At 59.3% G+C, this 56,745-nt stretch carries 51 protein-coding genes and 3 tRNA genes (1 of these 54 only partly in view); 38 read left to right on the forward strand and 16 right to left on the reverse strand.

Annotation, left to right across the window (positions count from 1 at the left end):
• Positions 1–137 precede the first annotated feature (137 nt).
• Both ACQZ5K_RS05735 and ACQZ5K_RS05740 read left to right on the forward strand, forming a co-directional pair.
• Entirely contained in the window at positions 138–638 is a 501-nt protein-coding gene (locus ACQZ5K_RS05735; protein ID WP_448739855.1) for a hypothetical protein, read from the forward strand.
• Between the two features lie 114 nt (positions 639–752).
• Entirely contained in the window at positions 753–1,094 is a 342-nt protein-coding gene (locus ACQZ5K_RS05740; protein ID WP_448739856.1) for a cupin domain-containing protein, read from the forward strand.
• 7 nt (positions 1,095–1,101) lie between these two features.
• Here the strand turns inward: ACQZ5K_RS05740 and ACQZ5K_RS05745 are convergent, their stop codons facing one another.
• The 4 genes from ACQZ5K_RS05745 to ACQZ5K_RS05760 form a co-directional block, all read right to left on the reverse strand.
• Complete coding sequence (locus ACQZ5K_RS05745; protein ID WP_059752628.1) at positions 1,102–1,488, reverse strand: type II toxin-antitoxin system VapC family toxin; 387 nt, start codon at positions 1,486–1,488, stop codon at positions 1,102–1,104.
• Complete coding sequence (locus ACQZ5K_RS05750) at positions 1,485–1,736, reverse strand: hypothetical protein (RefSeq protein ID WP_448739857.1); 252 nt, start codon at positions 1,734–1,736, stop codon at positions 1,485–1,487. Before ACQZ5K_RS05750 ends, ACQZ5K_RS05745 begins: the two co-directional genes overlap by 4 nt.
• A gap of 65 nt (positions 1,737–1,801) precedes the next feature.
• Positions 1,802–3,055: a cytochrome P450 gene (locus ACQZ5K_RS05755; protein WP_448739858.1), complete on the reverse strand. Its 1,254-nt coding sequence runs from the start codon at positions 3,053–3,055 to the stop codon at positions 1,802–1,804.
• Positions 3,056–3,138: 83 nt separating this feature from the next.
• Positions 3,139–4,386 (reverse strand): diguanylate cyclase, encoded by a 1,248-nt coding sequence (locus ACQZ5K_RS05760; protein ID WP_448739859.1) that lies wholly within the window; start codon positions 4,384–4,386, stop codon positions 3,139–3,141.
• A gap of 452 nt (positions 4,387–4,838) precedes the next feature.
• Between ACQZ5K_RS05760 and clpP the strand changes: the two genes are divergently transcribed.
• From clpP to ACQZ5K_RS05785, 5 genes are all read left to right on the forward strand, one after another.
• Positions 4,839–5,471, forward strand: coding sequence for an ATP-dependent Clp endopeptidase proteolytic subunit ClpP (gene clpP, locus ACQZ5K_RS05765; protein WP_003521529.1), 633 nt, complete (start codon positions 4,839–4,841; stop codon positions 5,469–5,471).
• A 293-nt stretch (positions 5,472–5,764) separates the two neighbouring features.
• The gene (gene clpX, locus ACQZ5K_RS05770; RefSeq protein ID WP_059752638.1) at positions 5,765–7,042 is read left to right on the forward strand and encodes an ATP-dependent Clp protease ATP-binding subunit ClpX; all 1,278 of its coding nucleotides are present in this window, start codon (positions 5,765–5,767) and stop codon (positions 7,040–7,042) included.
• Between the two features lie 415 nt (positions 7,043–7,457).
• A complete protein-coding gene (gene lon / locus ACQZ5K_RS05775; RefSeq protein ID WP_448737003.1) occupies positions 7,458–9,875 on the forward strand; it encodes an endopeptidase La in 2,418 nt (805 codons plus the stop codon).
• 288 nt (positions 9,876–10,163) lie between these two features.
• Entirely contained in the window at positions 10,164–10,439 is a 276-nt protein-coding gene (hupB, locus tag ACQZ5K_RS05780; protein WP_006312721.1) for a DNA-binding protein HupB, read from the forward strand.
• A 353-nt stretch (positions 10,440–10,792) separates the two neighbouring features.
• A complete protein-coding gene (locus tag ACQZ5K_RS05785) occupies positions 10,793–12,991 on the forward strand; it encodes an esterase-like activity of phytase family protein (protein ID WP_448739860.1) in 2,199 nt (732 codons plus the stop codon).
• Between the two features lie 206 nt (positions 12,992–13,197).
• Here ACQZ5K_RS05785 and ACQZ5K_RS05790 read toward each other — a convergent pair whose 3' ends face one another.
• Positions 13,198–13,335: a hypothetical protein gene (locus ACQZ5K_RS05790; RefSeq protein ID WP_003521525.1), complete on the reverse strand. Its 138-nt coding sequence runs from the start codon at positions 13,333–13,335 to the stop codon at positions 13,198–13,200.
• Between the two features lie 318 nt (positions 13,336–13,653).
• A tRNA-Val gene (locus ACQZ5K_RS05795) sits at positions 13,654–13,729 on the reverse strand.
• A 17-nt stretch (positions 13,730–13,746) separates the two neighbouring features.
• Between ACQZ5K_RS05795 and ACQZ5K_RS05800 the strand changes: the two genes are divergently transcribed.
• From ACQZ5K_RS05800 to dnaE, 26 genes are all read left to right on the forward strand, one after another.
• Positions 13,747–14,076 (forward strand): hypothetical protein, encoded by a 330-nt coding sequence (locus ACQZ5K_RS05800; protein WP_448739861.1) that lies wholly within the window; start codon positions 13,747–13,749, stop codon positions 14,074–14,076.
• Between the two features lie 98 nt (positions 14,077–14,174).
• Positions 14,175–14,251: transfer RNA gene (locus ACQZ5K_RS05805), tRNA-Asp, on the forward strand.
• 39 nt (positions 14,252–14,290) lie between these two features.
• A tRNA-Asp gene (locus tag ACQZ5K_RS05810) sits at positions 14,291–14,367 on the forward strand.
• Between the two features lie 437 nt (positions 14,368–14,804).
• Entirely contained in the window at positions 14,805–15,170 is a 366-nt protein-coding gene (locus ACQZ5K_RS05815; RefSeq protein ID WP_035259670.1) for an NADH-quinone oxidoreductase subunit A, read from the forward strand.
• Positions 15,161–15,745: a NuoB/complex I 20 kDa subunit family protein gene (locus ACQZ5K_RS05820; RefSeq protein WP_003521524.1), complete on the forward strand. Its 585-nt coding sequence runs from the start codon at positions 15,161–15,163 to the stop codon at positions 15,743–15,745. Before ACQZ5K_RS05815 ends, ACQZ5K_RS05820 begins: the two co-directional genes overlap by 10 nt.
• Positions 15,746–15,765: 20 nt before the next feature.
• The gene (locus ACQZ5K_RS05825; RefSeq protein ID WP_035217676.1) at positions 15,766–16,368 is read left to right on the forward strand and encodes an NADH-quinone oxidoreductase subunit C; all 603 of its coding nucleotides are present in this window, start codon (positions 15,766–15,768) and stop codon (positions 16,366–16,368) included.
• Positions 16,365–16,793 carry a GFA family protein gene (locus ACQZ5K_RS05830; RefSeq protein WP_448739862.1) on the forward strand — a complete coding sequence of 143 codons (429 nt, stop codon included), beginning with the start codon at positions 16,365–16,367 and terminating at the stop codon, positions 16,791–16,793. The genes ACQZ5K_RS05825 and ACQZ5K_RS05830 overlap by 4 nt, the downstream gene beginning before the upstream one ends.
• 1 nt (position 16,794) lies before the next feature.
• Positions 16,795–17,985: an NADH-quinone oxidoreductase subunit D gene (locus tag ACQZ5K_RS05835; RefSeq protein WP_020012326.1), complete on the forward strand. Its 1,191-nt coding sequence runs from the start codon at positions 16,795–16,797 to the stop codon at positions 17,983–17,985.
• Positions 17,985–18,245 carry a hypothetical protein gene (locus ACQZ5K_RS05840; RefSeq protein WP_448739863.1) on the forward strand — a complete coding sequence of 87 codons (261 nt, stop codon included), beginning with the start codon at positions 17,985–17,987 and terminating at the stop codon, positions 18,243–18,245. The genes ACQZ5K_RS05835 and ACQZ5K_RS05840 overlap by 1 nt, the downstream gene beginning before the upstream one ends.
• Positions 18,246–18,261: 16 nt before the next feature.
• Complete coding sequence (locus ACQZ5K_RS05845; RefSeq protein WP_448739864.1) at positions 18,262–19,359, forward strand: NADH-quinone oxidoreductase subunit E; 1,098 nt, start codon at positions 18,262–18,264, stop codon at positions 19,357–19,359.
• Between the two features lie 10 nt (positions 19,360–19,369).
• Complete coding sequence (gene nuoF, locus ACQZ5K_RS05850; RefSeq protein ID WP_020012329.1) at positions 19,370–20,674, forward strand: NADH-quinone oxidoreductase subunit NuoF; 1,305 nt, start codon at positions 19,370–19,372, stop codon at positions 20,672–20,674.
• 149 nt (positions 20,675–20,823) lie between these two features.
• Positions 20,824–22,905 carry an NADH-quinone oxidoreductase subunit NuoG gene (gene nuoG / locus ACQZ5K_RS05855; RefSeq protein WP_448739865.1) on the forward strand — a complete coding sequence of 694 codons (2,082 nt, stop codon included), beginning with the start codon at positions 20,824–20,826 and terminating at the stop codon, positions 22,903–22,905.
• A 13-nt stretch (positions 22,906–22,918) separates the two neighbouring features.
• Positions 22,919–23,965: an NADH-quinone oxidoreductase subunit NuoH gene (nuoH, locus tag ACQZ5K_RS05860; protein ID WP_003496451.1), complete on the forward strand. Its 1,047-nt coding sequence runs from the start codon at positions 22,919–22,921 to the stop codon at positions 23,963–23,965.
• A 36-nt stretch (positions 23,966–24,001) separates the two neighbouring features.
• Complete coding sequence (gene nuoI / locus ACQZ5K_RS05865) at positions 24,002–24,493, forward strand: NADH-quinone oxidoreductase subunit NuoI (protein WP_003496449.1); 492 nt, start codon at positions 24,002–24,004, stop codon at positions 24,491–24,493.
• A gap of 136 nt (positions 24,494–24,629) precedes the next feature.
• Positions 24,630–25,244 carry an NADH-quinone oxidoreductase subunit J gene (locus ACQZ5K_RS05870; protein ID WP_003521517.1) on the forward strand — a complete coding sequence of 205 codons (615 nt, stop codon included), beginning with the start codon at positions 24,630–24,632 and terminating at the stop codon, positions 25,242–25,244.
• Between the two features lie 28 nt (positions 25,245–25,272).
• Positions 25,273–25,581 carry an NADH-quinone oxidoreductase subunit NuoK gene (gene nuoK / locus ACQZ5K_RS05875; RefSeq protein ID WP_003521516.1) on the forward strand — a complete coding sequence of 103 codons (309 nt, stop codon included), beginning with the start codon at positions 25,273–25,275 and terminating at the stop codon, positions 25,579–25,581.
• Between the two features lie 7 nt (positions 25,582–25,588).
• A complete protein-coding gene (gene nuoL, locus ACQZ5K_RS05880) occupies positions 25,589–27,586 on the forward strand; it encodes an NADH-quinone oxidoreductase subunit L (protein ID WP_448739866.1) in 1,998 nt (665 codons plus the stop codon).
• Entirely contained in the window at positions 27,586–29,097 is a 1,512-nt protein-coding gene (locus tag ACQZ5K_RS05885; RefSeq protein WP_448739867.1) for an NADH-quinone oxidoreductase subunit M, read from the forward strand. Before nuoL ends, ACQZ5K_RS05885 begins: the two co-directional genes overlap by 1 nt.
• An 18-nt stretch (positions 29,098–29,115) precedes the next feature.
• Positions 29,116–30,558, forward strand: coding sequence for an NADH-quinone oxidoreductase subunit NuoN (gene nuoN, locus ACQZ5K_RS05890; protein WP_448739868.1), 1,443 nt, complete (start codon positions 29,116–29,118; stop codon positions 30,556–30,558).
• Between the two features lie 26 nt (positions 30,559–30,584).
• Entirely contained in the window at positions 30,585–31,325 is a 741-nt protein-coding gene (locus ACQZ5K_RS05895; protein WP_035262833.1) for a biotin--[acetyl-CoA-carboxylase] ligase, read from the forward strand.
• Positions 31,326–31,528: 203 nt separating this feature from the next.
• Positions 31,529–33,196, forward strand: coding sequence for a ribonuclease J (locus ACQZ5K_RS05900; protein WP_003521510.1), 1,668 nt, complete (start codon positions 31,529–31,531; stop codon positions 33,194–33,196).
• Positions 33,197–33,319: 123 nt separating this feature from the next.
• A complete protein-coding gene (locus ACQZ5K_RS05905) occupies positions 33,320–33,625 on the forward strand; it encodes a DUF1467 family protein (RefSeq protein ID WP_003521509.1) in 306 nt (101 codons plus the stop codon).
• A 653-nt stretch (positions 33,626–34,278) separates the two neighbouring features.
• Complete coding sequence (gene proS, locus ACQZ5K_RS05910; protein ID WP_448739869.1) at positions 34,279–35,601, forward strand: proline--tRNA ligase; 1,323 nt, start codon at positions 34,279–34,281, stop codon at positions 35,599–35,601.
• Between the two features lie 124 nt (positions 35,602–35,725).
• The gene (locus ACQZ5K_RS05915) at positions 35,726–37,033 is read left to right on the forward strand and encodes a lipoprotein-releasing ABC transporter permease subunit (RefSeq protein ID WP_003521507.1); all 1,308 of its coding nucleotides are present in this window, start codon (positions 35,726–35,728) and stop codon (positions 37,031–37,033) included.
• A gap of 15 nt (positions 37,034–37,048) precedes the next feature.
• A complete protein-coding gene (locus ACQZ5K_RS05920) occupies positions 37,049–37,732 on the forward strand; it encodes an ABC transporter ATP-binding protein (RefSeq protein ID WP_003521506.1) in 684 nt (227 codons plus the stop codon).
• A gap of 434 nt (positions 37,733–38,166) precedes the next feature.
• Positions 38,167–41,667 (forward strand): DNA polymerase III subunit alpha, encoded by a 3,501-nt coding sequence (gene dnaE / locus ACQZ5K_RS05925; RefSeq protein ID WP_448739870.1) that lies wholly within the window; start codon positions 38,167–38,169, stop codon positions 41,665–41,667.
• A 34-nt stretch (positions 41,668–41,701) separates the two neighbouring features.
• Here the strand turns inward: dnaE and ACQZ5K_RS05930 are convergent, their stop codons facing one another.
• Complete coding sequence (locus tag ACQZ5K_RS05930; protein ID WP_448739871.1) at positions 41,702–42,928, reverse strand: L,D-transpeptidase family protein; 1,227 nt, start codon at positions 42,926–42,928, stop codon at positions 41,702–41,704.
• A gap of 169 nt (positions 42,929–43,097) precedes the next feature.
• Positions 43,098–44,381, reverse strand: coding sequence for a DNA polymerase IV (locus ACQZ5K_RS05935; RefSeq protein ID WP_269830832.1), 1,284 nt, complete (start codon positions 44,379–44,381; stop codon positions 43,098–43,100).
• Positions 44,382–44,558: 177 nt separating this feature from the next.
• Between ACQZ5K_RS05935 and ACQZ5K_RS05940 the strand changes: the two genes are divergently transcribed.
• Together ACQZ5K_RS05940 and ACQZ5K_RS05945 are read left to right on the forward strand one after the other, a co-directional pair.
• Positions 44,559–44,846: a BrnT family toxin gene (locus tag ACQZ5K_RS05940; RefSeq protein WP_125145954.1), complete on the forward strand. Its 288-nt coding sequence runs from the start codon at positions 44,559–44,561 to the stop codon at positions 44,844–44,846.
• The gene (locus ACQZ5K_RS05945) at positions 44,812–45,072 is read left to right on the forward strand and encodes a BrnA antitoxin family protein (RefSeq protein WP_003502419.1); all 261 of its coding nucleotides are present in this window, start codon (positions 44,812–44,814) and stop codon (positions 45,070–45,072) included. Before ACQZ5K_RS05940 ends, ACQZ5K_RS05945 begins: the two co-directional genes overlap by 35 nt.
• Positions 45,073–45,093: 21 nt before the next feature.
• Here the strand turns inward: ACQZ5K_RS05945 and ACQZ5K_RS05950 are convergent, their stop codons facing one another.
• Entirely contained in the window at positions 45,094–45,402 is a 309-nt protein-coding gene (locus ACQZ5K_RS05950; protein ID WP_003521499.1) for a DUF3572 domain-containing protein, read from the reverse strand.
• Positions 45,403–45,533: 131 nt separating this feature from the next.
• On the opposite strand from ACQZ5K_RS05950, the gene ACQZ5K_RS05955 reads away from it, so the two are divergent.
• Entirely contained in the window at positions 45,534–45,905 is a 372-nt protein-coding gene (locus ACQZ5K_RS05955) for a response regulator (RefSeq protein ID WP_003521498.1), read from the forward strand.
• Between the two features lie 18 nt (positions 45,906–45,923).
• Positions 45,924–47,294: a PleD family two-component system response regulator gene (locus tag ACQZ5K_RS05960; protein ID WP_448739872.1), complete on the forward strand. Its 1,371-nt coding sequence runs from the start codon at positions 45,924–45,926 to the stop codon at positions 47,292–47,294.
• 893 nt (positions 47,295–48,187) lie between these two features.
• On the opposite strand, the gene rpmG is transcribed toward ACQZ5K_RS05960, so the two are convergent.
• From rpmG to topA, 6 genes are all read right to left on the reverse strand, one after another.
• Positions 48,188–48,355: a 50S ribosomal protein L33 gene (gene rpmG / locus ACQZ5K_RS05965; protein ID WP_003496403.1), complete on the reverse strand. Its 168-nt coding sequence runs from the start codon at positions 48,353–48,355 to the stop codon at positions 48,188–48,190.
• Positions 48,356–48,444: 89 nt separating this feature from the next.
• Positions 48,445–49,611, reverse strand: coding sequence for an MFS transporter (locus ACQZ5K_RS05970; protein WP_448740077.1), 1,167 nt, complete (start codon positions 49,609–49,611; stop codon positions 48,445–48,447).
• 17 nt (positions 49,612–49,628) lie between these two features.
• Entirely contained in the window at positions 49,629–50,255 is a 627-nt protein-coding gene (locus tag ACQZ5K_RS05975) for an NUDIX hydrolase (RefSeq protein WP_448740078.1), read from the reverse strand.
• 62 nt (positions 50,256–50,317) lie between these two features.
• A complete protein-coding gene (locus tag ACQZ5K_RS05980) occupies positions 50,318–50,761 on the reverse strand; it encodes a DUF983 domain-containing protein (RefSeq protein WP_059752697.1) in 444 nt (147 codons plus the stop codon).
• A gap of 44 nt (positions 50,762–50,805) precedes the next feature.
• The gene (gene rnr / locus ACQZ5K_RS05985; protein ID WP_448739873.1) at positions 50,806–53,160 is read right to left on the reverse strand and encodes a ribonuclease R; all 2,355 of its coding nucleotides are present in this window, start codon (positions 53,158–53,160) and stop codon (positions 50,806–50,808) included.
• Positions 53,157–55,841, reverse strand: coding sequence for a type I DNA topoisomerase (topA, locus tag ACQZ5K_RS05990; RefSeq protein ID WP_448739874.1), 2,685 nt, complete (start codon positions 55,839–55,841; stop codon positions 53,157–53,159). Before topA ends, rnr begins: the two co-directional genes overlap by 4 nt.
• Before the next feature lie 258 nt (positions 55,842–56,099).
• Here topA and ACQZ5K_RS05995 point away from each other — a divergent pair, with 258 nt between their 5' ends.
• Entirely contained in the window at positions 56,100–56,333 is a 234-nt protein-coding gene (locus ACQZ5K_RS05995) for a hypothetical protein (protein ID WP_003521491.1), read from the forward strand.
• Here the strand turns inward: ACQZ5K_RS05995 and dprA are convergent.
• Positions 56,286–56,745, reverse strand: the final stretch of a protein-coding gene (gene dprA / locus ACQZ5K_RS06000) for a DNA-processing protein DprA (protein WP_448739875.1). 683 nt of this gene lie beyond the right edge of the window; 460 of the gene's 1,143 nt are visible here — the last part of the coding sequence; the start codon falls outside the window, past its right edge; it ends in the stop codon at positions 56,286–56,288. The two genes, ACQZ5K_RS05995 and dprA, sit on opposite strands and share 48 nt — an antisense overlap.

A 56,745-nucleotide genomic window follows, 5' to 3' on the forward strand; every position in this document is an offset into this window, starting at 1 on the left:
CGTCGCTCAGTTCGTGACGGCGCATGACGATCTCCCTTCAAGGGGAGTGAATCATAATCCGCTCGCCACATGAACCCCGTTTATGGGGACGCGTCCTAGAACAGGCTCCTTCAGTCTCATCGCGAAAGATACGCCATATGAAAATGCTCCGTATTGTCACCCTTCTCCTTGCAATCGGGGTCGCGGGTGTGGCTGACATACCGGTCGTAGTTTCGGTTTCGCCGGCAAAGGCCGAGGCGGAATATTTCCCGACGCAGCAGGACTTTGTCGGAAAATGGAAGCTCACCGGTGCGACCAGCCGCCCGCCGCGCGATATGAAGACTGCGCTCACCTCCCGGCAGGAAGCGGATGCGACATTGTTCCAGGAGACGGTGACGACATTTTATTCCGCGTTTGATTATCTGGAGATCACGGCGGACGGTCGCTACAATTTCCATCAACCCGGCGATCCCTCAGGTTCATGCGTCTGGTGCGGCACATGGTCTTTTGACAAGAGTTCGCTGTGGCTGAAGCTGGATACCGCGCCCCGGCTCGATATTTACGCGAAGGACGGCGATATACAGATGACGTACACCGCCGAACCCGACAAGAAGTCGAAATACACCTGGCTGGTTTTCGGCTGGACGAAGATGGAGTAGGCGCCTCGTTTCCTCGGCGGCAACGCCCAACCGGTACACCCGAGACTATTTGACGAAGCGCCCACAATTGAGCAAAGCTGTATGGCCAACCATATTTGACGGACAGGGGACGTCATGACGAATTTTCTGTCCTTCGATGATATCGCCGAGCTGGAATACGGTGCGCCCGCGCCGGAAAGACTGATTTCCGGCGATCCCAAATTCACCACATGGAATCTCGAGGAAGCGCCCGGCGGCATCTATGCCGGCATCTGGCAGTCCACGCCCGGCAAATGGCGGGTGGTCTATGACGAATGGGAATATTTCAACATTCTCGAAGGCCATTCCATCCTGACCGAAGACGGTGGTGCGCCCCGCGATCTGAGACCGGGCGACCGCGTTATCCTGCGTCCGGGCTTTACGGGCATGTGGGAAGTCGTGGAGACAACGCGGAAGGATTATGTCATCCGGCTCTGATGGCGCGCTACCAGCGTGTCATGACGCCGAGCGATGGAATTTTCTCGTCGATAGATATCAATGCCATGTTTTCCAAAATAGATTGAGCCGCAAGAATTCGATCGAACGGATCGCGGTGTTCGCCCGGCAGCATGGCGCTTCGAACCATATGAGCGCTGTTGATGGGAAGTTCGAGAAAGCCTTCCTGTTCAATCACACCCGCAAAATCGGGAAGTATGAGCGACGCACCGGGCAAACGGCCTCGTGCGAATTTCGTGGCAATTTCCCATGCTGAAGCCGCGCTCACATAGAGGTCATTATTGGGGTCGCTGATGATTTCGCGCGCATCCGGCGAAAGCCGGTCATGGTCATTCAGCCACCAAAGCAGTGCATGAGTATCCAGTAGATATTTCATTCGGTCGCGAACTCTTTAAGTTCGTCTTCCGTCAGCGGTTCGAAGAACTCAGGTCCGACCACGAGCACGCCCTTAAAACGGCCCGGAACGCGTCGGCGTTTTTCGTGTTGAGCAGAGCCCGACTTACTCTCCGAAAGACCCACCGCATCCAATTGACGCGATAGTCTCTCAAGATGCGCCTCCAGTTCGGTAAAAACGACCGGAGGGGGCAGCGTCATATCCGTTTTTTTCTTCGACTTGGTTGCCAAGGCATTTGCCTCATCACTATTGGACGAAAATACCATAGCGCATCGGGGATGATAAAAAAACTACTTCACCACGCCAGATCGAGCCGCTCCAGACCATGGAAATGATAGACATCCTTGACCCTGGGCGGCTCGGCGATCTTCAGGCCCGGCAGGCGTTTGAAAAGCAGGGGCAGGGCAAGATTGAGCTCCAGCCTCGCCAGCGGCGCGCCGATGCAGAAGTGGATGCCGGCGCCGAAGGAGACGTTGGCGCCCTCGTTGCGGTCCGGCCGGAAGGTCAGCGGATCGGAAAACTTTGCCGGATCGAGATTGGCGGCGGCGAGGATGAGGCTGACCTTGTCGCCGCGCTTGAACGCGACGCCGTCGATTTCGACGGGTTCCAGAACCCAGCGCTGGAAAATATGTACCGGCGCGCAGATGCGCAGGGTTTCTTCCACCGTGCGTTCCGTGGCGGCATCGTCGTTAAACAGCGTCTCGGGGGAGATGCCGCTTTCCAGAATGATGCGCACGGAATTGCCGATCTGGTGAACGGTCGCCTCGTGCCCGGCATTCAGCAGCACGATGGTGGTGGAGACGAGCTCGTCGTCGGTCAGATACTGGCCCTTGTGCTCCGTATGGATCATGTGGCTCAGCAGATCGTCCTTCGGCTCCGCCCGCCGCTCGGCGATCACGCTGCGCACATAGTCTGAAAATTCATGCGCGGCCCTGTCGGCCAGCAGCTCGTCTTCCGGCGTGCGCTTGAACATATACATGCCGACATAGGCATGCGACCATTTCAGAAGCTGCGGCCCCATCTCCTCGGGAATGCCGATCATGCGGGCGATCATCGTCACCGGAATGATATCGGCATAGGAGGAGAGCAGTTCCGTTTCGCCCTTGCTTTCGAAGGCGTCGATCAGACGGTTGGCGAGTTCCTCGATTTCCGGCTTCATCTTTTCGACATGCCGCGACACGAAGGCGCGGTTGATGAGCGTGCGCAGCCGTGTGTGCTCCGGCGGCTCGAGCTCCAGAAGCGAATGCTGCTCGGCGGCGTCGAAATGCTTCACATGGTCGAGCGGCTCCGCCAGGCCGATCTCCTCGCGGCTTGCCACATGCAGGATCTGCCGCCCGAACCGGCGGTCGCGCAAAAGCGCGCTCACGTGGTCGTATCCGGTGAAAAACCATTGCCGCTGTTCTTCCCAGTAGAAGGTGGGACATTCAGCGTGCAGGGCCGCATAGACCGGGTTCGGATCGCTGTAGAAAGCCGGGTCGCGGGCATCTAGGGAAATGCGGCGGGTGGCGGGATCGATTTTGAGAAACGGAAATGTCGCTGTCATGCCCATGGTCTATTCCGCGCGCGGCGCTTTGGGAAGGGAGGGAAATCCCTTCCGGATACCTCGATGTCTGTCACTGGGTGGTTACATCGTCATCGGCTGGCGATGGCGGATATCCGGTTCAGCGCTGCGACCTGACGGTCGGCATTGTTATCCATCGGATTTTCGTCGCGGTCCGAGGCGGGCACGACGACATTGGCCGCATTGACGTGGATGACCGTCCGGTTGCGCCCGGCCTTTTTTGCGGCATAGAGCGCGCGGTCGGCTTCCGTCATCATCGTATTGAGGTCGGCATCCTTGATCATGGCTTCCGATATGCCGACGCTGGTGGTCACCTCGATGGCTTCACCGCGCGAACTGATCTTCGAAAGGCGCAGATTGCTGCGGATGGCTTCCGCAAGCGTCGCCGTGCTGGAAGGGCTTTCCACTTCGGCAACCAGTGCGAATTCTTCGCCTCCCATCCTGACGAAAAGGCCGCGATTGCCGATTACGCGCTGTGCGATATTGCAAAAATGCACGAGGACCGCATCGCCGGACTGGTGGCCGTATCTGTCGTTGATCTTCTTGAAATGGTCGATGTCGAACAGCACCAGCGCCACGTAACGGCTGGAGGCCGGCGACCTTTTCTTGATACGCTCGAACTCCTCCAGCAGACCGCGACGGTTGAGAACGCCGGTCAGATGATCGGTCATGGCGAGGCGATGGAGGCGGCTTTCCGCATCCTCCATGATGATCTTGGCGCTGATCATGATGATGGCCGTGAAGCCGAGCATGCCGGAAATGGCAAGCGCCGATGTCATGGGAATGGCGTTGGGGATGGCGGCATTGGCCGGGATGACGATGGATGCGACGATCGCTCCCGCAAAAGCCTGCAGGACCAGGATCGCGGCCAGAACCCGGCGGCTGCGTGAGGCGCGCGCCTTGCTGGCCAGAAGGACGCCGGCGAGCATGAAATAACCGGTGGCAGCACTGGCATGATAGAGCAGGATGCGGGCCACCATGTCTTCGCGCACGGATGGCACGAACATTCCGGCGATCCACAGCAGGGCTGGAATTGCGATCCAGCCGCCGAGTTTTCGCTGCTCCAGACATAACAGGCCCGCAAGCCAGAAGCCGAAGGCGGAAAGTGCCAGCGTATTGCCGACCTGAATGGACAGAAAACTGGAAATATCCCCGCGAAACGCCACCATGACAGTGCCGAATCCCGTGGCGAGGAAACCGGCTGCGAAATAGAGATTATGCCGGCGGGAAGGGCGGTGCAGCCACAGCGTTCCCAAAAGCACGGCAAGGGTGAACGTTTCCGCCGCCCATAGTAGCGTGCTCGTCTTTGCATCCAGCATTGCAAAATCCTATCTGCGCCATAATGCGGTAAAAGCGGGCTCTTTCGCACGAGGTGCGTTATGCCCGCTGGAATTGTTGAGCTGCCATTTCGCCCGGATGGGCCCATTCCCCAACGGGAACCGGAAATTCGCTGGCCAGTATCGGCAGCAAATACTAACGAGTTCTTGCCGGTGAGAAGTTATATCTGTGCATGGCGGGCGATTTTTGCCTTCGTCGCCTGCCATAGTAAAAAAATGGTGGCAGCGGGGGAAAGAGGCCCGGCTGACGCCGCCCGGTCCGAAAGCCCTGTCAACCTCGGCCCGAAAGGCCTGCAAACGCTGTTGAGCCGTTAAGGATATGCGGCTTCGTGTCTTGAAGTACGGGGCAGGGACACTCTATGTAGGGAGTATGAAGGTTAGAAGTGATTCCGGAGCGGCTTTCCGCGAAGGGCAGAGTTTGACAAAGGACGGACATGAAAAATCCAGTTGATACCGCCATGGCTCTGGTGCCGATGGTCGTTGAGCAGACCAATCGCGGCGAACGCTCCTACGACATATTTTCCCGTCTTCTCAAGGAACGCATCATTTTCCTCACCGGTCCGGTGGAAGACCAGATGGCATCGCTCGTCTGCGCGCAGCTGCTTTTCCTCGAGGCTGAAAACCCCAAGAAGGAAATTGCGCTCTACATCAATTCGCCAGGTGGCGTCGTGACCGCCGGCATGGCGATCTACGATACGATGCAGTTCATTCGCCCTGCGGTCTCGACGCTCTGCGTTGGCCAAGCCGCGTCCATGGGCTCGCTGCTTCTGGCCGCCGGTGAAAAGGGAATGCGTTTTGCGACCCCGAACGCTCGCATCATGGTGCACCAGCCTTCCGGCGGTTTCCAGGGACAGGCTTCGGATATCGAGCGCCATGCCCGCGACATCATCAAGATGAAGCGCCGCCTCAATGAAGTCTACGTGAAGCACACCGGCCGCACGCTCGAAGAGGTTGAAAAAACCCTTGATCGCGACCACTTCATGGATGCAGACGAGGCGAAGGACTGGGGCGTGATCGACAAGATCCTGACCTCGCGCCAGGAAATAGAAGGCGCCGCCGCGAATTGAGGCGCGCCGCTTTTTGACGTTTGTTTGAACCCGCAAAAGTAATTTCGGGGCTTTCAACCGCAACAGAAAGCGATATTAGTATATATAAAGGCTATGTTGAATTTTTATGACGTGGCCTTTGGTTTGATGGGGAATTCGTTGCAGCCGGGTATCAGCTCATGTATCTGATACCGGTTAGTACCCCGGGAAACGAGGCGGATACGGCGATGCAACCCAAGGGCTGCCGTATCGGCGGGCGGTAAGTTGACCGCGATCCGTTTGGCGGACCTGCGGCGTGCTGGAAGGAAAGAGATATGAGCAAAGTCAGCGGCAGCAACGGCGGCGACTCTAAGAATACACTCTATTGTTCATTCTGCGGCAAGAGCCAGCACGAAGTCCGGAAACTCATTGCCGGACCGACGGTGTTCATCTGCGATGAATGCGTCGAATTGTGCATGGACATCATCCGCGAGGAGAACAAGACGTCGATGGTGAAGTCGCGCGAGGGTGTGCCCACCCCGCAGGACATCATCAAAATCCTCGACGAATATGTCATCGGCCAGAAGCAGGCGAAGAAGATCCTGTCTGTTGCCGTTCACAACCATTACAAGCGCCTCGCGCACGCCTCCAAGAATGGCGATGTCGAGCTTGCGAAGTCGAACATCATGCTCGTCGGTCCGACGGGTTGCGGCAAGACCTATCTTGCCCAGACGCTCGCCCGCATCATCGACGTTCCCTTCACCATGGCGGATGCAACGACGCTGACCGAAGCCGGTTATGTCGGCGAGGACGTGGAAAACATCATCCTGAAGCTGTTGCAGGCTGCGGATTACAATGTCGAGCGCGCCCAGCGCGGCATCGTCTATATCGACGAAGTCGACAAGATTTCCCGCAAGTCGGACAACCCGTCCATCACGCGTGACGTGTCGGGCGAGGGCGTTCAGCAGGCGCTTCTGAAGATCATGGAAGGCACGGTCGCTTCCGTTCCGCCGCAGGGCGGCCGCAAGCATCCGCAGCAGGAATTCCTGCAGGTGGATACGACCAACATCCTGTTCATCTGCGGCGGCGCCTTTGCCGGCCTCGACAAGATCATCTCGGCCCGTGGTGAAAAGACCTCGATCGGCTTCGGTGCGACCGTCAAGGCGGAAGATGATCGCCGCGTGGGCGAGGTGCTGCGCGAGCTGGAGCCGGAAGATCTGGTGAAGTTCGGTCTCATCCCGGAATTCATCGGCCGTCTGCCGGTTCTTGCCACGCTGGAAGACCTCGACGAGGATGCGCTGATCCAGATTCTGTCCGAGCCGAAGAACGCTCTGGTCAAGCAGTACCAGCGCCTGTTCGAGATGGAAGATGTGGAACTGACCTTCCACGAGGACGCCCTTCGTGAGATCGCCCGCAAGGCGATCACCCGCAAGACCGGCGCCCGCGGCCTGCGGTCGATCATGGAAAAGATCCTTCTGGACACCATGTTCGAACTGCCGACGCTGGAAGGCGTGCGCGAAGTGGTCATTTCCGACGAGGTCGTCAGCGGCCTTGCACGTCCGCTCTACATCTATGCGGACCGTCAGGAAGAAAAGACCAACGTTTCGGCCTGATTGGCCGGCCCGGTGCTTTGATGAAGTCAGAAGGCCCGCCTCCGTGCGGGCCTTTTCTGTTGTCCCCGGGTGTGAAACTTGCGCCTAACTTGGCGAAGCCCGATTTTGCGTTTGGAGCGGATTGCGCTTTGCTGATAAAGTCTTACAACTGATTTGCAGCGCGATATGACGGAAATGTGAATTCCCGTCGGCGACCCGGTTCCCATGTCCTTCGGGATAACCGGAAATGTCGGGAGTACTAGCCGGCGCTGGGTTTTGTTGAATTTCACGGTCTTGCCGCTTAGCGGGACCGTCTGTTCCGGCGACTTGAAATCGGTGTTTCGAAACTCCACTTTCAGTCTCGAGAAATGAATGTGCCGGATGCCCCAAGCTGTCCGGCAAAGTGTCCCGAAAGGGACCATGGAAAGGAAATGATATGACGAACATCACGTCTGCGGCATCTGGCGGTACCTATCCGGTACTTCCCCTGCGCGACATTGTCGTTTTCCCGCATATGATCGTTCCCCTGTTCGTCGGGCGGGAAAAATCCATCCGTGCGCTCGAGGAAGTCATGGGTTCGGACAAGCAGATCATGCTTGTCACCCAGATCAACGCCAGCGATGACGATCCGGCCCCGGAGGCCATCCACAAGGTCGGCACGGTCGCCAATGTCCTGCAGCTTCTGAAGCTTCCCGACGGCACCGTGAAGGTGCTGGTGGAAGGCAAGGGCCGCGCCCAGATCGACAGCTATACCGGCCGTGAAGACTTCTATGAAGCCACTGCGACGCCGTTGCAGGAGCCTGCCGAAGATCCGGTCGAGATCGAGGCGCTGTCGCGTTCGGTCGTGTCTGAATTCGAGAGCTATGTGAAGCTCAACAAGAAGATTTCGCCCGAGGTTGTCGGCGCTGCCGGCCAGATCGACGATTATTCGAAGCTTGCCGATACGGTCGCTTCGCACCTGTCGATCAAGATCACCGAAAAGCAGGAAATGCTGGAAACCGTCAGCGTGAAGCAGCGGCTTGAAAAGGCGCTCGGCTTCATGGAAGGCGAAATTTCCGTGCTCCAGGTCGAAAAGCGTATCCGTTCGCGCGTCAAGCGCCAGATGGAGAAGACGCAGCGCGAATATTACCTGAACGAACAGATGAAGGCGATCCAGAAGGAACTCGGCGACGGCGAGGACGGCCGTGACGAGATGGCCGAACTGGAAGAGCGCATCGCCAAGACCAAGCTTTCCAAGGAGGCCAAGGAAAAGGCCGAAGCGGAAATGAAGAAGCTTCGCCAGATGAGCCCGATGTCGGCGGAAGCCACTGTCGTGCGCAACTATCTGGACTGGCTGCTGGGTCTGCCCTGGGGCAAGAAGTCGAAGATCAAGACCGACCTCAATGCGGCCGAGACGATCCTCGATCAGGATCACTTTGGTTTGGACAAGGTCAAGGAACGTATTGTCGAATATCTGGCCGTACAGGCCCGCGCTTCGAAAATCCGCGGTCCTATCCTGTGCCTCGTCGGTCCTCCCGGCGTCGGCAAGACCTCGCTTGCCAAGTCGATCGCCAAGGCGACCGGACGTGAATATGTGCGCATGGCGCTGGGTGGCGTTCGTGACGAAGCGGAAATCCGCGGTCACCGCCGCACCTATATTGGTTCCATGCCCGGCAAGATCGTTCAGTCGATGAAGAAGGCCAAGAAGGCGAACCCGCTCTTCCTGCTCGACGAAATCGACAAGATGGGCATGGACTTCCGTGGCGACCCGTCGTCTGCACTGCTGGAGGTTCTCGATCCGGAACAGAACTCCACCTTCATGGACCACTACCTTGAAGTGGAATACGACCTGTCCGACGTGATGTTCGTGACCACGGCCAACACGCTGAACATTCCGGGTCCCCTGATGGACCGTATGGAAGTGATCCGCATCGCCGGTTACACGGAAGACGAAAAGCGCGAAATCGCAAAGCGTCACCTGTTGCCGAAGGCGATCAAGGAGCATGCCCTGCGTCCGGAAGAGTTCTCGGTTACCGATGATGCCCTGATGGTCGTCATCCAGCAGTACACCCGCGAGGCGGGCGTGCGCAGCTTCGAACGCGAGCTGATGAAGCTGGCGCGCAAGGCTGTCACCGAGATCATCAAGGGCAAGGTCAAGTCCGTGGAAGTCACCGGTGCCAATGTTCCGGATTATCTGGGCGTTCCGCGGTTCCGCCATGGCGAGGCCGAGCGCGAGGATCAGGTCGGTGTCGTCACCGGTCTGGCCTGGACGGAAGTCGGCGGTGAGCTGCTCACCATCGAAGGCGTGATGATGCCGGGCAAGGGCCGCATGACGGTCACCGGCAACCTCAAGGAAGTGATGAAGGAATCCATTTCGGCGGCGGCATCCTATGTCCGTTCGCGCGCCGTGGACTTCGGCATCGAACCGCCGCGCTTCGACAAGAGCGACATCCACGTTCACGTTCCGGAAGGTGCGACCCCGAAGGACGGTCCGTCCGCCGGTGTTGCCATGGCCACCGCCATCGTCTCCATCATGACCGGCATCCCGGTCTCGAAAGATGTGGCGATGACGGGTGAGATCACACTCCGCGGTCGCGTGTTGCCGATCGGCGGCCTGAAGGAAAAGCTGCTTGCGGCCCTTCGCGGCGGCATCAAGAAGGTGCTGATCCCGGAAGAAAACGCCAAGGACCTGGCGGAGATTCCGGACAATGTGAAGAACGAGATGGAAATCATTCCGGTGTCGCGCATGGGCGAGGTTATCAAGCACGCCCTCATCCGCCAGCCGGAACCCATCGAGTGGGACGGCAGCATCGAGACGCCGGTGATCGCAACCGTCGAAGGTGTCGACGACGGCAGCCAGACCATCGCGCATTGATAATGCATCGCCGCGAGGGGCGGGAATCGCCTTTCGCGACGGGTGCTGCATAGATTCAATGTGTTAGGTGTCTGAAGGCGCATGTGGCGTAAAGCTGCGCACAAGTGATGCGAATTTGGCACGAATATGTGGAAGGCCGGCAGAAATGTCGGCCTTTTTTGTGAAAAAAAACGCAGACCCCTTGTTTTTCAGGCGATTCCAGCGCTTTTGGATTGCTGCGCGCGGATGCGAACGTATTCTGCGCCGGCTTAATTTGAGTCGTTTCAAACCATTGAAAGGGGTGGAAACATGAACAAGAACGAGCTCGTCTCTGCTGTTGCCGAAAAGGCTGGTCTCACGAAGGCAGATGCTGCTTCCGCTGTTGATGCTGTATTCGAAACTGTACAGGGCGAACTGAAGAACGGTGGCGACATTCGCCTGGCCGGCTTCGGCAGCTTCTCCGTCAGCCGTCGTGAAGCCTCCAAGGGCCGTAACCCTTCCACGGGTGCTGAAGTCGATATCCCGGCTCGCAACGTACCGAAGTTTTCCGCAGGCAAGGGCCTGAAGGACGCCGTCAACTCGTAAGGTTTCCGGAAAGCCGCAACGCCCGGCGGCGGGCGGGCGGCTTTTCAGGTTCACGAGGAAACATGTTTTGACGCCCTGACGCCGTCACATCGCCGCCAAAAGCGGGCGGTGTTTCGAAAAGCTCTTTTCGGACAGGCCGGGTTTTCCCGGTCAAGATGTGAATGAAAGCAGGGAAGCGCCTGTGTAGCTTCCATCCGGACAAACGGCGTTTTTCTACGCGGAATGTGGGCATAAACACGAAAGCCCGGCCTTCTAGGCCGGGCTTTTTGATTCAGCGGTCAGGAAGTGTCATGCCACTGTCATGTCTGTAACGCAGAAGCCTTGGGGTATTTCTGGACCCAAGGGGGATTAAAATGGCGTTCCGATTTTCTCAAATGGCTTTGACCGCTGCGCTGCTCACGTCCGCAGCCATCCCGGCCGCTGCCGAGCCGGTTTTCAACCGCATCGCATCTTTCCCGGTGGCGAAAAACCTTCCCGCGGACAAGGACGCCAAATCCGTCACCTCGGCTGAAATCATTACCGCCAGCGAAGACGGCAAGACGCTGATCTATTCGGACAGCCCGCTTGGCGGCATCGGTTTCATCGACATCACCGACGCCAAGGCTCCCAAGGCCGGCGGCGCGCTGCTGCTCGAAGGCGAACCGACCTCCGTTGCCGTTGCCGGTCCCAAGGTGCTGGCCGGCGTCAATACGTCGGAAAACCGCGCCAAGCCCTCCGGCAAGCTAGTAACGGTCGATATCGCCACCAAGAAGATCGAAGCAAGCTGTGATCTCGGCGGCCAGCCCGATTCCGTCGCCGTTTCCCCGGACAAGACCTTCGCTGCCATCGCCATTGAAAACGAGCGCGATGAAGAGGTGAACGAAGGCGCCCTGCCGCAGATGCCAGCCGGTTATCTGGTGACTGTCGGTCTGAAGGACGGCGTTGCTGATTGCGCAACGCTGAAGAAGATCGAGCTCACCGGCCTTGCCGAAATTTCCCCTGAGGATCCGGAGCCGGAATTCGTGTCGATCAACGCCAATGGCGAGATTGCGCTGACGCTTCAGGAAAACAATCATGTCGTCATTCTCGACGGCAAGACCGGCACGGTGAAGGCGCATTTCTCCGCCGGCAAAGTCGATCTTGAAGGCATCGATACGAAGACCGACGGCCAGCTGAAGTTCACCGACAAGCAGGAAGGCCGCAAGCGCGAGCCGGACGCCGTGAAGTGGCTGGACAATGACCGCATCGTCATCGCCAATGAGGGCGACTGGCAGGGCGGCTCGCGTGGCTTTACCATCTTCGACAAGACCGGCAAGCTCGTCTATGAATCCGGCTCCTCGCTCGAACACGCAGTTGCGGCCATCGGCCACTATCCGGAAAAGCGCTCCAAGGCCAAGGGCATCGAGCCCGAAGGTCTGGAAGCGGCGACCTTCGGCGACCAGAAATATTTCTTCGTACTGTCCGAGCGCGCCTCTGTCGTCGCTGTCTACAAGGACACCGGCAAGGAGCCGGAACTGACGCAGCTCCTGCCTTCGGGCGTTTCGCCGGAAGGTGCTGTCGCCATCCCGGCGCGCAACCTCCTCGCCACGGCCAATGAGGTCGATCTGATCGAAGACGGCGGCGTCCGCTCGCATGTCATGCTCTATGAGCGCGGTGAAGGTGAAGCAGCCTATCCGCAGCTGGTTTCCGCCACCGTCGATGGTGCACCGATCGGCTGGGGCGCTCTTTCGGGTCTGGTCGGCGATGCCGAAAAGCCCGGCATTCTTTATGCCGTCTCCGACTCGGTCTATGGCAACCAGCCGTCGATCTTCACCATCGATGCGACGAAAAAGCCCGCCACCATCACCAGCGTGCTGCGCGTCAAGCGTGACGGTATTGCCGCTCAGAAGCTCGACATCGAAGGTATCACGCTGGACGGCAAGGGCGGTTTCTGGCTGGCTTCTGAAGGCGACAGCGCCAAGCTCGTCCCCCACGCGCTCTATAACGTCAACGCCAAGGGCGAGATCAAGGCGGAGATCGCATTGCCGAAGGAACTTCTCGCCGGCGACACCCGCTTCGGTTTCGAAGGCGTGACGATGATCGGCAAGGGCGACGAGGCGACGCTGTGGATGGCCGTGCAGCGTGAATGGGGCACGGACGAGAAGGGCTTCGTCAAGCTCGTCTCCTACAATCCGAAGTCCAAGGAATGGGGCGCCGTCCGTTACCCGCTCGACAAGACCGAGGCAGGCTGGATCGGCCTCTCCGAAATCACCGCGCAGGGCGACTATGTCTATATCGTCGAGCGCGACAACCAGATCGGCGACAAGGCCAAGATCAAGAAGCTCTACCGCGTTGCAATCGCGGACCTGAAGCCGGGCAAGATCGGCGGCGAACTGCCGCTGGTGGCCAAGCAGGAAGCCCATGACTTCCTGCCCGACCTCAAGGCCCAGACCAACGGTTATGTCGTCGACAAGCTGGAAGGCTTCGCCTTCGACAAGGCGGGAACGGCCTATGCCGTGACCGACAATGACGGCGTGGACGATTCTTCCGGCGAAACGCTGTTCTTCACCGTCAATATGAAGGCGATCAACTGATCGAGCCGATTGGCGCCGCAAATGAGAAAAGCCGGGCTATGCCCGGCTTTTTTGTACGGCGAGGGGCTCCTTGGCCGGGTTTCCCGATCTTGCACGATGCCTGACGATGCAAGCCGTTAAAATCGGCATTGCCGCTTCGATATGGGATTGTGGAGGATTTCGTCCGGAAGCCATCCGGGAAAATGCTGCGGATCGATCGTAAGGGATCACCGCCCCAGGGAATTCTTGCTTTTGGGAGTATCTTGTTTTTCCGAGTCCTGCTGGACCCAGCGGAAAAAAATATAAACAGGCAGCGCAATAAGCGCGAGTGTTACAAACGCGTCGATCGACATGGTTTCATCCATCAGTTCAACCGTTCATCATGAAACGGTGCGCAAACAATGCCTGAAATCTCTTTAGAAAGTCTGAATCTTCCTTATTTTCCGGTATGTTGCGGGGTGATACAGGGGGCGGTCAAGCTGTCGGAATATGGAGCAGCAGTGCCGATTTGGCATGGTGTAACTGGAGAAAAGCGATTCCAGCGGTTGGGAATCATGACAACGCTCAACCGACCGCAGTTAGGGCCGGGGCGATAATTCCGAATACTCGAGGGCTTATCGCATAGCGAAAGCAAACACGACGAATCGCGGTTTCAGGGGTGATATTTAAATCTTCTGGGAAAATGGTGGGCGATGAGAGACTCGAACTCCCGACATCCTCGGTGTAAACGAGGCGCTCTACCAACTGAGCTAATCGCCCTTCGCGTGTCTCGGATCATGTCCGCCGCGTCGGTGGCCGTGATGTATTCGGATCGGAAAAAAACCGCAAGGGCTTTTGTGAAGTTTTTTTGTTTTTTTTGCCGAGAGAATTTTCCGTCGCCGGGGGGCGGGGGCAAAAAGCCGGGAACTGCGGGCTTTTTGCCTGAAACAGGACCCGAGGCCGCCTTGATGGCCATGTGGAAATCCCGCTACGGAAGCCTGCGGCTGTGGACAAGTTTTTTGTTTTCGTTGGGAAAAGCCCGGAAATCTGGGCGTTTGCCGCAATCGCGTTCCAAGGCCTTCCGGTTTTTCCCGATCAAAATGAAGAAGCTTATTCTTTTGTCGTGAAACCTGCTTGACACCCCCGCACGAACGCCGTAGTTAGCCGCTCATCGAACAGCCGAGGCTGGTTCGAGCGGCGGGACTGGTTCCTGTCGTCAGGAGATGCGGGTGTAGCTCAGTCGGTTAGAGTGCCGGCCTGTCACGCCGGAGGTCGCGGGTTCGAGCCCCGTCACTCGCGCCATCCTGTCCCTCGGAAAACGCAGATGAATGTCTGTGGTGCGCGGGTGTAGCTCAGTCGGTTAGAGTGCCGGCCTGTCACGCCGGAGGTCGCGGGTTCGAGCCCCGTCACTCGCGCCATTTCTTTCTCCTGAAATGTCTCCTTAAAAAACAGATCGACGCGCGATTTGCGCGCTCGTCTATTGACGATTCCAGCGCCTGATTCCGGGCTTTTTAAACGCGATTTTTCCTGCATTTTTTAGTCAAGTTTCGATTCCCGAATATCGTCACTTCACCGCCATCCGGACGTAAAATTCGTGTGACTTTTTTGCGGTTGCGTCGTTCAATCGATTATTATTGTATTTGAGGGGCTTAGACCGGAATTGTGGCCCAAATTTGCGTCAATTCCGGCAATATTGTTGCCAATCAATGCGGCAGGTGTCTTGAAATGGTGCCTAAACTCTTGCAGAGAGGGCGCGGCTGCGCTAACCACTTTGGCGTTGCAACATATTTGTCCGCTCTTTGAGACTTAAGGTCACAAAGGCAGGTCCGGCACCCGGCCGGACAGGGAAGAGACCATGACTGAACTCCTCAGTTCCTACATTCCGATCGCAATCTTCATCGGTATCGCTCTCGTCATCGGCCTGGCGCTTCTCATTGCGCCTTTCGCTGTCGCCTACAAGGCGCCGGACCCGGAAAAGCTCTCCGCTTTCGAGTGCGGTTTCAACGCCTTCGACGATGCCCGCATGAAGTTCGATATCCGCTTTTATCTCGTGTCGATCTTGTTCATCATCTTCGACCTGGAAGTCGCCTTCCTGTTCCCATGGGCGGTGTCTTTCGGCGAGATGGGCTGGTTCGGTTTCTGGTCGATGATGGTGTTCCTCATCGTTCTCACCATCGGCTTTATCTATGAGTGGAAGAAGGGAGCGCTGGAATGGGCATGAGCCAGAACAACACCACGCTCGTTGCGCCGCAGCCGAAGGGGATCATCGACCCCTCGACCGGCAAGCCGGTTGGCAGCAACGACGCCTACTTCACGGAAATCAATGACGAGCTGGCCGACAAGGGCTTTCTCGTCACCTCGACCGACGAGCTGATCACCTGGGCGCGCACCGGCTCCCTGATGTGGATGCAGTTCGGTCTTGCCTGCTGCGCCGTCGAAGGCCTGATGCAGGCGTCCGGTCCGCGTTATGACATGGAGCGCTTCGGTGTCGCCCCGCGCGCCTCGCCGCGCCAGTCCGACGTGATGATCGTTGCCGGCACGCTCACCAACAAGATGGCGCCCGCTCTGCGCAAGGTCTATGACCAGATGCCCGAGCCGCGTTACGTGATCTCCATGGGCTCCTGCGCCAATGGCGGCGGCTATTACCATTATTCCTACGCTGTCGTGCGCGGTTGCGACCGCGTCGTGCCGGTGGATATCTACGTTCCGGGCTGTCCCCCCACGGCGGAGGCGCTGCTTTACGGCGTGCTTCTGCTGCAAAAGAAGATTCGTCGTACCGGTACGATCGAGCGCTAAGGGCAAAGGACGGATTAAGAATGAGCGAAGCTCTCAACGATCTTGCTGCTTACGTTAAGGAAGCGCGCGGTTCCCTCGTGGTGTCGGCTGATATCGCCTATGGCGAGCTGACGCTGAACACGACGCCTGAAAGCGTGATCGCGCTTTTGACCTTCCTGCGTGATGATGTGCAGTGCGGTTTTGTCAACATCATCGACATTTGCGGCGTTGACTGGCCGCAGCGCGAAAAGCGTTTCGATGTCGTCTATCACCTGCTGTCGCCGCGCCAGAACCTGCGCGTCCGCATCAAGCTACAGGTAGCGGAAGACGAGGGCGTGCCGTCTTCGACCTCCGTTTACATGGGTGCCGAATGGTTCGAGCGCGAAGCTTGGGACATGTATGGCATTCCGTTCGAAGGCCATAAGGACCTTCGCCGTATCCTCACGGATTACGGTTTCGAAGGCCATCCGCTGCGCAAGGATTTTCCGGTGACCGGCTTTGTGGAAGTGCGTTACGATGACGTGCTGAAACGGGTTCTTTATGAACCGGTCGAACTGAAGCAGGAATTCCGCAACTTCGATTTCCTCTCCCCATGGGAAGGAACCGAATATGTTCTCCCGGGTGACGAAAAGGCCAAGCAATGAGCCAGGTCTCCACGACAGAGCATGGCCAATGTCTTTGCGGCGCCGTCGGCCTCGAGGCCGTCATCGGCGCCCGCGAATTCGGCGTTTGCCATTGCTCCATGTGCCGCCGCTGGTCCGGCGGCGCGTTTCTGGCTGTCGAATGCGCTGATATCTCCGTCGAAAATGAGGAGAGCCTCGGCATCTATTCCTCCTCGGAGTGGGGCGAGCGCTGCTTCTGCAAGAACTGCGGCAGCACGCTGATGTGGCGCTCCAAGGATGGCAAGCATTTTGCCGTTTCGCTGCAGGCTTTCGACAACCCTTCCAGTTTCAAGTTCGCGTCGCAGATTTTCACGGATGAGAAGCCTTCGAGCTATTCCTTCGCTGAGACCACGCAGAACATGACCGGCCCCGAATTCATCGCCATGATCACCTCGGCGGAGCACTAGTATGACTGAGCATAACGTCCGCAATTTCACGATCAACTTCGGTCCGGAACATCCGTCCGCGCACGGCGTGCTGCGTCTGGTTCTGGAACTGGACGGCGAAATCGTCGAGCGCGTTGATCCGCATATCGGTCTTCTGCATCGCGGCACCGAAAAGCTGATCGAGACGAAGACCTATCTGCAGGCCGTACCCTATTTCGACCGCCTCGATTACGTCGCGCCGATGAACCAGGAACATGCTTTCGCGCTCGCCGTCGAAAAGCTGCTGGGCCTCGAAATCCCGATGCGTGGACAGCTGATCCGCGTGCTTTATTCGGAAATCGGCCGCATCCTGTCGCACATCATGAACGTCACGACGCAGGCCATGGACGTCGGCGCGATGACGCCGCCGGTCTGGGGCTTCGAAGAACGCGAAAAGCTGATGGTGTTTTATGAGCGCGCCTGTGGCGCCCGCATGCACTCGGCCTATGTTCGCCCGGGCGGTGTACATCAGGACCTGCCGCCGGAACTGGTGGACGATATCGGCAAATGGTGCGATCCGTTCCTGACCGTCCTCGACAATATCGAAGGCCTGCTGACCGACAACCGCATCTACAAGCAGCGTAACGTCGATATCGGCGTCGTCTCGCTTGAAGATGCCTTTGCCTGGGGCTTTACGGGTGTGATGGTTCGCGGTTCCGGCGCTGCCTGGGATCTGCGTCGTTCGCAGCCTTATGAGTGCTATTCCGATCTGGAATTCGACATCCCCGTTGGCAAGAACGGCGACTGCTACGACCGTTACCTGATCCGCATGCAGGAAATGCGCGAATCGGTGAAGATCATGAAGCAGTGCGTCGATCTTCTGTCCGGCAAGCACCGCATCGGCCCGGTCTCCTCGCTGGATGGCAAGGTGGTTCCGCCCAAGCGCGGTGAGATGAAGCGTTCGATGGAAGCGTTGATCCACCACTTCAAGCTATACACCGAAGGTTACCACGTGCCAGCCGGCGAAGTTTACGCCGCCGTTGAAGCGCCGAAGGGCGAGTTCGGCGTCTATGTGGTTGCCGATGGTTCCAACAAACCCTACCGCTGCAAGATCCGCGCGCCGGGTTATGCCCATCTGCAGGCGATGGATTTCCTGTGCAAGGGCCATCAGCTTGCCGACGTTACAGCCGTGCTCGGCTCTCTCGACATCGTGTTCGGGGAGGTTGACCGCTGATGCGTCTGCCGCTGGCCCTTCCGGCTTTTCTTGCAGCGATGACGGCTCCGGTTCTTGCCCAGACGGCAACGGACGAGGGTGCTGTTGCGCTGTCGAGCGGCGGCTCTTCGACCATCAAGCAGCTTCTGTCGTCGGGATACGAGATCAAGGCCTCGGTTCCGAACGGCAGCAAGTTCATCGTGTTCATGCAAAAAGACAAGGCGGCTTATGCCTGCGAATTCGTCACGGTGGCGAGATCGCGGTGTGAGACGTTAAACTGAAAAGGCGTGAGGAAGTATGTCCGTTCGTCGACTAGCCGAAGATCAGTTCCAGCCCGTGGCATTTGCCTTCAATGCGGAAAACACCGCATGGGCGGAAAAGACGATTCTGAAATATCCCGAGGGACGCCAGCAATCGGCGGTCATCCCGCTGCTCATGCGTGCGCAGGAGCAGGACGGCTGGGTTACCCGCGCCGCCATCGAGAAAATCGCCGACATGCTGGATATGGCCTATATCCGCGTCATGGAAGTGGCGACCTTCTATACCCAGTTCCAGCTGAAGCCGGTCGGCACGCGCGCCCACGTTCAGGTTTGCGGCACCACGCCCTGCATGCTGCGTGGCTCGGAAGCGCTGATGGATGTCTGCCGCAAGAAGATCCACCACGATCCGCTGCACACCAATGAGAGCGGCACGCTCTCCTGGGAAGAAGTGGAATGTCAGGGCGCCTGCGTCAACGCGCCGATGGTCATCATCTTCAAGGACGCCTATGAGGACCTGACGCCCGAGCGTCTGGAAGAGATCATCGATACGTTCGAAGCAGGCAAGGGCGACACCGTCAAGACCGGCCCGCAGATCGACCGTCACCAGTCGGTCCCGGTCGGCGGCCTGACGACGCTGACGGAAGAGATCAAGCCGGATCGTTCCAATCTCGACAAGCCGGCTGAAGTGGCTGCGGACGCCGCACCGGTTCCGCCTTCCAACGCCGCCAAGCCGAAGACGGACGCCCCGGAAACCGATCCGAAGCTGAAGACGCCGGCGACCGCGCCGAAGGCTGCCGAAGCCAATGTGAAGACCGCCGAAAAGGAAGCTTCGGGCTCCGCGAAGCCGTCGCTCGATTCCAAGGATCGTCCGGCCGGTATCGAAAAGCCCGCAACGCCCGACGACCTGAAGCTCATTTCCGGCGTAGGTCCGAAGATCGAAGGCACGCTGCACGAGCTCGGCATCTTTACCTATGCGCAGATCGCCGGCTGGAAAAAGGCCGAATGCGACTGGGTCGACGGTTATCTGAATTTCAAGGGCCGCATCGAACGTGACGAGTGGATCAAGCAGGCCGAGGCGCTCGCCAAGGGTGGCGAAGCCGAGTATATCAGGGTCTTCGGCAAGAAGCCGCGGTAAGAGGTGAAGCATGTTAAAAGATCAGGATCGCATCTTTACCAATCTCTACGGCCTCAAGGACAAGTCCCTGAAGGGCGTGAGAGCGCGCGGCCATTGGGACGGCACCAAACAGATCATCGAAAAGGGCCGTGACTGGATCATCAACGAGATGAAGGCTTCCGGCCTTCGCGGTCGCGGCGGCGCTGGCTTCCCGACGGGTCTCAAATGGTCCTTCATGCCGAAGGAAAATGACGGCCGCCCGCATTACCTCGTCGTCAACGCCGACGAATCCGAGCCCGGCACCTGCAAGGACCGCGAAATCCTGCGCAACGATCCGCATACGTTGATCGAAGGCTGCGTGATTGCCGGTTTCGCCATGGGCGCGCATACCGCCTATATCTACGTGCGCGGCGAATATATGCGTGAGCGTGAGGCGCTGCAGGCAGCCATCGACGAGTGCTACGATGCCGGCCTGCTCGGCAAGAACAACAAGAACGGCTGGGATTTCGACATCTACGTCCATCACGGCGCGGGTGCCTATATCTGCGGCGAAGAGACGGCTCTGCTCGAAAGCCTCGAAGGCAAGAAGGGCCAGCCGCGCCTGAAGCCGCCGTTCCCGGCCAATATGGGCCTCTATGGCTGCCCGACGACCGTCAACAACGTTGAATCCATCGCCGTTGCCCCGACCATCCTGCGCCGTGGCGCGGCATGGTTCTCGTCCATCGGCCGTCCGAACAATGTCGGCACCAAGCTGTTCATGGTCTCCGGCCATGTCGAGCGTCCCTGCACCTTCGAAGACGCGCTGGGCCTGTCCTTCCGCGAGCTGATCGAACACCATTGCGGTGGCATTCGTGGCGGCTGGGACAATCTGCTCGGCGTCATTCCCGGCGGCGCTTCCTGCCCCATCGTTCGCGGTGAGGACATGAAGGACGCCATCATGGACTTCGACGGCATGCGCGAAGTGAAATCCTCCTTCGGCACCGGCGGCATGATCGTCATGGACAAGTCCACCGACGTCATCAAGGCGATTGCCCGCATCGCGGCCTTCTTCAAGCATGAAAGCTGCGGCCAGTGCACGCCGTGCCGCGAAGGCACCGGCTGGATGTGGCGCGTGCTGGAGCGCATGGTCAAGGGCAATGCCCAGAAGCGCGAAATCGACATGCTGTTTGAAGTGACGAAGCAGATCGAAGGCCATACCATCTGTGCGCTCGGCGACGCCGCCGCATGGCCGGTACAGGCGCTGATCCGCAATTTCCGTCCGGAAATCGAAAAGCGCATCGACCAATATACCTACAGGGCCATGGATGATGGCGCTGTTCTGGAAGCCGCTGAATAAGCATCGAAGGCTTCGAGCGGAGCCGGAGTTTTCCGGCCTCGCGACACCATGAAACGTCTGGCAAACCTTCGGGTGCCGGGCGCGATTAAGGATTTGTTGCGGACCGTGTGAGACATGGGACGAACAGGCAACAGGACGTAAGTAGAACCATGGCAAAGCTCAAGGTTGACGGTAAAGAGATCGAGGTTCCGGATCATTTCACGCTGTTGCAGGCGTGCGAGGAGGCTGGCGCCGAAGTTCCGCGCTTTTGTTTTCATGAGCGCTTGTCGGTCGCGGGTAACTGCCGCATGTGTCTCATCGAGGTAAAGGGCGGACCGCCGAAGCCGGCCGCTTCCTGCGCCATGGGCGTGCGCGATGTTCGCGGCGGCCCGAACGGCGAATTGCCTGAAGTTTTCACCAACACGCCGATGGTCAAGAAGGCCCGCGAAGGTGTGATGGAGTTCCTGCTTATCAACCACCCGCTGGATTGCCCGATCTGCGACCAGGGCGGCGAATGCGACCTGCAGGACCAGGCAATGGCCTTCGGTATCGCCGGTTCGCGTTACGCGGAAAACAAGCGCGCGGTTGAAGACAAATATATCGGACCGCTCGTCAAGACGGTCATGAACCGCTGCATTCACTGCACGCGCTGCGTCCGTTTCACCACGGAAGTCGCCGGCATTGCCGAACTTGGTCTGATCGGCCGCGGCGAAGATGCAGAAATCACCACCTATCTCGAGCAGGCGATGACGTCGGAGCTGCAGGGCAACGTTGTTGACCTCTGCCCGGTCGGCGCGCTCACCTCCAAGCCTTTCGCCTTCACCGCCCGTCCGTGGGAACTGAACAAGACCGAAACCATCGACGTGATGGACGCGCTCGGTTCGGCCATCCGCGTCGATACCCGTGGCCGCGAAGTCATGCGCGTCATGCCGCGTGTCAACGAGGCGATCAATGAAGAGTGGATTTCCGACAAGAGCCGTTTCATCTGGGACGGCCTGAAGACACAGCGCCTCGACCGGCCTTACGTCCGCAAGGATGGCCGTCTGCAGCCCGCAACCTGGGGCGAAGCCTTCGGCGCGATCAAGCAGGCTGTTGCCGCAACGTCCGGCAACAAGATCGGTGCAATCGCCGGCGATCTGTCGTCCGTCGAAGAAATGTTCGCGCTGAAGTCGCTTCTCGCTTCGCTCGGCTCGGCCAATGTCGATTGCCGTCAGGATGGCGCAGCGCTTGACCCGTCGCTCGGCCGCGCCAGCTACCTGTTCAATTCCACCATCGAAGGTATCGAACAGGCCGACGCCCTGCTGATCGTCGGTTCCAATCCGCGTTACGAAGCGGCCGTCCTCAACGCCCGCATCCGCAAGCGCTGGCGTCGCGGCGGTTTCCCGATCGGCGTGATCGGTGAAGCCGGCGAACTGCGCTACAATTACGAATATCTCGGTTCTGGCACTGAAACGCTGTCCGATCTGGCCAACGGTTCGCACAGCTTCGTCGACAAGCTGAAGTCCGCCAAGAACCCGCTGATCATCATCGGCCAGGGTGCTCTGGCGCGTGCCGATGGTGCAGCCGTACTGGCTGCCGCCGCCAAGCTCGCCACCTCGGTAGGTGCTGTCACCGAAGAGTGGAACGGCTTCTCGGTTCTGCACACCGCCGCTGCCCGCGTTGGCGGTCTCGATATCGGCTTCGTGCCGGGCGAGGGCGGTGTTGCCGCCGCTGAAATGGTCGCGTCCATGGACGTTCTCTTCCTGCTCGGCGCCGATGAACTCGACCTCTCCAACAAGGGGGCGAAGTTCACCGTCTATATCGGCAGCCATGGCGATCAGGGCGCGATGAACGCCGACGTGATCCTTCCGGGCGCGGCCTACACCGAAAAATCCGGTATCTGGGTCAACACCGAAGGCCGCGTGCAGGTGGGCAACCGCGCCGGTTTCGCACCGGGCGAAGCCCGTGAAGACTGGGCGATCCTGCGTGCGCTGTCCGATGTTCTCGGCAAGAAGCTGCCGTTCGATTCGCTGTCGGCGCTCCGCGGCCAGCTCTATGTCGCGCATCCGCATCTGGCGGAAACCGACGAGATTGTCGCCGGCAACGGCAAAGATATCGAAGCGCTGGCTGGCAAGACTGGCTCGCTCAACAAGTCGGCGTTTGCCTCGCCGGTTAAAGACTTTTATTTGACGAACCCGATTGCGCGCGCATCCGCCGTCATGGCCGAGTGCTCCGCATTGGCCCGCAACAATTTCCAGGCTGCGGCAGAGTAAGGGTAGGGGATTTATGGAACAGTTTTTCTGGAGCTACGTCTGGCCCGCGCTGATCATGGTCGGCCAGTCCCTGCTGCTTCTCGTTTGCCTTCTGGTGGCCATCGCGTTCCTGCTGCTTGCCGACCGTAAGGTCTGGGCGGCCGTGCAGCTGCGCCGTGGTCCGAACGTTGTTGGTCCCTTCGGTCTCTTCCAGTCCTTCGCCGACCTTTTGAAGTTCATCTTGAAGGAGCCTGTCATTCCGGCCGGCGCCAACAAGGCGGTTTTCCTTCTGGCGCCGCTGGTTGCGGTGACGCTGGCGCTCGCCACCTATGCCGTCATTCCCTTCAATGAGGGCTGGGTCGTCGCCAATATCAATGTCGGCATCCTCTATATCTTCGCGATTTCCTCGCTTGAAGTGTACGGCATCATCATGGGCGGCTGGGCTTCGAACTCGAAGTACCCGTTCCTCGGCGCGCTCCGCTCCGCGGCACAGATGGTGTCCTACGAAGTGTCGATCGGCCTCGTCATCGTTACCGTTCTGCTCTGCGTCGGTTCGCTGAACCTGACGGACATCGTGCTTGCCCAGAAGACCGGCCTCGGCACCATGCTCGGCCTGCCGGCCTCGTTCCTCGACTGGCACTGGCTGTCGCTGTTCCCGATGTTCATCGTGTTCTTCATTTCGGGCCTTGCCGAAACCAACCGCCCGCCCTTCGACCTTCCGGAAGCGGAATCGGAACTGGTCGCCGGTCACATGGTCGAATACGGCTCCACGCCTTACATGATGTTCATGCTCGGCGAATATGCTGCGATCGTCCTGATCTGCTGCCTGACGACGATCCTGTTCATGGGCGGCTGGCTGCCGATCGTGGATGTGTGGTTCCTGAACTGGGTTCCGGGCATTGTCTGGTTCGCGTTGAAGGGCTGCATGGTCTTCTTCATGATCGCTCTGACCAAGGCTTTCGTTCCGCGTTACCGTTATGACCAGCTCATGCGTCTCGGCTGGAAGGTATTCCTGCCGCTGTCGCTCGCCATGGTCGTTATTGTTGCATTCGTATTGAAGCTGACGGGGTGGGCCGGTTGATGTCCGTACTCCTCGCTCAGAAATCTGGAGACTGAGATGGCAAGCCTCTCCCAAGCCGTCAATTCACTGTTCCTCAAGGAGTTCGTCGGCGCGATCCTGCTGACGATGCGCCACTTCTTCAAACAGAAGGCGACGGTGAACTATCCTTTCGAAAAGGGCCCGGTCTCTCCGCGCTTCCGTGGCGAGCACGCGCTGCGCCGTTATCCGAACGGTGAAGAACGCTGCATCGCCTGCAAGCTGTGTGAAGCGATCTGTCCCGCTCAGGCGATCACCATCGAAGCCGGCCCGCGCCGCAATGACGGCACTCGCCGCACGGTCCGTTACGATATCGACATGGTGAAGTGCATCTATTGTGGTTTCTGCCAGGAAGCCTGCCCGGTGGATGCCATCGTCGAAGGCCCGAACTTCGAATTCGCGACGGAAACCCGCGAGGAGCTTTATTTCGACAAGCAGAAGCTTCTCGACAATGGCGACCGCTGGGAGCGTGAAATCGCACGCAACCTCGCACTGGATGCGCCTTACCGTTAAGGCGCAACCGTCTTTCCGGGGGAGACCCCGGATAGCGATGAAAAGTAAAATGCCTGCGCGGTTTTCGCCGGCGGGGACGAAACGGGTGAGGGGCCTTCGAGCCATCTTTGCCCGATGAGGACAAGAAGGCACCAACATGGGTCTGCACGCTGTATTCTTTTATATATTCGCTTTCGTCGCCGTGGCGTCTGCGTTCATGGTCATCGCATCGAAGAACCCAGTTCATTCGGTGCTGTTTCTGATTTTGACCTTCTTCAACGCAGCCGCGCTGTTCCTGCTGACGGGCGCCGAGTTCCTCGGCATGATCCTGCTGGTGGTTTATGTCGGCGCCGTGGCGGTGCTCTTCCTCTTCGTCGTCATGATGCTGGATGTGGATTTTGCAGAGCTTCGCTCGGGCGTGCTGCAATATGCCCCGGTCGGCGCGCTGATCGGTGTCATCCTGGCGGCGGAACTGATCGTCGTGGTCGGCGGCAGCATGCTGAACCCGATTGCGGCCAAGTCCATCACCATGCCGATCCCGCCTGTCACCGAACGCACCAATACGGCCGCACTCGGCGACGTGCTCTATACAAATTACGTCTACTTCTTCCAGCTCGCCGGCCTCGTGCTGCTGGTGGCCATGATCGGCGCTATCGTGCTGACGCTGCGTCATCGCACCGACATCAAGCGGCAGGATATCTCCACGCAGGTCGGCCGCGACCCGAAGACCGCCGTTACCACGGTCAAGGTCAAGCCGGGCCAGGGCATCTGAGGCGCGAACGGATCCAAGGAAACAGAACATGGAAATCGGTCTTTCCCACTACCTGACGGTCAGCGCGATCCTCTTCACGATCGGCGTCTTCGGCATCTTCCTCAACCGGAAGAACGTCATCGTCATTCTCATGTCGATCGAACTCATCCTCTTGGCGGTCAACATCAACATGGTGGCCTTCTCGGCCTTCCTGAACGACATTGTCGGCCAGGTCTTCGCTTTGTTCATTCTGACCGTCGCAGCCGCCGAAGCGGCCATCGGTCTTGCAATACTCGTTGTCTTCTACCGCAACCGCGGATCGATCGCCGTCGAAGACGTCAATATGATGAAGGGCTGATAAGGCTATGATCTACAAGGCTATCGTCTTTCTTCCACTGATCGGCTTCCTGATCGCCGGCCTGTTCGGCCGCTCCATCGGCGCCAAGGCTTCGGAATATGTCACCACCGGTCTGATGATCGTGGTCGCCATCCTGTCGTGGATCGTGTTCTTCACCGTCGCGCTCGCCCATGGCGAGCCGGGCGAGGTGATAAAGGTTACCGTGCTGCGCTGGATCCAGTCCGGCGGCATCGATGTCGAATGGGCGTTCCGCATCGACACGCTGACGGCCGTTATGTTCGTCGTCGTCAACACCGTCTCGACGCTGGTGCATCTTTATTCGATCGGATACATGCACCACGATCCGCATCGTCCGCGTTTCTTCGCCTATCTGTCGCTCTTCACCTTCGCCATGCTGATGCTGGTGACCTCCGACAACCTGCTGCAGATGTTCTTCGGCTGGGAAGGTGTGGGTCTGGCGTCCTATCTGCTGATCGGTTTCTGGTTCAAGAAGCCGTCCGCATCGGCTGCCGCCATGAAGGCCTTCATCGTCAACCGCGTCGGTGACTTCGGCTTCATTCTCGGCATTGGCGGCGTGTTCGTGCTGTTCGGCTCGATCAATTTCGAAACGATCTTCGCTGCCGCTGCGACCTATCTGCCGGCTGAAGGCGCTGCCTCCTCGGAAACCGTCATCAACCTGTTCGGCATGCAGCTGGACAAGGCCAATGCGATGACGGGCGTGTGCCTGCTGCTCTTCATGGGCGCGATGGGTAAATCGGCGCAGTTCCTGCTGCACACCTGGCTGCCGGACGCGATGGAAGGCCCGACCCCGGTGTCTGCCCTCATTCACGCCGCAACCATGGTTACCGCCGGCGTGTTCCTCGTCGCCCGCATGTCGCCGCTGTTCGAACTGTCGCATGATGCGCTGACCGTCGTGACGCTGATCGGCGCGATCACCGCCTTCTTCGCGGCAACCGTCGGCCTCGTGCAGAACGACATCAAGCGCGTCATCGCCTATTCGACCTGCTCGCAGCTCGGTTACATGTTCGTGGCGCTCGGCGTCGGCGCTTATGGTGCTGCCGTGTTCCACCTCTTCACGCACGCCTTCTTCAAGGCCCTGCTGTTCTTGTGCGCCGGCTCGGTCATCCACGCCGTCGATGGCGAGCAGGACATGCGTTACATGGGCGGTCTGCGCAAGCATATCCCCATCACCTTCTGGACAATGACTGTCGGCACGCTGGCGCTGACGGGCGTTGGTATCCCGGGAACGATGATCGGTTTTGCCGGCTTCTTCTCGAAGGACGTCATCATCGAATCCGCCTATGCCTCGCATTCGGTTCTGTCTGGTTTCGCCTTCACGCTGCTGGTCATCGCCGCGCTGTTCACCAGCTTCTACTCCTGGCGTCTGGCCTTCATGACCTTCTTCGGCAAGCCGCGCGCATCTGCCGACGTCATGCACCATGTACATGAATCGCCGATGGTCATGCTGATCCCGCTTTTCATCCTCACCGTCGGTGCGATCTTCGCCGGTGTTGCCTTCGAAGGTTATTTCTTCGGTCATGAATATGCCGAGTTCTGGAAGGGCGCTCTCTTTACGCTCCCGGAAAATGAAATCCTCGAAGAGTTCCACCACGTTCCGCTGTGGGTGAAGTGGAGCCCGTTCTTCGCGATGGCGCTTGGTTTCGTGACCGCCTGGTACATGTACATTAAGTCGCCGGAGACGCCGAAGCGTCTGGCCGAGACCCATCGTGGCCTCTACCAGTTCCTTCTCAACAAGTGGTACTTCGACGAACTCTATGACTTCCTCTTCGTTCGTTCCGCAAAGGCGCTCGGCCGCTTCCTGTGGAAGAAGGGCGACGTCGCCGTCATCGACCACTATGGACCGAACGGCATTGCAGCGCGTGTGGTTGACGTGACCAACCGCATGGTCCGCCTGCAATCCGGTTACCTCTATCACTATGCCTTTGCGATGCTGATCGGCATCGCGGCGCTTGTCACCTGGATGATGCTCGGGAGTGCCCTCTGATGACCGATTGGCCCATTCTTTCAACGGTCACCTTTCTGCCGCTCGTCGGCGTGGTGCTCCTGCTTCTGACGAATGAGAACGGCCCCTATGGTCGCCGCAACATTCTTAATGTCTCGCTGCTAACGACGGTCTTCACCTTCATCGTGTCGCTGTTCATCTGGATCGGTTTCGACAATTCGAACCCCGGCTTCCAGATGGTCGAGAAGCACCAGTGGTTCGGCAACATCGCCGCCTATCATCTCGGCGTCGACGGCATCTCCATGCTCTTCGTCATCCTCACCACTTTCCTCATGCCTTTCTGCGTGCTGGCAAGCTGGGATTCGGTCGAGAAGCGCATCAAGGAATACATGATCGCCTTCCTGCTGCTGGAAGTCGTCATGGTCGGCGTCTTCGTGGCGCTGGATACGGTTCTTTTCTACGTCTTCTTCGAAGCGACGCTGATCCCGATGTTCATCATCATCGGCGTCTGGGGCGGCAAGGATCGCGTTTACGCATCTTACAAGTTCTTCCTCTACACGCTGCTCGGCTCGGTTCTGACCATGCTCGCCATCATGGCCATGTACTGGCAGGCCGGCACGACCGATATGACGGAACTGCTGAAGTACGGCTTCCCGGCCGGCATGCAGACCTGGCTGTGGCTTGCCTGTTTTGCTGCCTTCTCGGTCAAGATGCCGATGTGGCCGGTCCACACCTGGCTGCCGGATGCCCACGTTCAGGCGCCGACCGCAGGTTCCGTCATCCTTGCCGGCGTCATGCTGAAGCTCGGCGGTTACGGTTTCATCCGCTTCTCGCTGTCGATGTTCCCCTTGGCGTCGGATTATTTCGCCCCCTTCGTCTTCACGCTGTCGGTTCTCGCCATCATCTACACCTCGCTGGTCGCGATGATGCAGGACGACATCAAGAAGCTGATTGCCTATTCCTCCGTCGCCCACATGGGTTACGTGACCATGGGCATCTTCGCCGCCAACGTTCAGGGCGTGCAGGGCGCAATCTTCCAGATGCTGTCGCACGGCATCGTCTCGGGCGCGCTCTTCCTCTGCGTCGGTGTTGTCTACGACCGCCTGCATACCCGCGAGATCGCGGCCTATGGTGGCCTCGTCAACAACATGCCAAAATATGCCGTGGCCTTCATGATCTTCACAATGGCCAATGTCGGTCTGCCCGGCACCTCCGGCTTCATCGGTGAATTTCTGACGCTGATCGGCGTCTTCCGCGCCAACACGCTGGTCGCGCTGTTTGCGGCAACCGGCGTCATCCTCTCGGCCGCTTATGCGCTGTGGCTTTACCGCCGCGTGATCTTCGGCGCGCTCGAGAAGGAAAGCCTGAAATCGATGCTCGATCTGTCGACCCGCGAAAAGGTCATCCTTTATCCGCTGGTGGTGTTGACGATCTTCTTCGGTGTCTATCCGGCGCCGGTGTTCGATGCGACAGCCGCATCGGTCGATCTTCTGGTAAACAACTATTCGGCTGCACTGCAGGCGGCGCAAAATGTTGCGCTCTCTATGAATTGACGACAGGACCCGTTGGACATGACCGCTGAAATCCTTTTTGCCAGTCTGCACATTGCGACGCCCGAGCTGATCCTTGCGGTCGGCGCGCTGGCGCTGCTCATGATTGGCGTCTTCTCGGGCGACAAGTCGACAACGACGGTCACCGGCCTTGCCGTTGCCCTCCTGCTCGTCGTCGGTCTCTGGATCATCTTTGCCCCCGCTTCGGGCGTGGCTTTCGGCGGTGTCTACATCGCCGATGCCTTCGGCAACTTCATGAAGGTACTGGCGCTTATCGGCTCCATCACCGCCATGATCCTCGCCGTCGGTCAGGGCCGTTTCGAACCCATCGGCCGTTTCGAATATCCGGTGCTGTTGGTTCTTGCGACCCTCGGCGTCCTGCTGATGATCTCGGCCAACAACCTGATCTCGCTCTACATGGCGCTGGAACTGCAGTCGCTGGCGCTCTACGTCGTCTGCGCCATCAACCGTGAAAGCCTGCGCTCCACCGAAGCGGGCCTGAAGTATTTCGTGCTCGGCGCGCTGTCTTCCGGCATGCTGCTTTACGGCATGTCGCTGGTCTACGGCTTCACCGGCAATACCGGCTTCACCGAAATCGCCCAGGTTCTGGCCTCGGAAACCCGTTCGCTCGGTCTGGTCTTCGGTCTGGTCTTCGTTCTCGCCGGTCTCGCCTTCAAGATTTCGGCCGTGCCGTTCCACATGTGGACGCCGGACGTTTATGAAGGTGCGCCGACCCCGGTAACGGCGTTCCTGTCGGCTGCGCCGAAGATCGGCGCTATGGCGATCCTCGTTCGCATCGTCATTGAGGCGTTCCAGCCGGTCTTCGCCGACTGGCAGCAGATCGTTGTGTTCATCTCCATCGCCTCCATGCTGCTCGGCTCCTTTGCCGCAATCGGCCAGAAGAACATCAAGCGCCTGATGGCTTACTCCTCCATCGGTCACATGGGTTATGCGCTGGTCGGTCTCGCTGCGGGCACCGAAGCCGGTATTGCCGGCGTCATCCTCTACATGACGGTTTATATGGTCATGACACTCGGCACCTTCGCCTGCATTCTCTCCATGCGCCGCAAGGAAATCGGCAATGTCGAGACTGTCGAGGATCTGGCCGGTCTCTCGTCCTCCAACCCCTTCATGGCGGTTGTGCTGACGATCCTGATGTTCTCGCTTGCCGGCATTCCGCCGCTCGCCGGCTTCTTCGGCAAGTATTATGTCTTCCTCGCAGCCATCGAGGCGAAGCTCTATCCGCTCGCCATCATCGGTGTGATCGGCTCGGTTGTCGGCGCCTATTATTATATCCGCGTCGTCAAGGTCATGTGGTTCGATGAAGCCAAGGACAAATTCGAGCGTCCCGCCGGCGAACTCAAAGTCGTTTATGCGCTTTCCGGCCTCTTCGTTGTCGCCTTCATCGTCTTCGGCGGTGCACTCGGCAACGCGGTGACAGTTGCGGCAAAGACCTTCTTTTGAGCAGCACACACAAGCATACGGGCCGGATGTCCATCGATGACTTCCGGCACGAGGCGATGGCGGAAACGCCATCGACCAATCTGGAATGTTTCGCCCAGGCAAGGGCGGGCGATGGCGGCAATCTGTGGATCACCGCCATCCGCCAGACTGGCGGACGCGGCCGTCGCGGCCGTCCATGGGTCTCCGAACCCGGCAATCTCTACGCCTCGCTTCTTCTGATCGATCCCGCTCCGATGGACCGCATAGGGTCTCTGCCGCTTGCCTTCGCGCTGGCTGTTTATCGCGCCATCCGCGCGGTGCTGCCGACGGGTGGTGAGCCGCTCGAAATCAAATGGCCGAACGACGTTCTGATCGGACGCCGCAAGACCTGCGGCATTCTGATGGAGGCGGAGCTGCTGCCGGATGGCCGACGCGCCATCGTCATCGGCATCGGCATCAATATCGCCCATAAGCCGGAAAATCCGCTTTACCCCGTCACCATGCTCTCCGAACATGGTGCGTCCTGCTCGCCCGACGAATTGTTCGCCCATCTTTTCCGTGAGACGGCGGAGGTGCTGGGGGATTGGGACGAGGGCAGGGGCGTCGCCGGCATCATGGCTGGCTGGCGTGCCGCTGCCTGCGGTATCGGCGAACATATCACCGTCAACTTCCCAGACCGTTCGATTGGCGGGCGTTTCGTCGGGATTGATGATAATGGTTATCTGCTGCTGGATGAGGATGAGGGCGCAAGGCGCTCGATTGCCGCCGGCGACGTGTTTTTCGGATGAGGTGAACGGCGCGACCCGAAGGCCCGCGCCGAACCGCTTTCGACGGGTTGGAGCTTTCCTGCGGCTCATGAAAAGCAGGGTGACAAACCGGTTCCGCATCGGCCCGGTCGATCAGATGGTTCAACAGGTCCGATGCTTAAGAGCGCGGCGGGTGCGGCCAATTGCCGTCGCCTGCGTGCTTTCGTGAATGGATAAGAAAAATAATGGCTAAACAGGACGAACTGGTCTTTGTGCCGCTTGGCGGCGTGGGTGAAATCGGCATGAATCTGGCGCTTTACGGCTACGGGCCGGAAAGCAAGCGCCAATGGATTATGGTGGATTGCGGCGTGACCTTCGCCGGCCCGGACCTGCCGGGCGTCGATCTGGTGCTGCCTGACATCAGCTATATCGCCGAGCAGAAAAAGAACCTCAAGGGCATCATCATCACCCACGCCCATGAAGACCATTACGGCGCGCTGAACGATCTGTGGCCCGGCCTCAACGTGCCGGTCTATGCCTCGCCCTTCACCGCCGGCATGCTGGAAGCCAAGCGCGCCTATGAAGGCACGCGCGCCGAAATTCCGGTGACGATCTTCAAGGCGGGCGACCGCATCAATGTCGGCCCGTTCGAAATCGAGGCTGTCGGCGTCAACCACTCCATTCCGGAGCCGATGTCGCTGGTCATCCGCACGCCGCTCGGCAATGTCATCCACACCGGTGACTGGAAAATCGACGAAGCGCCGTCGCTCGGTCCGTTGACGGATGAAGCCCGCTTCCGCGCCATCGGCGAAGAGGGCGTGCTGGCGCTGATGTGCGACAGCACCAATTCGGTGCGCGATGGTGTGTCGCCCTCCGAACACGAGGTTTCCGAAGGCCTGCGGCAGATCATCGAAAACGCCGAGGGTCGTGTGGCAGTCACCACCTTCTCCTCCAATGTCGGGCGCATCCGCTCGATTGCGCAGGCCGCGGAAGCAGCCGGCCGCGAGGTGCTGCTGCTCGGCTCGTCGCTGAAGCGCGTCGTCAACGTCTCGCAGGACCTCGGCATCATGGAAGGCATCAAGCCATTTCTGGCCGAAGACGAATACGGCTATATTCCGCGCGACCGGGTGGTGCTGATCCTGACCGGTTCGCAGGGCGAGCCGCGCGCCGCACTCGCCAAGCTCTCGCGTGACGAGATGCGCAATGTGGCGCTGGCTTCCGGCGATACGGTGGTGTTTTCCTCGCGCGCCATTCCCGGCAATGAGAAGGCGATCATCGACATCAAGAACGGCCTCATCGAGCAGGGCGTCCATATCGTCACCGACAATGAGGCGCTGGTGCATGTCTCGGGCCATCCGCGCCGCAATGAACTTCTGAAGATGTATGAATGGACGAAGCCGCAGATCGTCGTGCCCGTGCATGGCGAGGCGGCGCATCTGGTGGCGCAAAAGGAACTGGCCGAACAGGCCGGCATTTCGCAGGTGCCGAAGGTGCGTAACGGCAATGTTCTGCGCCTTGCGCCGGGTCCTGCGGAAGTCATCGACGACGTGCCGCATGGCCGCGTCTTCAAGGATGGCAATCTCGTCGGCGATATGGACGAGATGGGCATCAGCAATCGCCGCAAACTGTCCTTCGCCGGCCATGTGGCCGTCAATGTCGTGCTGGATAGCCGTTACGATTTCCTCGGCGACCCCGATGTCGTGCCCTTCGGCCTGCCGGAATTCGACGACGAGGATGAGGCGATGGAAGACACGCTTTATGACGCCGTGCTCGGCGCCGTCGAAAGCATTCCGCGTGCCCGCCGCAAGGATCTGGATCTGCTGCGTGAAGCGGTGCGCCGCGCCGTGCGCGCCGCCGCCAACCAGAGCTGGGGCAAGAAGCCGATCGTGACGGTTTTTGTAACCAAGGTCTGAGCCGGCAATCGGCCGGGGACGTCTGTCTCTTTCCCGATGATTCCAGGGCCGTGCCGCAAAGCGCGGCCCTTCTGTTTTTCTTTTAGGGTTTCTTGCGGAGAAGTGATTCCGATCTGCGGATGAATGCGTTACAAGAAGCCCATTGTGCAGGAGGATCACATGCCGCTTCTTTCGGCCTTCGCCGTTTATTTCATCGTCTGGTGGACGGTGCTTTTCATCGTGCTGCCGATTGGCCTGCGCACTCAGGATGAGGAGGGCGATGTGGCGCTGGGCACGGTCGCCAGTGCGCCATCAAGGTTCAAGGGCGGGCGGATCGTTTTGTGGACGACCCTGATCTCGGCCCTGATCTGTGGGCTGTGGTACGGCGGAACCTGGTGGTTCGGCGTCAGCCTCGATGATCTGCCGAGAATTATTCCCGTTTTCGATTGAAAAGCTGCGCAGGTGATCGCGTTTCGCGCGCATCTGTTCACTCAGACTGGCGGTGAGCCCATGGTCGCGGCAGTTTCCGGCTGATATGGCCGGGATTCTGTCATATGGATGTCATATCTGTCGTGCACACAGCAAGAACGTGCTCAGTGCCTGATTCACCGCCATAATTTTACCGGAATATCGCGGGGGGCGGGTTTTTTGTGTAGAAGCAAAAAAAAACAAGGCCTTTCAGCCTTGTTTTCCAGGTTTCGCGTGATCTGTAACCGTTGCCGGGGCTGCGAACGAGCGCGCCTAAGATCTGATCCTCCCAAGACTGACCGCGAAAATGACAAGAATTTAAACTTCCTGCCTCTTTTGTAAGCTAAAGCTAGCTCAAACCCCCATGCTTGTCATCTCATTTTTTGCATATTTGTTACAGTCGGCAAAAAATTCTCCGTGGTGCAATTTGTCGCACTGGATCAAGAATAATATTCCGATCAAAGCGTTTTGACGCGAATTAGCTATCGCGAAAATACCGCAAAATCGCCTTTAACGCTCTTTTCATGGCGGGTTTTCATCTCGGCCGGAAACGGCTATATCCGGCGCCAATATCCCTCTATTCGGGGCGATTCCCGCGCCTTTGCGCGCTGTCGTCCGCATCAATGGAAGCCGTCATGCGTCTCAGCCGTTATTTCATGCCCATCCTGAAGGAAAACCCCAAGGAAGCGGAGATCGTCTCCCACCGCCTCATGCTGCGCGCTGGCATGATCCGGCAGCAATCGGCTGGCATCTATTCCTGGCTGCCGCTCGGCAAGCGCGTGCTGGACAAGGTGAACAGGATCATCCGGCAGGAGCAGGACCGCTCCGGCGCCATCGAGCTTCTGATGCCGACGCTGCAATCGGCCGAGCTCTGGCAGGAAAGCGGTCGTTACGATGACTACGGCAAGGAAATGCTGCGCATCAAGGACCGTCAGGACCGTCAGATGCTCTACGGCCCCACCAATGAGGAGATGATCACCGACGTCTTCCGTTCCTATGTGAAGTCCTACAAGAACCTGCCGCTGAACCTCTACCATATTCAGCTCAAGTTCCGCGACGAGGTGCGTCCGCGTTTCGGCACCATGCGCTCGCGCGAGTTCCTGATGAAGGATGCCTATTCCTTCGATTTGACCAAGGAAGACGCGATCCATTCCTATAACAAGATGTTCGTGGCTTACCTGCGCACCTTCGAGCGCCTTGGCCTGCGCGCCATTCCGATGCGTGCCGATACCGGCCCGATCGGTGGCAATCACAGCCATGAATTCATCATTCTGGCCGATACCGGCGAATCCGAAGTCTTCTGCCACAAGAGTTTCCTCGACCGCGCCATTCCCGCCGAAAACACCGACTTCGACGACGTCGCAGCCCTGCAGGGCGTATTCGACGAGTGGACGGCCGATTATGCCGCCACGTCCGAAATGCATGACGAAGCCGCTTACAATGCCATTCCCGATGGCGAGCGCCTTTCCGCGCGCGGCATTGAAGTCGGCCACATCTTCTATTTCGGCACCAAATATTCCGAGCCGATGGGCGCGAAAGTGCAGGGTAAGGATGGCAAGGAACACCCTGTCCACATGGGTTCCTATGGTATCGGGCCGACACGCCTTGTTCCCGCCATCATTGAAGCATCGCATGATGAGAACGGAATCATCTGGCCGGCCTCGGTCGCTCCCTTCGATGTCGTGATCATCAACATGAAGGCTGGCGATGCTGCCTGTGATGCGGCTTGCGAAAAGCTGTATTACTCGCTCTCCAACGCCGGCAAGGATGTTCTTTACGACGACACGGACGACCGTGCAGGCCAGAAATTCGCCACCGCCGACCTGATCGGCGTGCCGCTGCAGATCATCGTCGGCCCGCGTTCGGTCGCGAATGGCGAAGTCGAAGTGAAGGATCGCAAGACCGGCGAGCGGGAGACCGTGACGATCGAGGCGGCGATGAACAGGGTGCTCGGCTAAGAGCGAGCTGAAGACGGAGCGGCTTCACCCGAAGTCCGCTCCGGTTTCGTAACGCAGATGCCGCAGAAATATGGGCCGGTTTTCGGAAAAGACCGGCCTTGCAGTTTGAGATCAGGGAGACGACATGGCACAAGCCGAGGCTGACAAGGGTGCGGCTGTTTCCGCCGGGGCAAAGACTGCCCGGCCGTTTTCCGCTTTTGAACGCATGGTGGCCTGGCGTTATCTGCGGTCGCGGCGCAAGGAAGCGTTCATTTCCGTCATTGCCGGGTTTTCCTTTGTCGGCATCATGCTGGGCGTGGCGACGCTCATCATCGTCATGGCGGTGATGAACGGGTTCCGCACCGAGCTCATTTCGCGTATTCTCGGCATCAACGGCCATATGATCGTGCAGCCGATCGACCAGCCCTTCAATAATTATGATGAGCTGGCGAAGAAGTTTGCCGCCGTTCCCGGCGTCACCATGGCCCTGCCGCTGGTGGAAGGCCAGACGCTCGCCTCCGGCCGCGGCGGCGCGGGCTCCGGTGCGCTGGTGCGCGGCGTGCGCCAGGAGGATATCGACAAGGTCAAGGAAGTCGCCACCAACATCAAGACCGGCGATCTGGTCGGCTTCATGGCCGGAGATGGCGTTCTCGTCGGCTCAAGGCTCGCCGCCCAGCTCGGCGTAACGGCCGGTGACGACATTACCCTCATTTCCCCGGAAGGCGACGTGACGCCGATGGGCGTCAATCCGCGCGTCAAATCCTACAAGATATCCGGCGTCTTCGAGATCGGCATGTCGGAATATGACGCCTCGATGATCTATATGCCCCTGTCCGAAGCCCAGCTTTATTTCAATGCCGAAGGCCTCGTGCAATCCATCGAGCTTTATGTCAGCCGCCCCGACGATGTCGACGGAATCCGCCCGCTGGTGGAGCAGGCCGCCGAACGGCAGATCTATATCACCGACTGGAGACAGCGGAACCAGACCTTCTTCTCCGCCCTGCAGGTGGAAAGAAACGTGATGTTCATGATCCTCACCCTCATCGTTCTGGTGGCGGCGCTGAACATCATTTCCGGCCTCATCATGCTGGTGAAGGACAAGGGTAGCGACATCGCCATTCTGCGCACAATGGGCGCAAGCTCCGGCTCCGTGATGCGCATCTTCTTCATGACCGGGGCAGCCATCGGCATGGTCGGCACCTTTGCCGGCGTGGCGCTCGGCGTCATCGTCTGCCTCAATGTGGAATCCATCCGGCAGTTCTTCTCGTGGATATCCGGCACGGTGCTGTTTGATCCGCAGCTTTATTTCCTGAGCCAGCTTCCGGCCGAAATGGATATCAGCGAGACCATTTCCGTTGTCATCATGGCGCTGACGCTCTCTTTCCTGGCAACGATCTTTCCAGCATGGCGGGCTTCCAAGCTCGATCCGGTGCAGGCCCTGCGTTACGAATAAGGACCGCTTCGCAATATGGCAAAAAAAACAGTGCTGCGGCTTACTGGCGTCGAGAGAACCTATGGTCAGGGCGAGACGTCGCTTTCCATTCTGCGCAAGGCTGATTTCGAATTGAAGAGCGGCGAGATGGTGGCGCTGGTCGCCCCTTCGGGAACCGGCAAATCCACGCTGCTGCATCTGGCGGGACTTCTCGAACATCCAGATGCCGGCGAGGTCTATATCAACGGCGCACCCTGCAATGACCTGCCGGATGAAACGCGAACCGCGATCCGCCGCAGCGATATCGGTTTTGTCTACCAGTTCCATCACCTCCTGCCGGAATTCTCGGCGGTGGAAAATGTGATGATGCCGCAGCTCATCGCCGGTCTGACACAGGCCGAAGCCCACAAGCGCGCCAGTGCGCTGCTCGACTATATGCGGGTGGGGCATCGCGGTGAGCACCGCCCGGCGGAACTCTCCGGCGGTGAACAGCAGCGTGTCGCCATCGCCCGCGCGGTCGCCAATGCGCCGCTGCTGCTGCTCGCTGATGAGCCGACCGGCAATCTCGATCCGGAAACAGCGCATTATGTTTTCGACGCGCTGGAGGCTCTGGTACGCCAATCCGGCCTTGCGGCGCTGATCGCTACCCACAATCATGAACTCGCCGCCCGCATGGACCGGCGCGTGACGCTGGCCGACGGCAAGATCGTCGATTTCTGAGCTGGTAAGTCGATCCGTCCGGTGCTCTCCAGAGAACGCCGGTTCTTCTCATTTGAATTTTTTCTGAACCCGGCGGTGTTTTTACCTCCGGGTTTTTTCGTTTTGGAGTCAGTGGCTTGCTGTTCCCCATGCGGGAACCGAAGGCGATTCTGCGGCATTAGCAAGGGGAATATCAGCAAAACCCTGTTGACAATCGAACAAAATGAGAACAAAATTGGAACATAACGAGTAAGGAGAGACCAATGACTGATTTCATCCGTGACGTTGCCGCTTTCGCCTCCATCGCTGTCTTCGTAGCCAGCTTTTCGGTGATCCTCACCGCCCTGTGAAGGGCACGCCGGCGCAGAAACCTGTATGGACGCCGTAAAGCGGTGGACTTTGAGCGCCGGAAATCGGAAAATCGCCCCCTCGATTCAGAATGACAGGATTATGATATGGGCGATGCGATTGTGCGTGGAGAGACCTCTGGCGAAACGCTGAAAACTCCCGGTTTCGTCCATTTGCGGGTTCATTCCGCCTATTCCCTGCTTGAGGGGGCCTTGCCCCTCAAGAAAATCATGTCCAAGGCCGTCGCCGACGGCCAGCCGGCCATTGCCATTACCGATACCAACAACCTCTTTGTCGCGCTGGAATTTTCCGAAAAGGCGCGCGATGAAGGTTTGCAGCCCATCATCGGCTGCCAGCTGTCGATCGACATGCAGGATGCGGCGGAGGACCGCCGCAACCACAACAGCCACCTTCAGAAACTTCCCGCCATAGTGCTCCTTGCCGCCAATGCCGAAGGTTACGAGCGGCTGGTGGATATCGTCAGCCGCGCCTATCTGGAAGGCGAGGGCAGCGGCCATTCCGTGCATATTACCCGTGCATGGCTGGAGGAAGCTTCCAATGCCGGCCTGATCGCGCTGACGGGCGCTTCCGGCGGTCCGGTGGATATGGCCTTGAAGGAAGGTCACGCTGCCCAGGCGAAGGAACGGCTGCTGACGCTGAAGTCACTCTTCGGTGATAGGCTTTATATCGAATTGCAGCGCCAGTCCGGTTATGACCGCTCGCATGAGCGGCGCATGATCGGCCTTGCTTATGACCATGATATTCCGCTGGTTGCCACCAACGAGGCGTTTTTCCCTTCCAAGGCCGATTACGAGGCGCATGATGCGCTGATGGCGGTGGCGCATAACGCCATTGTCTCCGATGACAGCCGGTTCCGGCTCACGCCCGATCATTACCTCAAAAGTCGGGCGGAAATGGCGGCGCTGTTTGCCGATCTTCCCGAGGCGCTGGAAAATACCGTCGAGATCGCGCTGCGCTGCTCCTATGTGCTGAAGAAGCGCGGGCCGATCCTGCCGCGTTTTACCGGCGCCAGCGACGACCCGGAGGCGGCGGAACACGCCGAAGCCGAAGAGCTTCGCCGCCAGGCGGTGGAGGGGCTGGATCAGCGGCTGGCGGCGCTCGGCATGGCGGCCGGCTATACCGAGCAGGACTATCGCGACAGGCTGGATTTCGAACTCGGCGTCATCTCGCGCATGAAGTTCCCCGGTTACTTCCTGATCGTTGCCGACTTCATCAAATGGGCCAAGCAGCACGATATTCCGGTCGGGCCGGGCCGCGGTTCGGGTGCGGGCTCGCTTGTCGCTTACGCGCTCACGATTACCGATGTCGATCCTCTGCGCTTCTCGCTGCTGTTCGAACGCTTCCTCAATCCCGAACGCGTTTCGATGCCCGACTTCGATATCGACTTCTGTCAGGATCGTCGCGAAGAGGTGATCCGTTACGTGCAGGCCAAATATGGCCGTGAGCAGGTGGCGCAGATCATCACCTTCGGTTCGCTGCAGGCGCGCGCGGCCCTGCGCGACGTCGGCCGCGTGCTGGAAATGCCCTATGGGCAGGTGGACAAGATCTGCAAGCTGGTGCCCAACAACCCGGCCAACCCGACACCGCTGTCGAAAGCGATCGAGGAAGAGCCGCGCCTGCAGGAAGAGGCGGACAAGGAGCCGGTGGTTGCCCGCCTCCTGGATATCGCCCAGAAGATCGAAGGGCTTTACCGCCACGCCTCCACCCACGCCGCCGGTATCGTCATCGGTGACCGCCCGCTGTCGAAGCTGGTGCCGATGTATCGCGATCCGCGCTCGGATATGCCGGTCACCCAGTTCAACATGAAATGGGTGGAAAGCGCCGGTCTCGTCAAATTCGACTTCCTCGGCCTGAAGACGCTGACGGTGCTGAAGGTGGCCGTCGATTTTGTTGCCAAGCGCGGCATCAAGGTCGATCTCGCGGCGATTCCGCTCGATGACGCCAAAACCTACGAGATGCTCTCGCGCGGCGAAACCATCGGCGTGTTTCAGGTGGAAAGTGCCGGCATGCGCAAGGCGCTGATCGGCATGCGGCCGGACTGCATCGAGGACATCATCGCGCTGGTGGCGCTTTATCGCCCCGGCCCGATGGAAAACATTCCGGTCTATAATGCCCGCAAACATGGCGAGGAGGAACTGGAATCGATCCATCCGACCATCGACCATCTGCTCAAGGAAACGCAGGGCGTTATCGTCTATCAGGAACAGGTGATGCAGATCGCCCAGGTTCTCTCCGGTTATTCGCTCGGCGAAGCCGATCTTCTGCGCCGCGCCATGGGCAAGAAGATCAAGGAGGAGATGGACAAGCAGCGCGAGCGTTTCGTCGACGGCGCCATCGAGAACGGCGTCTCGAAGCCGCAGGCCAACACCATCTTCGACCTTCTCGCGAAATTCGCCAATTACGGCTTCAACAAGAGCCACGCCGCCGCCTACGCCATCGTGTCCTACCAGACCGCCTATATGAAGGCGCATTATCCGGTGGAGTTCCTGGCGGCCTCCATGACGCTCGATATGGCGAACACGGAAAAGCTCAACGATTTCCGCCAGGATGCCGGCCGTCTTGGCATCGAGGTCGTCGCACCGTCGGTGCAGACTTCGTTCCGGCAATTCGAGACGGGCGAGAACCGCATCTATTATTCTCTCGCCGCCATCAAGGGCGTAGGCGAGGGGGCGGTGGAACACATCGTCCAGGTACGCGACGGCAAGCCGTTCACGAGCCTTGAGGATTTCTGCCTGCGCATCGATCCCAAGCAGATCAACCGGCGCGTACTGGAAAGCCTGATCAATGCCGGCGCTTTCGATTGTTTCGGCCGCGACCGCGCCGAGCTGATCGGAGGGCTGGATCGTATCATCGGTTATGCGCAGATGGCGCAGAATGATCGTGCAGTTGGGCAATCGGATATGTTTGGTTCTGGTAGCGGAAGCGGTCCGGAAAAGCTGGTCCTTCCCGCCTTCCAGCCGTGGCTCGCCTCCGAAAAGCTGCTGCGTGAATATCAGGTGCTCGGTTTTTACCTCACCGCCCATCCGCTCGATACCTACCGCCCCGTGCTGGAAAAGCTGCGGGTGCAGAATTTCGCGGATTTTTCCGCCGCGGTGAAACAGGGCGCAACTGCCGGGCGTCTGGCCGGCACGGTGACAGGCAAGCAGGAGCGCAAGACCCGCACCGGCAACAAGATGGGTATCGTCACCTTCTCGGACGCATCGGGCCAATATGAGGCGGTGCTGTTTTCCGAAGGGCTCGGCCAGTTCCGCGATCTGCTCGAGGTCGGTAAATCGCTGGTCATCACCGTGCAGGCGGAAGAGCGTCCGGAAGGCATCGGCCTGCGTATCCAGACGGCACAGTCGCTGGAAGAGAAATCCGTGCAGATGCAGAAGGCGTTGCGTGTTTATGTGCGCGATTCCGGCCCGCTGAAAACGGTGGCCCGCCACCTCAATACGAAAGGCGATGGGTCTGTCTATTTCATCGTCATCAAGGATGAGGGCAGCCGCGAGATCGAGGTGGAGCTGACGGAGAAATACCGCATCTCGCCGGAAATCGCCGCTGCGCTGCGGTCCGCGCCCGGTGTCGTCGATGTGGAACTGGTGTGAGGCTTGAGGCCTCACACATCGCTCATACCGGCCCTTATTTAGTCACGGTGATGAAGTCCGTTCCAGTGCCTGTCTCCAGCTGGTGACTGATATCGGAAACGGTGATCGAGCTGCCGCTTGAAAGCTCCTGTTCGATCCGGCTGCGTATTTCCGTGGGAATTTCGAGGCGGCCGAGTACGGCGCTCAATTGATCGAAGCCGCCCGGCGCTTCGGTAACGGAGATGCCGAGCCGCTTGCGGGCCGCCGCCGGCAGATGGTTTCCCAGCGTCACGCCGTTCCATTCGGCGGTTCCGGCGGCGCGATCCACGGATACGGCTTCGAAGAAATGGGTTCCGAGCGCCACTTCCGGGTCCTTGATGTCGATGGCGGCTTCGAACAGCGGCTTGAAATCCTGTCGTACCATGATCTGGCCGGTCGGGGGATGGTCTTCACCGGCGGAGGCATAAAGCGCCGTCACGAAGGCGTCGGTCAGGAGCGGGCCGGTGGTTTTCAGCCCCTTCCAGCGCTTGAAACCATTGATGGCGCTGATCGTCATTTCCCCGGCATAACCATCGGCTGAACCGGCATCGAAGCCGAGGCGGGTCAGCACGGTCTGAATATCCATCACCTTTTCCCGCTCGCCGCGCCGGGTGATGAGAATGCGCAGGGGCGAGGGCTCCCTGGTCTTCGCCGCCGGCTTGAGGGCCTGGGTCTTTTCATTGACGGCAACCTCGACCGTCCCCAAAGCCGCATCGAAAGTCGCCGGGCGCAATTCCACATCCGAAAGAAGCAGCTTGCCGTCATCGGCATCGTCGCGCGGCTGAAACAGCGCCGGATGCTGCACAAAGCGCAGCGAGACCGGCCGGTCGGTGATGATGACATGCACGCCGGTCTTGGTGTCTCCGAAGAGAGACTTCGCGAATTTGGACGGCAGGCGCACGCAGCCGTGCGAGGCCGGATAGTTCGGCACCTTGCCTTCGTGCAGCGCGATGCCGGACCATGTCAGCCGCTGCATGAAGGGCATGGGCGCGGCCGAGTAGATATTCGACTCGTGGTATTTGCGCTTTTCCAGAATCGAGAAGATGCCGCTCGGTGTCTCATGCCCGGCCTTGCCGGTGGAGACTTTCGAGGTGGCGACGATCTCGCCGTTCTCATAAAGCGAAAGCGACTGGTCGCTTTTCGATACCAGTATCTGCAGGGACCTGCTGTCAGCGGCAAGCGCCGGAAAGGCAAGAATGCTGGCCGACAGCATGCCAGCCATAAGACGGAGGCGGAGGGACATGACGCAATACACCACATGTACAAAACTTGCCTCACTCAATCATGCGAAGTTTAATGAAGTTTAAGGACCGATCATCCGCAACATCACTAATTTGTGTAAAATCTAAAATATATCCGTCGCGAGGCGGCCAGGACAGGATTGCGCGACCTGTCGCACAATCCCGCAACTGTTATTTGCGCGTTCCGAACGTGTAGCCGGTCTCGACGCTGCCCTTGCCGAACTTGTCGCGCAGCTTGTCCATCGCCGCTTCCGCCGCTGCCCGGCGCCCCGCCTGTTTGTCGACAAGATCGGGCGGATCGGCGAGGCCCGCATCGCGCAGATCGCTGACGCCGATGCCTATGAGGCGGAACCTGGTGCCGTCCGTTTCCTTTTCCAGCAGCGAAAGGCCGGTGCGGAAAATCCGGTCGGCAAGCTGCGTGGGGTCGTCCAGCTTGCGGTTGCGGGTGCGGAGCTTGAAGTCTGCCGTCTTCATCTTCAGCACCACCGTCTGGCCGGCAATGCCGCTCTTTTTCAGCCGCCAGGCAACCTTTTCGGAAAGCGAGCGCAGGATCGGCACCAGATCCTCATGGCGGGAAATATCGTTGAAGAATGTGGTTTCGGAAGACACGCTTTTGACGGGGTCGTTATTGTGCACATGCCGCTCGTCAATGCCGCGCGAGAGCCGGAAGAGGCGTTGCCCCATCACGCCATAGCGGCGCATCAGCTCGCTTTCCTCCATCTCCTGCAGCTGCGCGATCATGCGGATACCGTCAGCCTCCAGCGTCGCCGCAAAGGCCTTGCCCACGCCCCAGATGGTCGTCACCGGTCGTGTCGCCAGAAAGGACAGCGCCTCCGTTTCGCCGATCACCGAAAAGCCGCGCGGCTTTTGCAGGTCGGACGCGACCTTAGCCAGAAATTTGCAATAGGAAAGCCCGGCTGAAACGGTCACCCCCACTTCCTTTTCCACGCGCCTAGCGAATTTCGCCAGCACACGGGCCGGTGGATCGTGATGCAGCTTCTCGGTGCCGGAAAGATCGAGAAACGCCTCGTCAATGGAAAGCGGCTGCACCAGCGGCGTCAATTCCTGCATCATCGCCCGGATTTCGCGTCCGACACGGCTGTATTTTTCCATATCCGGCTTGATGACGATGGCGTCAGGACAGGCTTCCAGTGCCTTGAACATGGGCATGGCGGAACGCACGCCGTGAATGCGGGCGATATAACAGGCGGTGGAAACCACCCCACGTTTGCCGCCGCCAACGATCACAGGCTTGTCGGCCAGTTCCGGGTTGTCCCGTTTTTCAACGGAGGCATAAAAGGCGTCGCAGTCGATATGGGCAATGCTCAGATCGTAGAGTTCGGCATGATAAACAAGCCGCGGGCTGCCACAGGCGCGGCAACGCCTCAGCCCCTCTGGCTGGCCGGCCAGACAGTCGCGGCAAAAACCGGGATCATAGGGTTGCGACGTGGACATGGGCCGAAAACAAAACCAGAACGTGCCGACCATACTCCGGCCGTGACAACGGCTCAAGGGGCGTTCGCGACAAAGCCCGGATTTGAAAACCCCGGCACATGGAAAACTTGCATATCGTAGAGAAATATTTGATCTTCACCCATATTTGTAGTTACAATTGTAGATGATTTTTTACGCATGTTCGAATGGGATGAAGAGAAAAACAGGTCCAACATCCGAAAGCATGGCGTCGGATTTCAGACTGCGATTCGAATCTTCGAGGGTGCGGTTCTTTCATGGGTCGATGAGCGCGGGGCCTATGGAGAGACGCGCTATCACAGCATAGGGCAGATCGAAGGAATAGTATTTCTGGCGGTCATCCATACCGATCGTGCCGGTAAAACCCGCATCATCTCCGCCCGGCCGGCAAACCGCCGCGAAAGGAAACGTTATGACGAAGAAATACGAAAAAGAACTGAGTCTTGAAGAACTGGCAGCCTTGCCTGACGAGAAGATTGACTACAGCGATATTCCCGAACTGGATGAGCGCTTCTGGGCGAACGCAAAACTCGTGGAGCCGGAAGGGACGCAGCAGATCACGCTGAGGGTCAAGAAGTCCGTCGTCGAGGCTTATAAATCCACCGGCAAGGGATACCAGACGCGTATGAATGCGGTGCTGGAATCCTATGCCCGCACATTGCTGAAACGCTGACCGCCTCCGGCTGGCGACCCGTCAATACACGCCCGAATCCAGCCCCGGCCCGGAAAAGTGATGCCAGGCGGCCGCCACTGTTTCGGGGGAAGTATCGGTCGCGGCGCAAAACGCCATCAGGTCCGGTTCATGGCTCATCAGAAAATCGGTGAGGCCGGCAAGAAAGCCGGGATCGTTGACGGCCTGGCGCAGCATATTGGCCTGCAACCCGCTCAGCGCCAGAAAACGCGCCAGCATTTCCGGTTCGTTTGCCAGCCAGCCAAGTATGGCGGCTGCCGTTTCTTGCGGATCCTGGCCGGCATTGCCTTTGTTTTTCGTATCGCGCAGCATTTCTTCCCCGAAGTTACCTATTTTGAAACCAAATCCCTCTAGCCTTGCGCAACAAATGGACGATGGAATCGGTTCTCTGGCAACTTATATGTCTGGATGAAGGTTTCAAAGCGAAACGGGGACTGCTCACCATGCCCAAGCAGGTCATGATAGTCGAAGACAACGAGCTGAACATGAAGCTCTTTCGCGACCTGATCGAGGCGTCCGGTTATACGACCATCCAGACGCGCAACGGTATGGAAGCGCTCGATCTCGCCCGCAAGCACCGCCCGGACCTCATCCTCATGGATATCCAGCTGCCGGAAGTTTCGGGGCTGGAGGTGACGAAGTGGCTGAAGGAAGATGACGAGTTGCATGTCATTCCGGTCATCGCGGTCACGGCTTTCGCCATGAAGGGCGATGAGGAACGGATCCGCCAGGGCGGATGCGAGGCCTATGTGTCGAAGCCGATTTCCGTTCCGAAGTTCATCGAAGTCATCAAGACTTATCTGGGCGATGCGTGAGGCGACTGGGGAACGGTTATGACGGCGAGAGTTCTGGTTGTTGACGATATTCCGGCCAATGTGAAGCTTCTTGAAGCCCGTCTTCTGGCGGAATATTTCGATGTCGTCACCGCCGAGGATGGTTTCAAGGCGCTGGCGATCTGCGACGAAGAGCAGGTCGATATCATCTTGCTCGATATCATGATGCCGGGCATGGATGGTTTCGAGGTCTGCGAAAGGCTGAAGGCCAATCCGAATACCGCACATATTCCGGTGGTGATGGTCACGGCACTCGATCAGCCGTCAGACCGCGTGCGCGGCCTCAAGGCCGGCGCCGACGATTTTCTCACCAAGCCGGTCAACGACCTTCAACTCATCGCCCGTGTCAAAAGCCTCGTGCGCCTCAAGGCCGTCAGCGACGAATTGCGGCTGCGCGCCGAAACCGCACGGCAGATCGGCATCGAGGAGATGCTGCGCAGCGATGGCCTGATGCAGACGCCCGGCCGCGTGCTGGTTGCGGATGGCCGCGCCAGCTCGCAGGAACGTATCGTGCGGGCGCTGAAGCCGGTTGCGGAGGTCGATGCCGTCACCGAGCCGCAGGCGGCCTTGCTCAAGGCCGCGGGCAATCCGTTCGAGCTCGTCATCGTCAATTCCAATTTCGAGAATTACGATCCGCTGAGGCTGTGCTCACAGCTTCGCTCGCTGGAACGCACCCGTTTCCTGCCGCTGCTTCTGGTGGCGGAACAGGGGGCGGACGATATGGTGGCGCGGGCGCTCGATCTCGGGGTGAATGATTACATTCTCCGCCCGATCGATCCGAACGAACTCGTCGCGCGCTCGCTGACGCAGATCAGGCGCAAGCGCTACAACGAGCATCTGCGGCTCAATCTCCAGCACACGATGGAACTCGCCATTGTCGACGGGCTGACCGGCCTCAACAATCGCCGTTATCTCGACAACCACCTGAAGATACTCTTCGACCGTGCTGCCGTTCGCGGCCGCCCAATTTCGATCTGCATGACCGATATAGACCGCTTCAAGCTGGTCAACGACACCTATGGCCACGATGTCGGCGATGAGGTGCTGCGGGAATTTGCAGCGCGCATCCGCAGCACGGTGCGCGGCGCGGATCTCGCCTGCCGTTATGGCGGGGAGGAGTTCGTCGTCGTCATGCCCGATACGCCGACGGAGCTTGCGGCAAGCGTCGCGGAGCGCCTGCGGGCGATCGTGGAGGACAAGCCTTTTTATGTTCGTTCCATCGACCGGGAATTGAGCATTACCGCCTCCCTCGGTATCGCCACCAGCAGTGGCGCCTTCGGCGCACCGGATGAAATCCTGAAGCAGGCCGACAAGGCGCTCTACGAGGCGAAACACGCTGGTCGCAACCGCGTCGTTGCCGCCGCTGCCTGAGCGTCAGCGGCGGATTAACTAAGAATATTGCGCAATCTCTCCGTCATATCCCGGCGAAATAGTTATTCGGGGATACGGGGCGGGCGTCGCGAGACTGCAAGCCATTGACCTTGGATGTATTTTATCGCTTTGCAATGAAAAGATGCAGATTGGCGATATAAATAGAGTTCAAGTTGAAAAATACGTTGAATTCAATCTCTCCGGCAACTATAGTGTGCCAGCTTTGTATACTTAACCATGTTTCCCAGGTGATGTATCTCTGGCTTAAGAATTTGTTGATTTTTATTTTACTTCTGCGCACACTCCCTATTGAGAGTAACAGTTCTTCTGGCGGTTTATCCGTCTTGTGATGATGAATGATAGCGGCTTAGCCGTCGCGATTTCGCTCGTCAGGGGCTGGTATTGCGTAGTTTGAATGCCCCATGATGCTCAGGTCCGCCGCATCTCCTGAATCGTGGGGTCGGTCGGCTGACGATGTCCGAATCGGTTCCTCGTGCCGTAATCGCATCGTTGGCCGACCGCCTTCTTCCCGAAAATTGCCTGTTCGTGGTGCGCGTGTCGCAGCGTAGCGGCTTGTGCGGTCGTCTTCGTTCACGTCATGTGCGAGGTCGTGATACGAGGCAGGGGCGGATGCGTAGCCCTTGGGATACTTCTTCCGAGCACCTGAATGATTGCGGCGGCGGATGGGGCGTCAGGCCATATGGTCGGCTTACCAATGGCTGCTTGCGCGCTTGCCAGTAACGGCGGCAATTTCCGAGGCAGCGGGGAGGCGGGGCTTATTGGCCGCTTGCAAAGCCTCTGGGCGCGAAGAGGCTTGTGGCAGCCTCCTTCCCTCGGCACAAACAAAAAACGCGCCCGTTGGGCGCGCTTTTGTCGGAGACCCGATCAAGAAATTACTTGATCTTGGTTTCCTTGAATTCAACGTGCTTGCGTACAACCGGGTCGTACTTCGTCTTCGTCATCTTGTCCGTGAACGTACGGCTGTTCTTGGTGGTGACGTAGAAGGTACCGGTGTCGGCTGTCGACAGCAGCTTGATCTTGATTGTTGTAGCTTTCGCCATGGTCGTCCTGCCTTTAAACAAAAGAGAAGCCGCAGGCGCTTCTCACCTCGGCTAAATCTGGCGCGAAACTACGTATCGCGCCTGAAAAGTCAAGCATGTTTTGCCCGGAAAACAAAACGGACGATATAAAGCACCACGTAAAGCCCGAAAAATACCGCCAGCGACCAGGCAAAGCCGTCGGTTCCGGCAAGGTCCATGGAAATGCCCACGGCCTGCGGCCCCGCAATGGTGCCCATGGCGTAACAGAAGATGAAGGCGGCATTGGCGGCGACCAGATCGGCGCCTTTCAGGCGCGATCCGAGATGGGTGAGGCCGACAGTATACATGCCCGAGACCAGCCCGCCCCAGAACAGCAGCAGAGCCGCCACCAGAAGCCAGCTTTCCACCAGGAAAGGCAGCGCCAGCGTGCCGCAGACGCCGGCAAAGGCCATCAGCCCCAGCATCGTCCTCCGGTCTTTCATCCGGTCCGAAAGCAGGCCGATCGGTATCTGGAAGACCATATTGCCGATGCCCATCACGGTGAGGAGAAGCGCTGCCTGCGATTCGTTGAAGCCCTCCCGCGTCGCATAGATCGGAAACAGCGAAAGGCCGCCGGCCTGCACCGAGCCGAAGACGAAGGCAGCCGCGGACGCCATGGGCACCAGCCAGACATAACGGACGAAATGGTGGTTGGGCCGTTCGTCCAGCTCCGGGCTTTCGCCGCGCGCCATGAAGATCGGGATCGCGGCGAGCAGGATGATCGCCGCGCCGACCAGAAACGGCAATATGCCTTCGCTGCCGACGACGGAAAACAGCAGCGGACCGACCGCGAATCCAACCGCAAGGCCGGTGGCGTAGATGCCGAGAACCATGCCGCGCTTCCTGGGCGGTGCGGTCATGTTGATCCAGTATTCGGAGAGAATGAAAAGCGTGGTGGTGGCGCCGTGGAAAACGATTCGCAGCGGAAACCACATCCAGAAGGCTTCGGCGAAATAAAAACCGAGCGCGCTCAGCGCCGAAACGACGACTGCGAACAGCATGGTTCGCGCCACGCCGAAATCATGGGCGATCTTGGTGGTCACGGGGGCCGCCATCATCGCCGCGACGCCGGCCATGGCCGAATTCACCCCAATCATGGTGGAAGAGATGCCGCGCTTCTCAAGGATGATCGACAGGAGCGGAAGGCCGAGGCCGATGGCGACGCCCACCGCACTGATGGCGGAAATGGCGGCGATCAGTGAGGGCCAGTGAATGGCGTCCGCTTCTTCGCATTTCATTTGTGACATGACGGCCTTTATACAAAGTCTCGAATGAACCGGCCGTGGCGCGTGATATAGAGCCGCGCGGGGCTTTCAAAGGGCAATGAGGGATCACCTATCATGAGTTTTGTGACATCTTCGAGAACCGTGCGCGTGATTTTCGGCATGTTCAGACCGGAAAGGTCTGTCATGTCAAGCCATTGCACATTGTGCAACTCGTCGGAATCACGGGTTAGCCGGGTATCCAGCCGCAATTCGTCGGCATAACAGCAGAAGAATCGCGTGTCGTAGCGCCGCACATTGCCGGGTGGGGTGATGGCGCGGGCCACATATCGGAAACGGGAAAGATCGGGACCCCTGGTGCTCAAGCCGAGATCCACGCCGGTTTCCTCGAAAAGCTCGCGCGCGGCGGCGAGCGCCAAAGCTCTCGCGCCGGCAGCGCTCAGCCGCCGCGCTGCGGAGGCGGTGAGGCTGTGGAGGACGGCGGGATGCAGATCGCCGGAAAAGGGCAGCGCATGGTCTCGCGGATCGCGTTTGCCGCCGGGAAACACATAGGCGCCCGGCATGAAGACATGGGCGCTGCTGCGCTGGCCCATCAGCACCCTGAGCTGCGAGCCGGAACGGTCGAACAGAATGATGGAGGCGGCGTCGCGCGGCCGCATGGGCGCGCTCGCGGTTTCGGCACGCCGGGGAAGCTGAGTCACGTGCAAGATCCCGCCCGCCGTCAGTGAGACGAGCCGTCGATCTGCGCTTTTTGCTGTTTTCGGTCGAAGCCGTGCATCTTCAGCGCCCATTGCAGGCCTATGACGCCGCCCTTGATGGGTTGCAGCGTCAAAAGTGCGGCGAGAATGGTGATCGGCACCCAGATGGCGAAATGCACCCACATGGGAACGGAGAACACCATATCGGTCATCATGAAACCGCCGACGGCGATATGGCCGATGATGACGATGGAAATATAGGGCGGCAGGTCATCGGACCGGTGGTGGTGCATTTCTTCGCCGCAGGCGGCACAGGCGTCCACCGGCTTCAGAAAGGCCCGGAACAGGCGTCCGCTGCCGCACGCAGGACAGCGATTGGCCATTCCCCGCATGATCGAGCGGCCAAGCGGCCGTTCCGCACTATCGTCTCCGAAGGTGACTGTTTCCGAGCCCTGATGTGCACTCATCCTTAAGTCCTTCTCCCGTTTTTCAACCGCCTGAAGCGGTCTTGTTATCGTCGCCTTCTGGGCGGTCGAGTCCCGGGCTTTGCGGCAGGACGCGATGTCCGCCGGCCTGCCTTGTGGAACGACCGCGAGCCGACCGGCATCTTGCGCCCCGGGCTCAGCATATCGAAACGAAGCGCGCCTGCCAAAGGCACCGCTTCCGCAAGCCGCACCTGAACCGTGTCGCCAAGCTGGTATCCGAGGCCCGTCTTCTCTCCTGTCAGGGCCTGATGGGCCTCATCGTAAAGGAAATAGTCGGTTCCGAGTGTAGATATAGGAACAAAGCCGTCCGCGCCAAATTGCGGAAGCGCGACAAAAAGTCCCGCCTTGGTGACACCGGAGACGCGGCCCTCGAATTCTTCGCCCACCCGTTCGGAGAGATGATGCGCGATCAGCCGGTTGACGGTATCGCGCTCTGCTGCCATGGCGCGCCGCTCGAAGGTCGAGATTTCGGCGGCGATATCGTCCAGCGTCGCCTCTTCCTGCGGTGTGATGCCGCCTTCGCCGAGGCCAAGCGACCCCACCAGCGCGCGATGCACGATGAGGTCGGCATAACGGCGGATAGGCGAGGTGAAATGCGCATATTTCATCAGGTTGAGGCCGAAATGGCCGATATTCTCCGGGCTGTAGATCGCCTGGCTCTGGCTGCGCAGCACCATCTCGTTGACCATGATCTGGTGCGGCGTATCGAGCGCGCGGGCCAGAATGCCGTTGAAGGAATTGGCGCGCATCGCCGCACCCTTGGCCATGGAAATGCCGATGGTGCCGAGGAATTCGCGCAGCACTTCCTGCTTGGAAAGTGTGGGCGCATCATGGACGCGATAGACCAGCGGCTGCTTCTTTTTTTCCAGCGTCTCGGCGGCGGCGACATTCGCCTGGATCATCATTTCCTCGATCAGCTTATGCGCATCGAGACGTTCGGGGATGACGACCTTGTCCACCGTGCCGTCTGGTCGCAGCTGGATCTTGCGCTCCGGCATGTCGAGTTCCAGCGGCTGGCGGCGGTCGCGGCCGCGCTTCATCACCGCATAGGCGTGCCATAGCGGCTTCAGGATGGGTTCCAGCAGCGGCCCGGTCTTGTCATCCGGCCGTCCGTCGATGGCCGCCTGAGCTTGGCTGTAGGAGAGCTTGGCAGCGCTCTTCATCATGATGCGGTGGAAGGTGTGGCCGGCCTTGCGGCCTTCCTTCGAAAAGATCATCCGCACCGCAAGGGCAGGGCGGTCGACGCCTTCTTTCAGCGAGCAGAGATCGTTGGAAATGCGCTCCGGCAGCATCGGCACGACGCGGTCGGGGAAATAGACGGAGTTGCCGCGCTTCAGCGCTTCGCGGTCCAGCGGCGAACCGGAACGCACATACCAGGAGACATCGGCAATGGCGACGGTGACGATGACACCGTCAGGATTGTCGGGCGACGTGTCGGGCTCGGCATAGACCGCATCGTCATGATCCTTGGCGTCGGCCGGATCGATGGTGATGAGCGGCAGGTCGCGCCAGTCCTCGCGGTGCGACATGCTGGCCGCCTTGGCGGCATCCGCCTCGGCAAGAACGTTCGAGGGGAAGATATGCGGAATGCCGTGGGAATGGATCGCGATCATCGAGATCGCCTTTTCCGAGGCAACGGAGCCGATGACCGACAGGACCTTGGCGCGCGTCAGCCCGTAACGGCCGCTGTTGCGCGAGGTTTCCACCTCGATCAGGTCGCCGTCTTTCGCATCGCCGACGCCATCGGGGTCGATGACCATTTCCTCGCCGCGCCGGTCGATCGGCATCAGCCGTCCGCCACCGCCCGCCGTCTCCTTGAACACGCCGAGCAGAGCATTCTGCCGGCGGTCGATCAGCTTCACGACGCGGGCCGTATAGGCCGGGCCGGAGCTTTCCTTGGAGGGGAAGATTTTCGCCAGAATGCGGTCGCCAAGACCCGCCGCGGGCGCCTTCTTGCCGCGATCCTGCGATGACTGGCGGATGAGCACGGCCGGCGCCGCACCCATATCCTCCGGCCATTCGGCCGGGCGGCCGATCAATTCGCCGTCCTTGTCGCGGGTGGTGATATCGAGAACCGTGACCGGCGGCAGGCCGCCCGGCCGCGTCAGCGACTTGCGGCTCTTCTGCACCATGCCGTCGGTTTCAAGCTCTTTCAGCAGCGCTTTGAGAACCACGCGGTTTTCACCCTTCAGCCCGAAAGCCTTGGCGATTTCCCGCTTGGAGGCCTGTTGCGGATGGTCGGCGATGAATTTCAGCAGCACCTCGCGGGAAGGCACCTCACCATGGATGATGCCTTCACCTTCACTCACCCGCTTGCCGCGCCCGGTGCGTCCGAAACCGTCGCTGGCTGAACCCTGTCTCTGACGCGGCGCTTTGCTCACTCTGCTGCCTTCTTGGGTTTGGCCGCTGCCTTCGGCTTGGCGGCCGTCTTGCTCTTCGTTGCCGCCTTGGCCTTGGTCGCCTTCGGCTTTGCGGCGGCGTCACCATCGGCCTTCTTGGCAGCCGTCTTCCTGCCCTTGGCAGGCTTGCCGCCGGTGCCGGTCTTGGCGATGCGCTCGGCGATCAGCACCAGCGCCTCGTCCAGCGTCACCGAAGCCGGGTCCTGACCCTTCGGAATGGTGGCGTTGACCTTGCCCCAGTTGACGTAAGCGCCATAACGCCCGTCGCGAACGGTGATCGCGCCGCCATCTGGATGGTCGCCAAGTTCCTTCAGCGCAGCCGGCGTGCCGCTGCGGCCGCGGCCCGGTCCCTTGCTCTGCTTTTCGGCAATCACGGTCACGGCACGGTTGAGGCCGATAGAGAACACGTCCTCGATGCTTTCGAGATTCGCATAGGAACCGTCATGCAGCAGGAACGGCCCGTAGCGGCCCAGGCCGGCGGAAATCATCTTGCCGGTTTCCGGATGCTTGCCGATATCGCGCGGCAGGTTGATGAGCGCTAAGGCCTTTTCGTGGTCGATATCCTCAGGCTTCCAGCCCTTGGGCAGCGAGGAGCGCTTGGCCTCCTTGCCGTCACCGCGCTGGATATAGGGCCCGAAACGGCCGGAGCGCAGCGTCAGCTCCTCGCCGGTCATCGGATCGGCACCCAGCGCCTTCGGCTCGTTCGAAGCCGCAGCTTCCGCTTCCGAACCGTCCGAGGTCAGCTGGCGGGTGTAGTTGCATTCCGGATAGTTGGAGCAACCGACGAAAGCGCCGTATTTGCCGAGCTTCAGCGAAAGATTGCCGGTGCCGCAAACCTGACAGATGCGCGGATCGGAACCGTCCTCGCGCTTGGGGAAGACCAGCGGCGCCAGAACCTCGTTCAGCGCATCCAGAACGTTGGTGACACGCAGTTCCTTGGTGTCTTCGATCTGGGCGAAGAAATCCTTCCAGAAATCGCGCAGAACCTGCTTCCAGTCCAGTTCGCCGGCGGAAATGCGGTCGAGTTTTTCTTCAAGCGCTGCGGTGAAATCATATTCGACGTATTTGGTGAAGAAGCTTTCGAGGAAAGCCGTCACCAGCCGTCCGCGCGAATGCGGGATCAGCTTGCGCTTGTCGACGACGATATATTCACGATCGCTCAGCGTCTTCAGCGTCGCCGCATAGGTGGAAGGACGGCCGATGCCGAGTTCTTCCATCTTCTTGATCAGCGAGGCTTCCGAATAACGCGGCGGCGGTTCGGTGAAGTGCTGGCTGGCGTTGATCTTCTGCTTGGCGAGGTTCTCGCGCTCGTTGATCGGCGGCAGACGGCCTTCGTCGTCACCGTCATCGCTCTGTTCGCCATCTTCCTTCTGGTCGGTATAGGCGGCGATGAAACCGTCGAAGCGGATGACAGAGCCGACGGCGCGCAGGCCTGCCTTTTCGCCGCCATTGCTGGCAAGGATTTCCACCGTGGTCCGCTCGATTTCCGCCGAGGCCATCTGGCTCGCAATGCCGCGCTTCCAGATCAGGTCATAAAGACGCAGCTGATCGGGATCGAGGTAACGCTTCACCTGATCCGGCGTGCGGTTGAAATCGGTCGGGCGGATCGCCTCGTGCGCTTCCTGGGCATTCTTGGCCTTGGTGGAATAGAAGCGCGCCTTTTCGGGCACATAACGGCCGCCGAACTGCTCGCCAATGGCGCGGCGGGCGGCATCGATCGCCTCCGGGGCCATCTGCACGCCGTCGGTACGCATATAGGTGATCAGACCGACGGTCTCGCCGCCGATATCGATGCCTTCGTAAAGCTTCTGCGCCACCTGCATGGTGCGCGAGGCGGAAAAGCCCATGCGCGAGGAGGCCGCCTGCTGCAGCGTCGAAGTGGTGAAGGGCGGGCCGGGATTGCGCTTGACCGGTTTCGCCTCGACGCTTTCGACCGCATAGCTCGCGCCTTCCAGCAGCGCCTTCAGCCGGTTCGCATCATCTCCGGTCTTGATCGAGCGGCTTTGCAGGCGCTTGCCATCGGCCGAAACCAGCTTGGCTTCGAATTCGTCACCGCGCGGTGTCTTCAGAAGCGCGCTGATGTTCCAGTATTCCTCTGAGACGAAACGCTCGATCTCGGATTCGCGGTCGCAGACGAGACGCAGCGCAACCGACTGAACGCGGCCGGCGGAACGCGCGCCGGGCAGCTTGCGCCACAACACCGGCGACAGGTTGAAGCCGACCAGATAATCCAGCGCGCGGCGGGCGAGATAGGCGTCGACCAGCGGCACGTCGATGTCGCGCGGGTTCGCCATGGCATCCAGCACGGCCTTCTTGGTGATGGCGTTGAAGACCACGCGCTTCACCGGCTTGTCGCCGAGGACGCGCTTTTTCTTCAAAAGATCGAGAACGTGCCAGGAGATGGCCTCGCCTTCGCGATCCGGGTCGGTTGCGAGAATGAGGCCGTCGGAGGATTTTACCGCATCGGCAATATCCTTCATGCGCTTGGCGGATGCGCTGTCGACCTCCCAGGACATTTCGAAATCCTGGTCGGGCAGCACCGATCCGTCCTTGGCAGGAAGGTCTCTGACGTGGCCAAAGGATGCAAGAACCTTGTAGCCCGAGCCAAGATACTTGTTGATCGTCTTGGCTTTGGCAGGAGATTCTACGACGACGACATTCATATTGTTTTTCTCTGGAACTGGTCCGTTAACGTGGCCGGGTCACGGCGCAATGCCGCAATTCGCCTTCTTTATATTTCGACATGGACAGGTAATGCGCGCGGGTCAAGAGGCAAGGCCGATTTTATCGCTTCAAGGTGATTGCAACCTATGGATAATCTATTGTTGTATTGCAATCTTTGGTAAATTGGTTATGATGGGCAACATCATTTGAATCGACTTATTGCTCTTCGTTTCAGGCAAATTTTGCAGGATAGATATATGGTCCCCAACGCAACAAACAATAATGCCGATAATGAAGGGACCAGAGAGAACTTGGCTTACATTCGCCAGATGCTCGCGGAACTGCGGCAGGTCGCAAGCCGTGAGGGGGCCGACATGCTGTGTTATCTGATCGAGATGGCCTATGTCGAAGTCGGCGATATCCAGAGCGGACGGCGCAAGCTGTCAATCCGCGATGAAGAGCGACACACGCCCCCCGGCATGCCGGTTTAGACGTCCCGCAATATCAAGCTCCAGCAGCACCAGGTGAACGGTTGCAGCGGAAAAACCTGTGTGACGGATGATATCGTCCGTTTCCACGGGCGAGGGACCGAGAGCGGCGGCGATGATGCTGCGCTCGTCGTCCCCTGGTGGTGACATCTCGGTGTCGGATCTCGGTTCCTCGATCTTGCGTTCATAGGGCAATTGCGGCTCCATCAGCGGTCGCAGCGCTTCCAGAATATCGGCCGCGCCCGTGGTCAGCATCGCGCCTTCCTTGATCAGCCGGTTGGTGCCCTCGCAGCGTGCATCGAGCGGGGAGCCGGGCACGGCAAAAACCAGCCGTCCCGCTTCTCCGGCAAGCCTTGCCGTTATCAGCGAGCCGGAGCGCTCCGCCGCTTCGACGATGACGACACCGAGAGAGACG

It is taken from the genome of Agrobacterium sp. 22-226-1, from assembly GCF_053522345.1.

Excerpts from the sequence above, each read along its gene's own strand:
- ACQZ5K_RS05790 (WP_003521525.1), bottom strand. The coding sequence starts at position 13,335 with ATGGATGAAACCATGTCGATCGACGCGTTTGTAACACTCGCGCTTATT.
- ACQZ5K_RS05825 (WP_035217676.1), top strand. The coding sequence starts at position 15,766 with ATGAGCGAAGCTCTCAACGATCTTGCTGCTTACGTTAAGGAAGCGCGC.
- nuoI (WP_003496449.1), top strand. The coding sequence starts at position 24,002 with ATGGCAAGCCTCTCCCAAGCCGTCAATTCACTGTTCCTCAAGGAGTTC.
- ACQZ5K_RS05735 (WP_448739855.1), top strand. The coding sequence starts at position 138 with ATGAAAATGCTCCGTATTGTCACCCTTCTCCTTGCAATCGGGGTCGCG.
- nuoH (WP_003496451.1), top strand. The coding sequence starts at position 22,919 with ATGGAACAGTTTTTCTGGAGCTACGTCTGGCCCGCGCTGATCATGGTC.
- dnaE (WP_448739870.1), top strand. The coding sequence starts at position 38,167 with ATGGGCGATGCGATTGTGCGTGGAGAGACCTCTGGCGAAACGCTGAAA.
- hupB (WP_006312721.1), top strand. The coding sequence starts at position 10,164 with ATGAACAAGAACGAGCTCGTCTCTGCTGTTGCCGAAAAGGCTGGTCTC.
- ACQZ5K_RS05745 (WP_059752628.1), bottom strand. The coding sequence starts at position 1,488 with ATGAAATATCTACTGGATACTCATGCACTGCTTTGGTGGCTGAATGAC.
- ACQZ5K_RS05945 (WP_003502419.1), top strand. The coding sequence starts at position 44,812 with ATGACGAAGAAATACGAAAAAGAACTGAGTCTTGAAGAACTGGCAGCC.
- ACQZ5K_RS05980 (WP_059752697.1), bottom strand. The coding sequence starts at position 50,761 with ATGAGTGCACATCAGGGCTCGGAAACAGTCACCTTCGGAGACGATAGT.
- nuoG (WP_448739865.1), top strand. The coding sequence starts at position 20,824 with ATGGCAAAGCTCAAGGTTGACGGTAAAGAGATCGAGGTTCCGGATCAT.
- ACQZ5K_RS05995 (WP_003521491.1), top strand. The coding sequence starts at position 56,100 with ATGGTCCCCAACGCAACAAACAATAATGCCGATAATGAAGGGACCAGA.
- ACQZ5K_RS05940 (WP_125145954.1), top strand. The coding sequence starts at position 44,559 with ATGTTCGAATGGGATGAAGAGAAAAACAGGTCCAACATCCGAAAGCAT.
- ACQZ5K_RS05905 (WP_003521509.1), top strand. The coding sequence starts at position 33,320 with ATGCGTTACAAGAAGCCCATTGTGCAGGAGGATCACATGCCGCTTCTT.
- ACQZ5K_RS05950 (WP_003521499.1), bottom strand. The coding sequence starts at position 45,402 with ATGCTGCGCGATACGAAAAACAAAGGCAATGCCGGCCAGGATCCGCAA.
- ACQZ5K_RS05920 (WP_003521506.1), top strand. The coding sequence starts at position 37,049 with ATGGCAAAAAAAACAGTGCTGCGGCTTACTGGCGTCGAGAGAACCTAT.
- ACQZ5K_RS05815 (WP_035259670.1), top strand. The coding sequence starts at position 14,805 with ATGACTGAACTCCTCAGTTCCTACATTCCGATCGCAATCTTCATCGGT.
- rpmG (WP_003496403.1), bottom strand. The coding sequence starts at position 48,355 with ATGGCGAAAGCTACAACAATCAAGATCAAGCTGCTGTCGACAGCCGAC.
- ACQZ5K_RS05975 (WP_448740078.1), bottom strand. The coding sequence starts at position 50,255 with ATGCGGCCGCGCGACGCCGCCTCCATCATTCTGTTCGACCGTTCCGGC.
- clpX (WP_059752638.1), top strand. The coding sequence starts at position 5,765 with ATGAGCAAAGTCAGCGGCAGCAACGGCGGCGACTCTAAGAATACACTC.
- ACQZ5K_RS05885 (WP_448739867.1), top strand. The coding sequence starts at position 27,586 with ATGACCGATTGGCCCATTCTTTCAACGGTCACCTTTCTGCCGCTCGTC.
- ACQZ5K_RS05820 (WP_003521524.1), top strand. The coding sequence starts at position 15,161 with ATGGGCATGAGCCAGAACAACACCACGCTCGTTGCGCCGCAGCCGAAG.
- clpP (WP_003521529.1), top strand. The coding sequence starts at position 4,839 with ATGAAAAATCCAGTTGATACCGCCATGGCTCTGGTGCCGATGGTCGTT.
- proS (WP_448739869.1), top strand. The coding sequence starts at position 34,279 with ATGCGTCTCAGCCGTTATTTCATGCCCATCCTGAAGGAAAACCCCAAG.
- ACQZ5K_RS05935 (WP_269830832.1), bottom strand. The coding sequence starts at position 44,381 with ATGTCCACGTCGCAACCCTATGATCCCGGTTTTTGCCGCGACTGTCTG.
- ACQZ5K_RS05870 (WP_003521517.1), top strand. The coding sequence starts at position 24,630 with ATGGGTCTGCACGCTGTATTCTTTTATATATTCGCTTTCGTCGCCGTG.
- ACQZ5K_RS05840 (WP_448739863.1), top strand. The coding sequence starts at position 17,985 with ATGCGTCTGCCGCTGGCCCTTCCGGCTTTTCTTGCAGCGATGACGGCT.
- ACQZ5K_RS05900 (WP_003521510.1), top strand. The coding sequence starts at position 31,529 with ATGGCTAAACAGGACGAACTGGTCTTTGTGCCGCTTGGCGGCGTGGGT.
- ACQZ5K_RS05955 (WP_003521498.1), top strand. The coding sequence starts at position 45,534 with ATGCCCAAGCAGGTCATGATAGTCGAAGACAACGAGCTGAACATGAAG.
- ACQZ5K_RS05760 (WP_448739859.1), bottom strand. The coding sequence starts at position 4,386 with ATGCTGGATGCAAAGACGAGCACGCTACTATGGGCGGCGGAAACGTTC.
- ACQZ5K_RS05755 (WP_448739858.1), bottom strand. The coding sequence starts at position 3,055 with ATGGGCATGACAGCGACATTTCCGTTTCTCAAAATCGATCCCGCCACC.
- nuoN (WP_448739868.1), top strand. The coding sequence starts at position 29,116 with ATGACCGCTGAAATCCTTTTTGCCAGTCTGCACATTGCGACGCCCGAG.
- ACQZ5K_RS05835 (WP_020012326.1), top strand. The coding sequence starts at position 16,795 with ATGACTGAGCATAACGTCCGCAATTTCACGATCAACTTCGGTCCGGAA.
- ACQZ5K_RS05915 (WP_003521507.1), top strand. The coding sequence starts at position 35,726 with ATGGCACAAGCCGAGGCTGACAAGGGTGCGGCTGTTTCCGCCGGGGCA.
- ACQZ5K_RS05895 (WP_035262833.1), top strand. The coding sequence starts at position 30,585 with ATGTCCATCGATGACTTCCGGCACGAGGCGATGGCGGAAACGCCATCG.
- nuoK (WP_003521516.1), top strand. The coding sequence starts at position 25,273 with ATGGAAATCGGTCTTTCCCACTACCTGACGGTCAGCGCGATCCTCTTC.
- ACQZ5K_RS05970 (WP_448740077.1), bottom strand. The coding sequence starts at position 49,611 with ATGAAATGCGAAGAAGCGGACGCCATTCACTGGCCCTCACTGATCGCC.
- lon (WP_448737003.1), top strand. The coding sequence starts at position 7,458 with ATGACGAACATCACGTCTGCGGCATCTGGCGGTACCTATCCGGTACTT.
- nuoF (WP_020012329.1), top strand. The coding sequence starts at position 19,370 with ATGTTAAAAGATCAGGATCGCATCTTTACCAATCTCTACGGCCTCAAG.
- ACQZ5K_RS05785 (WP_448739860.1), top strand. The coding sequence starts at position 10,793 with ATGGCGTTCCGATTTTCTCAAATGGCTTTGACCGCTGCGCTGCTCACG.
- ACQZ5K_RS05960 (WP_448739872.1), top strand. The coding sequence starts at position 45,924 with ATGACGGCGAGAGTTCTGGTTGTTGACGATATTCCGGCCAATGTGAAG.
- ACQZ5K_RS05740 (WP_448739856.1), top strand. The coding sequence starts at position 753 with ATGACGAATTTTCTGTCCTTCGATGATATCGCCGAGCTGGAATACGGT.
- ACQZ5K_RS05845 (WP_448739864.1), top strand. The coding sequence starts at position 18,262 with ATGTCCGTTCGTCGACTAGCCGAAGATCAGTTCCAGCCCGTGGCATTT.
- nuoL (WP_448739866.1), top strand. The coding sequence starts at position 25,589 with ATGATCTACAAGGCTATCGTCTTTCTTCCACTGATCGGCTTCCTGATC.
- ACQZ5K_RS05930 (WP_448739871.1), bottom strand. The coding sequence starts at position 42,928 with ATGTCCCTCCGCCTCCGTCTTATGGCTGGCATGCTGTCGGCCAGCATT.
- topA (WP_448739874.1), bottom strand. The coding sequence starts at position 55,841 with ATGAATGTCGTCGTCGTAGAATCTCCTGCCAAAGCCAAGACGATCAAC.
- ACQZ5K_RS05830 (WP_448739862.1), top strand. The coding sequence starts at position 16,365 with ATGAGCCAGGTCTCCACGACAGAGCATGGCCAATGTCTTTGCGGCGCC.
- ACQZ5K_RS05800 (WP_448739861.1), top strand. The coding sequence starts at position 13,747 with ATGTCCGCCGCGTCGGTGGCCGTGATGTATTCGGATCGGAAAAAAACC.